44 protein-coding genes and 1 other annotated feature (1 of these 45 running past the window's edge) are annotated in these 57,671 nt (G+C 56.5%); of the genes, 3 read left to right on the top strand and 41 right to left on the bottom strand.

The genetic code is table 11. From position 1 onward, the window contains the following. The 6 genes from leuS to ABEV74_RS11310 all read right to left on the bottom strand — a co-directional run. Window positions 1-1,711, bottom strand: partial view of a leucine--tRNA ligase gene (gene leuS, locus ABEV74_RS11335; RefSeq protein ID WP_430146106.1) — the 5' portion only. 725 nt of this gene lie to the left of the window's left edge; 1,711 of the gene's 2,436 nt are visible here — the first part of the coding sequence; it begins with the start codon at window positions 1,709-1,711; the stop codon falls past the left edge of the window. A 64-nt stretch (window positions 1,712-1,775) separates the two neighbouring features. Then, window positions 1,776-2,032, bottom strand: a binding site (T-box leader). 134 nt (window positions 2,033-2,166) lie between these two features. Continuing rightward, window positions 2,167-8,142 carry a PKD domain-containing protein gene (locus tag ABEV74_RS11330; RefSeq protein WP_430146104.1) on the bottom strand — a complete coding sequence of 1,992 codons (5,976 nt, stop codon included), beginning with the start codon at window positions 8,140-8,142 and terminating at the stop codon, window positions 2,167-2,169. A gap of 726 nt (window positions 8,143-8,868) precedes the next feature. Further along, entirely contained in the window at window positions 8,869-9,810 is a 942-nt protein-coding gene (locus tag ABEV74_RS11325) for a copper amine oxidase N-terminal domain-containing protein (RefSeq protein WP_430146103.1), read from the bottom strand. Between the two features lie 330 nt (window positions 9,811-10,140). Beyond that, on the bottom strand, window positions 10,141-11,463 hold the full coding sequence (locus tag ABEV74_RS11320; protein WP_430146101.1) for a DUF4129 domain-containing protein: 1,323 nt from the start codon (window positions 11,461-11,463) through the stop codon (window positions 10,141-10,143). Then, window positions 11,460-12,578 (bottom strand): DUF58 domain-containing protein, encoded by a 1,119-nt coding sequence (locus tag ABEV74_RS11315; protein WP_430146099.1) that lies wholly within the window; start codon window positions 12,576-12,578, stop codon window positions 11,460-11,462. The genes ABEV74_RS11320 and ABEV74_RS11315 overlap by 4 nt, the downstream gene beginning before the upstream one ends. 50 nt (window positions 12,579-12,628) lie before the next feature. Continuing rightward, the gene (locus ABEV74_RS11310; RefSeq protein WP_145977182.1) at window positions 12,629-13,609 is read right to left on the bottom strand and encodes an AAA family ATPase; all 981 of its coding nucleotides are present in this window, start codon (window positions 13,607-13,609) and stop codon (window positions 12,629-12,631) included. A 229-nt stretch (window positions 13,610-13,838) separates the two neighbouring features. On the opposite strand from ABEV74_RS11310, the gene ABEV74_RS11305 reads away from it, so the two are divergent. Beyond that, a complete protein-coding gene (locus tag ABEV74_RS11305; RefSeq protein WP_430146097.1) occupies window positions 13,839-14,672 on the top strand; it encodes a phytanoyl-CoA dioxygenase family protein in 834 nt (277 codons plus the stop codon). Here ABEV74_RS11305 and ABEV74_RS11300 read toward each other — a convergent pair. The 16 genes from ABEV74_RS11300 to spoVAC form a co-directional block, all read right to left on the bottom strand. Continuing rightward, window positions 14,669-15,559: an AraC family transcriptional regulator gene (locus ABEV74_RS11300; RefSeq protein ID WP_430146095.1), complete on the bottom strand. Its 891-nt coding sequence runs from the start codon at window positions 15,557-15,559 to the stop codon at window positions 14,669-14,671. The genes ABEV74_RS11305 and ABEV74_RS11300 overlap by 4 nt on opposite strands. Window positions 15,560-15,800: 241 nt before the next feature. Further along, window positions 15,801-16,574, bottom strand: coding sequence for a class I SAM-dependent DNA methyltransferase (locus ABEV74_RS11295; protein ID WP_430146093.1), 774 nt, complete (start codon window positions 16,572-16,574; stop codon window positions 15,801-15,803). Between the two features lie 18 nt (window positions 16,575-16,592). Beyond that, entirely contained in the window at window positions 16,593-17,579 is a 987-nt protein-coding gene (locus ABEV74_RS11290) for a CvfB family protein (RefSeq protein WP_430146091.1), read from the bottom strand. After that, entirely contained in the window at window positions 17,576-17,923 is a 348-nt protein-coding gene (rsfS, locus tag ABEV74_RS11285) for a ribosome silencing factor (protein ID WP_062492302.1), read from the bottom strand. The genes ABEV74_RS11290 and rsfS overlap by 4 nt, the downstream gene beginning before the upstream one ends. Next, on the bottom strand, window positions 17,920-18,489 hold the full coding sequence (gene yqeK, locus ABEV74_RS11280) for a bis(5'-nucleosyl)-tetraphosphatase (symmetrical) YqeK (RefSeq protein ID WP_062492301.1): 570 nt from the start codon (window positions 18,487-18,489) through the stop codon (window positions 17,920-17,922). Before yqeK ends, rsfS begins: the two co-directional genes overlap by 4 nt. Continuing rightward, window positions 18,479-19,069 carry a nicotinate-nucleotide adenylyltransferase gene (gene nadD, locus ABEV74_RS11275; RefSeq protein ID WP_430146088.1) on the bottom strand — a complete coding sequence of 197 codons (591 nt, stop codon included), beginning with the start codon at window positions 19,067-19,069 and terminating at the stop codon, window positions 18,479-18,481. Before nadD ends, yqeK begins: the two co-directional genes overlap by 11 nt. A gap of 41 nt (window positions 19,070-19,110) precedes the next feature. Further along, window positions 19,111-19,401 carry a ribosome assembly RNA-binding protein YhbY gene (gene yhbY / locus ABEV74_RS11270; RefSeq protein WP_062492299.1) on the bottom strand — a complete coding sequence of 97 codons (291 nt, stop codon included), beginning with the start codon at window positions 19,399-19,401 and terminating at the stop codon, window positions 19,111-19,113. A 187-nt stretch (window positions 19,402-19,588) separates the two neighbouring features. Beyond that, entirely contained in the window at window positions 19,589-20,512 is a 924-nt protein-coding gene (locus tag ABEV74_RS11265) for a shikimate dehydrogenase (protein ID WP_430146086.1), read from the bottom strand. A gap of 113 nt (window positions 20,513-20,625) precedes the next feature. After that, window positions 20,626-21,771, bottom strand: coding sequence for a ribosome biogenesis GTPase YqeH (yqeH, locus tag ABEV74_RS11260; RefSeq protein ID WP_430146084.1), 1,146 nt, complete (start codon window positions 21,769-21,771; stop codon window positions 20,626-20,628). Then, a complete protein-coding gene (locus tag ABEV74_RS11255; protein ID WP_430146144.1) occupies window positions 21,747-22,271 on the bottom strand; it encodes a YqeG family HAD IIIA-type phosphatase in 525 nt (174 codons plus the stop codon). The genes yqeH and ABEV74_RS11255 overlap by 25 nt, the downstream gene beginning before the upstream one ends. 208 nt (window positions 22,272-22,479) lie before the next feature. Beyond that, the gene (locus tag ABEV74_RS11250; RefSeq protein ID WP_430146082.1) at window positions 22,480-24,711 is read right to left on the bottom strand and encodes a DUF4129 domain-containing transglutaminase family protein; all 2,232 of its coding nucleotides are present in this window, start codon (window positions 24,709-24,711) and stop codon (window positions 22,480-22,482) included. Next, window positions 24,711-25,946 carry a DUF58 domain-containing protein gene (locus tag ABEV74_RS11245; protein ID WP_430146080.1) on the bottom strand — a complete coding sequence of 412 codons (1,236 nt, stop codon included), beginning with the start codon at window positions 25,944-25,946 and terminating at the stop codon, window positions 24,711-24,713. Before ABEV74_RS11245 ends, ABEV74_RS11250 begins: the two co-directional genes overlap by 1 nt. Window positions 25,947-25,957: 11 nt before the next feature. Then, the gene (locus ABEV74_RS11240) at window positions 25,958-26,914 is read right to left on the bottom strand and encodes an AAA family ATPase (protein ID WP_430146078.1); all 957 of its coding nucleotides are present in this window, start codon (window positions 26,912-26,914) and stop codon (window positions 25,958-25,960) included. Between the two features lie 171 nt (window positions 26,915-27,085). Then, window positions 27,086-27,436, bottom strand: coding sequence for a stage V sporulation protein AE (spoVAE, locus tag ABEV74_RS11235; protein ID WP_062492294.1), 351 nt, complete (start codon window positions 27,434-27,436; stop codon window positions 27,086-27,088). After that, window positions 27,433-28,455: a stage V sporulation protein AD gene (gene spoVAD, locus ABEV74_RS11230; RefSeq protein ID WP_430146075.1), complete on the bottom strand. Its 1,023-nt coding sequence runs from the start codon at window positions 28,453-28,455 to the stop codon at window positions 27,433-27,435. Before spoVAD ends, spoVAE begins: the two co-directional genes overlap by 4 nt. Beyond that, complete coding sequence (spoVAC, locus tag ABEV74_RS11225) at window positions 28,455-28,949, bottom strand: stage V sporulation protein AC (RefSeq protein ID WP_430146073.1); 495 nt, start codon at window positions 28,947-28,949, stop codon at window positions 28,455-28,457. Before spoVAC ends, spoVAD begins: the two co-directional genes overlap by 1 nt. An 822-nt stretch (window positions 28,950-29,771) precedes the next feature. Between spoVAC and ABEV74_RS11220 the strand changes: the two genes are divergently transcribed. Beyond that, window positions 29,772-30,692 (top strand): ArsR/SmtB family transcription factor, encoded by a 921-nt coding sequence (locus tag ABEV74_RS11220; protein ID WP_062496665.1) that lies wholly within the window; start codon window positions 29,772-29,774, stop codon window positions 30,690-30,692. Between the two features lie 3 nt (window positions 30,693-30,695). Here the strand turns inward: ABEV74_RS11220 and ABEV74_RS11215 are convergent, their stop codons facing one another. From ABEV74_RS11215 to ABEV74_RS11150, 14 genes are all read right to left on the bottom strand, one after another. Further along, window positions 30,696-33,584: an exo-rhamnogalacturonan lyase family protein gene (locus ABEV74_RS11215; RefSeq protein ID WP_430146070.1), complete on the bottom strand. Its 2,889-nt coding sequence runs from the start codon at window positions 33,582-33,584 to the stop codon at window positions 30,696-30,698. A 193-nt stretch (window positions 33,585-33,777) separates the two neighbouring features. Beyond that, window positions 33,778-34,467 carry a DUF1961 family protein gene (locus ABEV74_RS11210; RefSeq protein ID WP_430146068.1) on the bottom strand — a complete coding sequence of 230 codons (690 nt, stop codon included), beginning with the start codon at window positions 34,465-34,467 and terminating at the stop codon, window positions 33,778-33,780. Between the two features lie 87 nt (window positions 34,468-34,554). Then, the gene (locus ABEV74_RS11205; protein WP_430146066.1) at window positions 34,555-36,129 is read right to left on the bottom strand and encodes an extracellular solute-binding protein; all 1,575 of its coding nucleotides are present in this window, start codon (window positions 36,127-36,129) and stop codon (window positions 34,555-34,557) included. Window positions 36,130-36,199: 70 nt separating this feature from the next. Further along, window positions 36,200-37,084: a carbohydrate ABC transporter permease gene (locus tag ABEV74_RS11200; protein ID WP_062492290.1), complete on the bottom strand. Its 885-nt coding sequence runs from the start codon at window positions 37,082-37,084 to the stop codon at window positions 36,200-36,202. Between the two features lie 20 nt (window positions 37,085-37,104). Beyond that, complete coding sequence (locus ABEV74_RS11195; protein ID WP_235593425.1) at window positions 37,105-38,034, bottom strand: ABC transporter permease; 930 nt, start codon at window positions 38,032-38,034, stop codon at window positions 37,105-37,107. A 229-nt stretch (window positions 38,035-38,263) separates the two neighbouring features. Continuing rightward, window positions 38,264-40,543: a helix-turn-helix domain-containing protein gene (locus ABEV74_RS11190; protein WP_430146064.1), complete on the bottom strand. Its 2,280-nt coding sequence runs from the start codon at window positions 40,541-40,543 to the stop codon at window positions 38,264-38,266. A gap of 231 nt (window positions 40,544-40,774) precedes the next feature. Beyond that, window positions 40,775-41,569, bottom strand: coding sequence for a DUF2935 domain-containing protein (locus ABEV74_RS11185; RefSeq protein WP_430146062.1), 795 nt, complete (start codon window positions 41,567-41,569; stop codon window positions 40,775-40,777). Between the two features lie 436 nt (window positions 41,570-42,005). Continuing rightward, complete coding sequence (locus ABEV74_RS11180; RefSeq protein WP_430146060.1) at window positions 42,006-43,466, bottom strand: sulfatase family protein; 1,461 nt, start codon at window positions 43,464-43,466, stop codon at window positions 42,006-42,008. 21 nt (window positions 43,467-43,487) lie between these two features. After that, window positions 43,488-44,303 carry a carbohydrate ABC transporter permease gene (locus ABEV74_RS11175; RefSeq protein WP_430146058.1) on the bottom strand — a complete coding sequence of 272 codons (816 nt, stop codon included), beginning with the start codon at window positions 44,301-44,303 and terminating at the stop codon, window positions 43,488-43,490. 16 nt (window positions 44,304-44,319) lie between these two features. Beyond that, entirely contained in the window at window positions 44,320-45,165 is an 846-nt protein-coding gene (locus ABEV74_RS11170) for a carbohydrate ABC transporter permease (protein ID WP_430146142.1), read from the bottom strand. Between the two features lie 92 nt (window positions 45,166-45,257). Beyond that, the gene (locus ABEV74_RS11165) at window positions 45,258-46,571 is read right to left on the bottom strand and encodes an ABC transporter substrate-binding protein (protein WP_430146056.1); all 1,314 of its coding nucleotides are present in this window, start codon (window positions 46,569-46,571) and stop codon (window positions 45,258-45,260) included. A 76-nt stretch (window positions 46,572-46,647) separates the two neighbouring features. Continuing rightward, window positions 46,648-48,288: a helix-turn-helix domain-containing protein gene (locus ABEV74_RS11160; protein WP_430146055.1), complete on the bottom strand. Its 1,641-nt coding sequence runs from the start codon at window positions 48,286-48,288 to the stop codon at window positions 46,648-46,650. After that, window positions 48,285-49,877, bottom strand: a complete 1,593-nt coding sequence (locus tag ABEV74_RS11155; protein ID WP_430146054.1) for a cache domain-containing sensor histidine kinase — start codon at window positions 49,875-49,877, stop codon at window positions 48,285-48,287. The genes ABEV74_RS11160 and ABEV74_RS11155 overlap by 4 nt, the downstream gene beginning before the upstream one ends. Window positions 49,878-50,503: 626 nt before the next feature. Next, window positions 50,504-51,286 carry a DUF6528 family protein gene (locus tag ABEV74_RS11150; RefSeq protein ID WP_430146052.1) on the bottom strand — a complete coding sequence of 261 codons (783 nt, stop codon included), beginning with the start codon at window positions 51,284-51,286 and terminating at the stop codon, window positions 50,504-50,506. 718 nt (window positions 51,287-52,004) lie between these two features. On the opposite strand from ABEV74_RS11150, the gene ABEV74_RS11145 reads away from it, so the two are divergent. Continuing rightward, the gene (locus ABEV74_RS11145) at window positions 52,005-53,261 is read left to right on the top strand and encodes an MFS transporter (RefSeq protein WP_430146050.1); all 1,257 of its coding nucleotides are present in this window, start codon (window positions 52,005-52,007) and stop codon (window positions 53,259-53,261) included. A gap of 101 nt (window positions 53,262-53,362) precedes the next feature. Here ABEV74_RS11145 and ABEV74_RS11140 read toward each other — a convergent pair whose 3' ends face one another. The 5 genes from ABEV74_RS11140 to ABEV74_RS11120 form a co-directional block, all read right to left on the bottom strand. After that, window positions 53,363-53,509, bottom strand: coding sequence for an AraC family transcriptional regulator (locus ABEV74_RS11140; protein WP_430146048.1), 147 nt, complete (start codon window positions 53,507-53,509; stop codon window positions 53,363-53,365). Between the two features lie 346 nt (window positions 53,510-53,855). After that, the gene (locus tag ABEV74_RS11135) at window positions 53,856-55,040 is read right to left on the bottom strand and encodes a DUF6155 family protein (protein WP_430146046.1); all 1,185 of its coding nucleotides are present in this window, start codon (window positions 55,038-55,040) and stop codon (window positions 53,856-53,858) included. A 167-nt stretch (window positions 55,041-55,207) separates the two neighbouring features. Further along, on the bottom strand, window positions 55,208-56,251 hold the full coding sequence (locus ABEV74_RS11130) for an ABC transporter substrate-binding protein (protein ID WP_430146141.1): 1,044 nt from the start codon (window positions 56,249-56,251) through the stop codon (window positions 55,208-55,210). A gap of 53 nt (window positions 56,252-56,304) precedes the next feature. Beyond that, window positions 56,305-57,072, bottom strand: coding sequence for a class II aldolase/adducin family protein (locus tag ABEV74_RS11125; protein ID WP_430146044.1), 768 nt, complete (start codon window positions 57,070-57,072; stop codon window positions 56,305-56,307). Window positions 57,073-57,289: 217 nt separating this feature from the next. Beyond that, window positions 57,290-57,671 (bottom strand): sigma-70 family RNA polymerase sigma factor (locus ABEV74_RS11120; RefSeq protein WP_430146042.1); only part of this gene is annotated, 382 nt, incomplete at its 5' end.

Here is a 57,671-nt window from a genome sequence, read left to right as displayed (position 1 = left end):
TGACCAGCTTCCGGAACGGCTCCTTCGTCTCGACGACGCCGAGATCGTACAGCACTTTATGCCAGAAGCGGGCGTACAGCAGATGGAGCACCGCATGCTCGGCGCCGCCGATGTACAGGTCGACCGGCAGCCATTCCCGCTGCTTCTCCTTCGAGCAAATTTCCTTGTCGTTATGCGGATCGATAAACCGCAAGTAATACCAGCAGCTGCCCGCCCATTGCGGCATCGTATTCGTTTCGCGGCGCGCCTTCATGCCGGTTTCCGGATCGACCGTTTCCACCCAGTCGGTAACGACCGCGAGCGGCGATTCGCCCGTGCCGGACGGCCGGATTTGGTCGACGTCCGGCAGCAGCAGCGGCAGTTGATCCTCCGGAACGGTCTTCATCGTGCCGTCTTCCAGATGAAGGATCGGAATCGGCTCGCCCCAATAGCGCTGGCGGCTGAACAGCCAGTCGCGCAGCCGGTACGACACTTTGCGGCTGCCTTTGCCGGTTTCCTCCAGATGCTTGATCATGGCGTCGATCGCTTCCGCGTTGTTTAGTCCGTTCAGGAAATCGGAGTTGACATGAGGGCCGTCCCCGACGAACGCTTCCTTCTCGATGTCCCCGCCTTGCACGACTTCCACGATCGGCAGGCCGAACTTGCGCGCAAACTCCCAGTCCCGCTGGTCGTGGCCCGGCACCGCCATGATGGCGCCCGTCCCGTAACCGGCAAGGACGTAGTCGGCGACCCAGATCGGCACTTTCGCGCCGCTTACCGGGTTAATCGCGTAAGCGCCGGTGAAGACGCCCGTCTTGTCCTTGGCCAGATCGGTCCGCTCGAGATCGCTCTTGCGGGCGGCCGCTTCGCGATAGGCGTTTACCGCGTCGCGCTGCTCGTCGGTGACGATGACGTCCACCAGCTCGTGCTCCGGCGCCACTACGCAGTAAGTCGCCCCGAACAGCGTATCCGGGCGGGTCGTGAAGATAACGAGCGAAGCGTCATGCCCGTCGATGGCGAAAACCGCCTCCGCGCCGACGGATTTGCCGATCCAGTTGCGCTGCATATCTTTGATGCTTTCGGGCCAGTCGAGCTCTTCCAGGTCTTCCAGCAGACGTTCGGCGTATTCGGTAATTTTGAGCATCCATTGACGCATCGGCTTGCGCACGACCGGATGGTTGCCCCGCTCGCTTCGACCGTCGATCACTTCCTCGTTGGCCAGCACGGTTCCGAGCGCTTCGCACCAGTTGACGGGAACTTCCGCTACATAGGCGAGCCCTTTTTTGTACAACTGGATAAAAATCCACTGCGTCCACTTGTAATAATCCGGATCGGTCGTGCTGAATTCGCGGTCCCAATCGTACGAGAAGCCGAGCGATTTGATCTGGCGGCGGAAGTTGTTAATATTTTTCACCGTAATGTCGCGGGGATGCTGCCCGGTATCGAGCGCATGCTGCTCCGCCGGCAGGCCGAAGGCGTCCCAGCCCATCGGATGAAGCACGTTGTAGCCCCGCATCCGCTTGTAGCGGGCGACGATGTCAGTAGCCGTATAGCCTTCCGGATGCCCGACATGCAGTCCGGCCCCCGACGGATACGGGAACATGTCGAGCGCGTAAAATTTCGGCTTGGACTTGTCTTCGCCGGTACGGAACGTCTTGTTCTCTTCCCAATACCGCTGCCACTTCGGTTCGATGACGAGCGGGTTATAGCCTTGATGCTGCTGTTGGCTCATGAAACGGGTTCCTCCTTCTAATCGTTCAAAACAAGCAAAAAGCCTTCCGTCCGTAGCGTTCGTCGCTAGGGACGGAAGGCTTGGCTTCCGTGGTACCACCCTAGTTAGCGCGGGGACATGCTTCGCCCCGGCTCACTCTTCGCCCTTAACGCGGGTCACGGCATGCTTGGACCGGACATACTCCATCTCATCGGACGGAATAACCGGCTTCGCATGCGGCTCCAAGGCGAGTTCGCGTCGTCCGCGGGTCCGGCTTGCACCTACCGCCGGCTCTCTGAGCCGCGCTGCAACGATACTACTGCTCCTCTTCTGCGCCAACTATGAAGCTATGCAAACAGATACTACGATTATAAAGAAGCGCCATAGCGCTGTCAAGGCATACCAGCCGTATGCCATTGCCGCTGCCGTTCCTGGAGGGGGCGCTGCATCTCCTGAAATCCGCCGCGCCTTCCGGCCTACTGCCGGCGGTGAACGCCGACCTCGCTGTATACGCTGCCGATAATGCGAATCGGCACGGTCGCCGTCTTGACGACGCCGTTCTGGTAACGGACAGTAAAGACGACGTTGTATGTCCCTTTGTCCAGCCCCTCCGTTAGCGAACTCCATTTGACATTGTACAGCTCGCCGTTATAGACAGTCGGATCGCCGGACGATTGGAGCCGCGCCGCCGTCTCCAGCAGTTTGCCGTCCAGCCCTTTGGCCTTCAGCTCGGCATCGACGCGGGCGACCGGAGCCGCGGAAGTTACCGCGCTGACGAGCAAAATTTCGCCGGCATAGAAGTCTTTCGGATGATTGGTCACTTCATGCCCCGCTTTCCGGTGAATCGCCTCCCATTCCGCGGTATGCCGGACATCCCCGACAAGCGTCAGCGGCAGAACGGTCACCGTCTTGGACACGCTATGCTGCAGTTGTCCGTCGGACACGGTCAGCGTAACGAGATAGCTGCCGGGCTTGGCGTTCGGAATGACCGGTACGGCCGTAAACGTCGATACGGTGCCTCCCGGATCGCGGATGTTCCAGTTATATGTCAGCTCGTCCCCGTCCGGATCGGACGAAAGATCGATCAGGGTGAGCGTGTCGCCCTCCCAGACCGGCTTCGGCATCCAGTCGAAATCGGCGGCCGGCGGGCGGTTCGTTTCAATATAGAAATATTTCGGCCCGCTCCAATCGCTCCATTCGTATCCGTCATGCGCCCGCACATTTACATAGAGCGTCGCGCCCTCGGGCAAATTTTGCGTCGGGACGAATTGCAGCGCGCTGCCGCCCCTCGTGTACGTATCCGCCACCAGCTCGCCGCCGAGCCGATAAATGCGCAGCTGATATTTTTGCTGCTCGTCTCCGTCCAGATCGACGAATGTCCAGCGGAACGTCGGCCTCAGCGTATCGAAGCGCGTCGGTTTGGACGGATCGGAGCTGGACGGCTGAACGACGGTGGCGGCAGGCTTCCGGTTATGGATTTGAATCTGCATTTCGTACTGCGCCGATGCGCCGGCCGAATCTTCGACAATTTGCCGGACAACGAAGCTTCCGACGCTGCCGAACGTTTTCGTCCATGACGTGCGCGACGTGCTGTGCAGCATGTCTGCTCCGCCGCCGCTTCCCGCGGCGCGGATGTAATATTCATGCGGCAAATTTTCTCTTCCGCCATCCTCCAGATCATAAGCGGTCGAATTGAACGTTACCGGCACTCCCCTGTACGTATTGACGGCGCTGGCCGTAAATCCGGGGACCGGCGGCGTATTCGGCGGCGAGAGCCGGCCGACGTCCAGATAGACGACCGTGTAATCCGACCAGGCGCCGTACTCGTCCTTGACCGCCATCCCGATTTCATAGCGTCCGATCTCCTGCGGGGACATGAGTTTGCCGGTTACATAATTCCCGCCCGGCGTCCGGTAATAATACTTCCTCTCCATAATCCCGCGCGTATGCAAATAGTCGATGCCGGTATTTTCATTCGAATAGCGGCTCGGACTTTCATACCGGTCCGGATCGTAGCTGCTGTCGTGCCATACCAGTTTGCCGGACGAATTTTGCTCGACGCTAAATAAGGATACCGGTCTCCGGTGTACGGTCACCTTGCGGGTAAACGGATCGGACAACTTCCGGTATTGCCCGAATACGTTCGACGGATGCCGGTAGTCCGGATGCGGATCGTCCCGCGCCTGCAACCGAACGACATAGTCGCCCACTTTATCGAAAACAAGCTGCTCGGAAGCGAACGACCGGTTGTGCAGGGCGGACACTCCCTGATTGTTGATGAACCGGACCGTATGCTGTATCGTCCACTCGTATGCGCCGGACATCGGATCGTTCTCGGGATCTTCGAAGCGGATGTTGCCGTAGCGCACTTCCGCCTTGGCCGTCACAGGGTCCCAGATCGCGTAGCTGTGCGACCATTCGTCCTTCAGCTGCAGCGCCCGGTACGCCAGCGGGCCGAACGAAACGAAAGATTTGTCCGCAAAATACCCGTACCGCCCTCCGGAAAAAGCGCTGTCGCTAACCGTAAACAACGGCGCCCCGTCAAGAAAAAGCTGCATTTCCGCGCCGATGATGCGGAGCTTGAACGTATAGTCCCGCTTGCTCTGCAAAGGATAGCTCATCGTCTTGAGCACAGTGCGGGTCCCGTTTACATACTTGGCAATCCGAATGTTCTTTCCGTCCGTTTCTGCCGCGTAACGGTTGCGCGAATCCTGCATCCGGAACGAAAGACCGAGCCACTCCGAATCGTAATCGGCATTTTCCATTCGGAAGGAAAAGAGCATTTCGACGTCGCCATTAATCGATGAAGGGGAATAAAACTGGCCGTTCGTAAAGGAACGAAACAGCGGCTGCGTCGTTGTCGGCGTTCCGACCGCCACATTCAAATAATATTTCGAATCGTTCTGGTTCCTGGGTTCTGTCATGTAAACATAAACACCGTCGCCGAAATATTCGCCGAAAATTTGTTCGTCGTAATTGTAGCAGTTGCTGCTGCCGAACGAGGCGACAAGTTGCCCGGCCGTATCGAGCACATTATTGTATCTGCCGCAGTTGTAGTCGTTTAAAAATCCGGTTCGATATCCGTCAATTGTCGTCGTAAAGCTTCTGTCCGCCTTCGAAATTTCCCCTTGCCAGTCGACCGTCATTTTCGTCCGGTCCGGCGTGCTGTAGTGATACTTCTCCATATCGTCGCCAGCCGATTCGCTAAGCCGCCCTTTGATCGTTCCGTTGGAAAGGTCGATCACATTGATCACTTCGGAAGAAAGCGGAATCCATCCGTCCCAATAGGTGCGGTATTGTTTGGCCAGCAACTCGCCCTTCAACGGATTGATCATAAGACTGTTAAACTGGTCGAGCTGAAACATCGAAGAAAACCCGCCTGCCGACGCCCTGTTCGGATATCCCGCTTCGGCAGGAGCCGTGAGATACGTTCTCCATGCCAGACTTAAATCGGGATTGTATTTGGTCACATTCAGATCCCAGTAGTAGTAGCTGCCATTCAGAATTCTTACCCCCTCATAAGCGTAAATCGCTCCTGTCGGATCGGTAAAGAACGGCTGGATGGATACGTAAGGATTGCCTTCTACGACCCAATTGTAGGATCGGATGGCCGGCACTTTCCAGGACGGTTTATCGATCAACTCCAACTCGGGCGTCATCAAAATCCATTCCGCATGGGCTTCTCCGGCCACGTTGGTTCCGATGTTGCGCCTTAAGTAAACATTCGGACCGCTGGCATGACTGATTTTCCAAACCCCCCATTGGAAAGATCTCCCCAAGTCGTCCGGAAACGTTTTTCTTCGGATTTCATTGCCGGTGAAAATATCATATACGACTGCCTCGTACTTGCTGTCTTTAAAATTAAAGGTGTACAGATATTGCCCGGCCATTTCCCATTGCGTATGTAATCCTTCCGGTATCGCGATCGTATAAACAAACGGAGACCCGTTTTGATAGCGGTACTTGACGCGAAAATCTTCCACATACATCTCGGCAGGCGACAGCTTTTTCGGATCCAATGCGTAAATCGTCGTCTTTTTGATACTGAAGTCAATGGAATCCTTATGATCAAAGAAAATGTATTTTTTGTTCGATCGGATTTTAGGCAAATCATTTCTGTAGTCGTAAGGTTCGAACTCCATCAAATACCCGTTCGGACCCACAACCGGATGGTTTAAGCGCAAATCAAAGGACGAAGCGCTGCGCCAGGGCGACAGCCGGTTGGTGCCGAAACCGTTGTTCGTTACCCCAAGCGAGGTCCAATATTCACCGGCAGTTCGGTTCGGATCCTCTACATGGTAAATGTTATTTTCCTGCTGCCCGAAGTTCCGACCCTCGCCGCTTGCGAGCCAACCGTTTTTCACTTCCCATAGATTGTTTTTGTTATAGACTTGCCGCGCTTCGTTGGTCACATAGACAGGCCACCCCATCATCGTTTGAGGCGTTACAGTCGTGTACAGGTTCAGATTCGGTTGCGGATATTTCCCTTCCATATCGAAAGAAACTTCCGGTGCATTGTTCACGACGTCCATCGTAAGCTCGGTTTCGGCAATTTCGGAAGTGTCCCCCCATTTGCCGTAAGCTTCCGTCACCTTCAGATGGAACAAATATTTCCCGACCTTTGCCGGCCGGAAAACAGCCTTTTGCAGACTGCCGGGAAGGCTGACCCACTCGTCGTCCCCGAAACCGTTGTTGTTGCGGTCGTACTTGTAGCGGTATTCGGCTTGGACGATCGGATCGCCGTCGGGTGAATACGATTTGTTGACGATATCGTAGGCGGTCTGGCGCACCGCGACCGGCGGAACGTCAAGCCTGGCGACCGGCGGTATGTCCGGCTTCACGACGATGTCGCAAGTCGCCGGTTCAAGCGATTTCAAACCGAAGGAATCGTAAACGTGCAGCGACACTTGCACGACGATATCTTTGCTTGTCCCGTTGGAATATACCGTACGGCGGTTCGTCCACTCATCGCGGCTATGGTCGATGGTCCGCCCCACAGGGCTGTAGCTTCTGCCGCTATCGAAAGCCGACGGCGGCACCTGCCTGTTCTCGACGACTTCGGCCGGACATGTGGCGATCGGAACCGGATTTTTCGGTACGACCCGGATATAGGTCGAAGCCGAGGACGTCAGTCCGAACTCGTCGCGCATCGTCCCCGATACGGAATGGTAGCCGACGCTGTCCATCGTAATCTGGTGGATGCCGACATCGGAATGAACCCCTTTCGATCGCAAGGATTGGATGAAAGGCGTGCCTCTCTCCAGATCGAAACCGTTAAAATACAACGTGTCGCCGTCCGGATCGTACGGCGTCGGCACGGAATCGTCAAAGATGACCATCAGGTCCAGTACCGTTCCTTCCACCACTTCATAAACCGGCTGGGTCGGCCGATCGGGATGCACGAAACCGATTTTAAACTGCGGCGGACTGTTGGTAGCAGGCCCTTTCACAACAAGCGGCTTAGGTCCGATCCAGTCGCTTTCTCCGCACGTCGTTTTGATTTTCATATAGACCAGATGCTGCCCGACCCCGATAATCCATGGATAGTTGCCGATGGAATAGACCGTTTCCGCCGTCTGGCCCATCACCCGCGGCGTCGTAAACGTGCCGTTTCGTTCGATTTTATAGTAATGGTATTGGTAGGCGCAGCCGTTCAGCCGGAAATCTTTCGGTACGAGGCGGAACGTATCCCGGTAGTTGATCGTATCCGGGAGGACCTCGAAATCTCCGGTAAAATCGGCTTTCGTTTGATAAAAGAACGTCACATAGGCTTTGGGCTGACTTTGCTGCAAGGTGACGACGACGGACATACCTCCACTTATTTCATCTGAATAGTGGGAATAATGCAAGCTCCGACCGATCACCGAACCGTACGAGCCGTCCGGGTGCACTGTTTCTTTGGCGGGCAAACTGGCGACCGGTATGACCGTCTCGCCCTTGTTTTCGAAATGGCCGTTCGGTCCTGCACGCACCATATGCCGGATATGAATGCTGCCCGGAACATCTTTGGCGGCATAAATAAAGTAGATATACAGCGTTTTGAACGAACCGTCGTATGTAAAGGGACCGAAGCCGCCGCTGCTGTACGGTTTGTTCATACCGGGCGGATTTCCCGTCGTCGTCTTTTTGTATCCGAGATAGGAGAAGCCTGCGTGCTCGGGGGGTGAAAACATCAGGCTCTGTCCTTCTTTCATTTGAACCTCCCGGTCCGGAAAGACGGATGACAAGCTCTGCCCGTCCTCGGTAAAATGCTTGACGATCGCTATCGCTTCGCTTTTTTTGTAGTACAGATAAAGCGTGTAGGTATCATACGAACCGTCATATGTAATGGCCGGCGGCAACCCCGGCGTCAGCTCCCCCGTCTGGCTGCCGTCCTTCTGAAACTTGTATCCGACGTATTCATAATCCGGATGGGACGGGGGAGTCGCAGCATACTGCCCTCCTTTTTGCATAGCTGTTACTTTGTCCGGAAAGATCGAGGACAAGCTTTTCCCGTCCGTTGTATAATGGCGCGTCGTATGTTGGCCTTCGAGATCGAATTCGAAGAGGACTGGGAAGTAGTAGCGGTAGGCTTTGACCTTCGGACCGCAGCTTGGACAAGGGTCAGTATCTGGGTCTAATCTAAGATCAAATGGCCTGTTGGCCTCAAGTCTACCAGTTAATGAAGCTGTAAAATTAACACTACTCGAGCTTAGTCCGGATTCTACTTTTATGTCAGGATTATTTAGGACTTGTGCAAAGTAGTCCTTATATTTTTCATATTCTTGTCCTCCCTGCCTTGAATTTATAAAATATTCGACATGCTTGTTATTGGCTTCCGAAAAATTGATGACTTTCACGGCACGAACGGTGCGACCGGGAAAGGCGAAATTGTACGTATAACTGATTTGCACTTCATCCCCAGGCCGTTTACCAGTCCATTCCCCCGATGAATTCGACCAGATTTCATAGGACATGAAACCGACTGCATGCCTTTTCGTCGGTACGCCATCCGGGTCTTTATACGGCGTAATATGTGAATTGCCGAAATCGGGAGGCTGTTCTGCCTGAGCTGGCATCGGTAATAAAAACGGCACAATCAATGGGACGATAATCGATACAAGAAGCAAAAAGGCCGTCGCATTTGTTCGATTCATAGCTCGAATAGAGTTGCTGTAATCAACCCGTACTCCTTTCTTTTATTTCGATAAATAGTTTTGGACCAAAATAGCAGCATCTGAAGCAATATGAATACCTATGTATTCGATGTCTTTCAGCTGTAATTTATCATAGTCTTTCTGACCGAACAGAAACTCATCAATACTTTCTATGACAGAATTATAATGGACCCGAATATTTCCAATGGATTCACGGCTACCTGAAAGTTCCTGGCGCAATTTTGTTGGCTGACCCTTTTGAAGTAAATAATACGATACACCCATCACACCTTTATCTGTCGAAATTGTGCGAATATACTCTCTTCCATTTTTGTCATATGCTTTGTCCATTCGATAATAAATATCGTTTGAAATAATAACAGGAAAGTCCTTCTCCTGAAGAATCCTCACTTTAGTATGAGGTTTAAAATTGTTTTTGCTATTTTCAAGTACCGACTCCCCAAGCTTCCCCTTGAAATAATGTTTGTAAGGCTTGATATCTACGGCCTCAACGACATCTTCGACCTTCGGGATGTCTTTGCTGCCGATCCATACGTAGCGGTTCACTGCATCCCATTCCACCGGTACGCCGAGTCCTTCGCTAATAACCCGCAACGGTACGAGCGTCCGCGACTTTTCGGCAATCGGCGCCTTCGTCAGCGTCACAGCCTTGCCGTTGATCGTCGCTCGCTTCGAACCGATCGTCAGCGTGACCGTTTTTTTCCCTTTACTCGCAGTTATTGTGTTACCCTTCAGATACAGTTTGCCGTTCAGTTTGTCGGTGACAAAACGCAGCGGAACCATGACCGTTCCGTCGTCCACTTTGGGCTTAACGTCAAAGATGACCCGACGGGCATCTACCAGCACTTCCAAGGACAAATCCGCTTTTTTTGTATTGGTTGCTGCCACAGCGCTCCCCGAACCCCCGAAGACAAAAGCAACCGCCGCCAGTCCCAACATCCATTTCTTCGCTTCCTTCAACATGTCCAATACCTCCACTATGAAAAATGATTTCTCTGACCGAAGCTTGGTATAAACGCAGTAAAAACACCGCCTTATTTAACACATTTTACCACCCTGGCGATTGGGAACATAGTCCTATTTTTGTTGAAATGTTGTAACAAATGCCTGTAAAACGCAAAAAAAGCACCTCTCGCATCGTTCATGCAAGCAGGTGCTTCCCGCTATTGTGGTTCATTCAGTTACTGTAAGTATATTCCTTTACTCCCGGAAATGCAAGCATAATTTACCTGCATTGTGATACGCAGCCCAATTAACGTTTATCGGCAAACACAGGACGCGAATGCCGACCGCTTACTTAACGTCCGGTTCCAGCTTTTCCCGGATCGCCTCGACCTCGGCGTCGGACACCGTCTTGCCGCCGTAGCGGACCGCTTCATACGCGGTGACCAGCGGCGCTGCACCGGCATTGCCGCCGGCGGCTTCGCGTTCCGCATTCCGCTGCCACGCGGCTATATCCTTCGCCGTTTCGCCCGGCGTCAAATGCGGCCGAATCGGGTAGCCTTTCCGCATCGCCCGGCGCAGCCATTCGCGGTACAGGAAACGTACCTTGTCCGCATTCGTCCCCGCTTCCGGCCATTTGTCGGCCGTCCCCTCCGCCCGCTTTCCGAACCGGAACAAGCCGCCGCCCGAACGCTCGCGCTCGAGGCTTTCCACCTCATCCTCGTAACCCGGATGGGCCGTCACGGCTCGCTCCCTCCGGAGCAGGCGGAGCAGCCACGCCGTCCATTTCCGCAGCGCGGACGGAAGTTTCCGGCCAAGCTTGTATAGCAAATAGATGAGGCCGACAATGGCTGCCGCATAAAGCAAAAAGACGACGATCTGCTCCAGCCATTCCAGCAGAACGGACCGCTGTCCGTCATCCCGCGGCAGCAGCGGCGTCATCCCCTGCTCCGGCTGCTGAAGCGGCGGAGTCTCGGACGGACCCGATCGGCTGAACAACGCTTGCAGCAAGGCGATCAGCCGCTCCCGCAGCCATTCCCAGCCTTCGCGGATATGACTGAAAAACATAAGCGCGGCGATGACGACTAGCGCCAGCGTCACGAGCAGCCGGTTATGCCGCCGGACCGCGGCCGGCAGCGCGTCTGCGGAACCGGACAGCGTCTCGGCGCGCATATTGAACAGATTGATCCGGAAGAGCGAAACGACGAGCGCGAGCAGCCCGAACGCATTCAGCGCTCCGCCGTAAGGCGCGGTCTTCGGCAGCAGCGGCGCGAAAACGGATAGCAGGAAGTATGTCAGCAATCCGGCGCCGTACCATGCAAGAGAAAATTGGGCCATCCAGTCTTCCTCCGCCATCCTGCCGCCGCGCATGACGGCGATGAAGACGATGACGGCGGAAAAGGCAAACGGCAAGGAAAGCCCGAAGAAAGCGAAGCTCCAGACGGCGCTGACGGCGATGGCGAACAGCACCGACCGGTACAGCCGCCGAAGCGGCAACCACAGCTTGCCGGCGCATCCGGCCGCGTAAGCGAGCGGCAGTACCGCCAGCCACCAGACTGAGGTGCCGGCCTCCATCGCATAAGCCGCAATAATCGTGAGGAGCGGCAGGAAGAGAAGCGTTTCGACCGCTCCTTTCAGGATAGCGGCACCTGTGGCCGTAAACCGGTCTTTCATTCGCCCTCACCCGCTTTCCGGTCATTTGCCTTCGGCAGCACCTCATCGAGCATCAGAAACGTAACCGCATGCCCCTTGGAACGGAGCAGCTCGGCGGCACGATCCAGCTTGTCGCTGCGATAGGCGGTCAGCAGCAAAATATCTGTCCGGTCCTCGAGCCGGCCCGCTTCCGCCTCCAGCAGCTCCGCGAACGATTCGGTGCGCGCCAGCACAAGACGCGCCAGCGCTTCGTACACTTCCATCACCCGCCCGGCCCCCGATGCCGGCGACATCCGGATCGAGATTCTCGGTCCGTCAATATCGTGGGCATTGACGCCGAAGCCGAAAGCGAGTCCCTGGCGCGCCGCGTATTCCGCGATGCCGGCGACGAGCGCGATGCCCCGTTCCGCCCGCTCGACCTCGTTGACCGTATTCCACATCAGCTCATGGTCTTCGATGTTCAAATATACCATGAGCCGCCCGTCGGCCGTAAAATCCCGGACCTGCACCTGCAGATCGCCGGTGCGGGCGGTCGCTTTCCAATTGATGCCCCGCAGCGGATCGCCCGGACGGTAATCCCGCACACCTGCGACGACGAACGGATCGTCGACGATCCAGCGGCGGACGACCATCTCCCCTTGCCAGCTCCGGAAAGCGTCCGGCATGTCGTCGAGCGGCACCGGCTTCGGATAGACGAGCAGCTCGGCTCCGACATCCTGCTGCCGCATCGTGCGGGCGAGCCCGAACAGATCGCCGCTTGTCAGCGTCACGGAGCCAAGTCGGTAGCAGCCGCGACGAACGGCGCGGACATCGTGCCTGCGGGTAATTTTCGTATGCGGCATCAGCGCGAACAGACTTTTGTGGTTCTGGAACAGCATCCCGCTGCTGATGTCCAGATTCGCCTGGCTTCTGAACTTCAGACCCGTCGGCAGCAACGATTCGACCCGGAGCCACGGAACGGGAATCGACTTGCGGTTTTCGATTTCCTCAATCATTTCGATCCGGTCGCCCTCGAAGCAGGCGCGCACAGGAAACGACCGCGCATACTTAAGCCTTCTCATCGCGGCATAGCGGAACAGCCTTCCCTGAACGAAAAGGACGATCGCGACGAGCGGCACCAGCAAATAAAAGGCCATTCTACTCCGATCCTTTCTGTACCGGCAAGCCCTGGCCGGACATTCGTCTCCTAGCTCGAGCTTCGATGGGAAAGCAGCGTGTCTTCCGCTGGAACCGGAACTTCGCGCAGCACCTCTTCGATCGTCTCTTCGGCTTCATACGGCCTGGCCCTGGACACGCTCCGCAGTTGAAGACGGTGAGCCAGAACCGGCACCGCCATCGCCTTGACATCGTCCGGCGTCACGTAATCCCGGCCCCGGATCGCGGCATGCGCCTGCGCCGCCTTCAGCAGCGCCTGGCTGCCGCGCGGGCTGACGCCGATCGCCACATTGTCGCGGGTTCTCGTCCGCTCGGCAATCGCCAGAATATAGCGGAGCACGTCGTCCCCCGCTTCCGTCCGGGCATACCGATCCTGCGCACGCACGACATCTTCCCGGTCCGCGACCGGTTCCAGCCGATCGAGCGGATTGTCCTCCCTGAACCGTTTCAAAATGTGAAGCCCTTCTTCTGTCGACGGATATCCCATCCGAATCTTGAACAGAAAACGGTCAAGCTGAGCCTCCGGCAGCGGAAACGTCCCCTGCTGCTCGATCGGATTTTGCGTCGCGATGACGAGGAACGGCCGCTCCAGCTTTCGCGTTACCCCGTCCGCGCTCACCTGCCGCTCCTCCATACATTCCAGCAGGCTGGATTGCGTCCGCGGAGTCGCCCGGTTAATCTCGTCGGCAAGCACGATATGGGCGAACAGCGGACCGGGACGAAACTCGAACTCCGCGAGCTTCTGGTTAAAAAACTGGATTCCGCTCAAGTCTGACGGCAGCAGGTCGGGCGTAAACTGGATGCGCTTGAATTCGCAGCGAAGCGACTTCGCCAGCGACTTGGCGAGCAGCGTTTTGCCGGTGCCCGGAACGTCTTCCAGTAGAACGTGACCCGATACGATCAGGGCGATGAGCAGCTTGTCGACGACATCCTCCTTGCCGACGACAACACGGCCAATGTTGGCCCGCAGCCGGTCGGCCAATTCCTGAATGTCGGCCATATTCGATTGCACGAGAGGCTCTCCTCCTTGTGGAAACGCATTCTTTTTTTAAAACAACAAGCATTTCCCCAATTTTACCATAAAGCGGCTTCGTTGTCCGAATACAGGGAGGGCCTTCGCATGATCCAAAACGTTAAATGTTCGATCCGTCCCGGTAAAGACATGCGGTTTTTCAAGATTAAAATGAAAAGAGAAGGCGAGATTTGCCGCGATTTCATCACAAATTCGGGAGGAATGGAAATTGGCGCAATCGTCCTACGTCACACAAGAGGATGTCCTTTTCTTTCGCGAAAACGGATACTGGGTATCGCCCAAGCTGTTCTCGGAAAGCGAACTGGAGGAAATGATCGAGCACCAGGAAAAAATATACCGCGCGGAATACGAGCTCGGCCGCGAGCCGTGGAGCACCTGGAAGGCCGGAGACAATCCCCGCTCCTTGCGCAAAACGGATAACGCCCACTGGTCCGATCCGGTGCTGCGGCGGGTAGCGACGCATCCGGTTATCGGCGAGATCGCCGCACGCCTCATGAATGCGGACAAAATCGCGTTATGGCACGACCAGTTGCTTTACAAGCCGGGCAGAGCCGACCGCCGGCATACGGCGAACGTCGGCTGGCATCAGGACTACGTCTACTGGCAATGCTGCGCCGAACCGTCGCTTGTGACGGCCTGGGTCGCGTTTACCGATGTCGATCTGTCGAACGGCTGCATGCAGGTCGTGCCGGGAAGCCATAAGTGGGGACTCGTCAAAGTAAACGACTTTTTCGAGCAAAATCTGGAGAAGCAGCAAGAGCAGATGGAACTGCCGGACGGGCAGGCGTTCCGGCCCGTGCCTCTCGTCATGAAGGCCGGCCAGGTCAGCTTTCACCATGCCTTGACGATTCACGGCAGCGGTCCGAACACGACGGACAGCCCGCGCCGCTCGATGGCCGTCCATCTCATGACCGGCGACACGAGGTACCGGAGCGGCACGCCGGCCGAAGGCCATATGAACGTGAAGCTGCTGAACGGGCGCGACGGCGACCTTTTCGAAGGCGAGCCGTTCCCGGTGCTGTATCCGCCAAGCGTCCGCTAACGGCTGCCCTCCGCCGACATCTGGCGGTATTGCAGGGGCGACATGCCGGTGCATCGCTTGAAAAAGACGCTGAACGCATGAATGGAGGAAAAACCGAGCGATTCCGCGATGGACGACACCGTCTGGTCCGTCTCCCGAAGGCTGTGCTTGGCCTGGTCCACGCACAGCCTTCGCCGGTATTCACCGATCGGCATGCCGACCACACGGCGAAACTCCCGCGTCAGATGCGGCCTGCTCACATGGTAGCGGGCGCATAGCTCGTCGATCGTCAACGCCGCCCCCGCGTCGCCGTGCAAATCCATCAGCAGCGCGGGGATATATCCGGCCGGCACGCGCGCGGGTGGCAGGGCCGCTTCACGATCGGTCTCGCCGCCGCGGTACAGCCGGTAGACGTGGACGAGCAGCTGCAGCAAGAGACCTTGCGACAGCAGATGGCCGTATGGCTCGTCTACGCGGATTTCGCGGAACAGCGCGTCGAACAACGCGCGCGTCCCGGAGTCGATATCCGGCCTGACCCGAGCGGCGCCGATGCGGAAGAAGTCCACCTCGAGATTGCGCAGCTCTCCGAGCCGGAATCCGAGATAATACAGACTGAACGGCTGATCGCCCGACGCGGCCCCCTGGTGAACTTCGCCCGGCTTGGTCAGAAACAGATCGCCCCGGGCAACCTTGTACAGACTGGAGCCGATCGCAAACCAGCCCTCCCCTTCGTCGACCAGACAGAGCTCATAATGCGGATGACTGTGCGGATCTACTTTCCACGTCTGGCGGGCGACGATGCCGATATACCCCAAATTGTCCAGCAAATGCTCGAACGGCAAATCGTAGCGAATCTCCCGGTCGCCCTCGAACGGCACGATATGCCCGTTGCAATGCATGCGCGTCATGGCGGCAGCCCCTCCGTTGCGGCTTCGATGGCTTTAACACTTTGTCGTCACCATCACTTTATCATAGCGGGTATTCGACGGTCTACGGCAAAGCTTGGTCAGCGAGCAATACGGCGGCTATACATCAATGTGCGCGATTGTGCCCGGCCGGTACAGTAAGGCTTGATATGCATCATATACCCTCTGGCCTTTGGTACACATCAGCCACTAATTCGACAGCAGCATTATCGGCTTTGCCCCGCTATTTCACTGCGGCATAAAACAACCGCTCCGCATGCGGTCCGGGCGGCTTCAGCTGAAAATCGGCATAGCGGTCGACCCGCGAAAAACCGGCCCTCCGCAAAGCGCCGGCAATCCAGTCCGGATCGTACGCCCGCTGCACATGCGTTTCTTCAAAACGAACGAACCGCGCATCCCGTTCCGGTCCTTCCCGGGAAAAGATCGTCAGCCGGTGCTCGATTTCCATCCGATCGCGGTCCAGCTCGCTTGTCCAGATGTAGGCGATGTCCCGTTCGTCCAGCACGAACGGCTGCTCCTCGGCATATCGGACGAGCAGAGACGGAGGCAGAACGTCAAACAGAAACACGCCGCCATTTCGCAATCCGGCGAACGTCGACGCGAAGGTCTCTTCGATGTCTTCTTCCTCCAGCAAATAGTTCAGGCAATCGCAAAACGAGATAACCGAGTCGACCGGTTCCGGCAGTTCCCAGTTTCTCATATCCTGTTGAAGCCAGCGGATCGAACCGGCGTGCGGGCGGATCGCCTGCTGCGGCGTCTCTTCCCATTTGCCGCGGGCAGCGGTAAGCATATCGGCGGACAAGTCGATGCCGTAAACCGTAAAACCCGACCGGGCCAGCGGAATCGCGATGCTGCCCGTGCCGCAGCCGAGATCGGCCACGGTCGCGGGCATGCCGTACCGTTCCCAGCATTCCCTGGCAAACCGCAGCCACTCCGGATACGGCATGTCCGCCATCAGCCGGTCATATACCGTAGCAAATTGCCGATAGGCGTTCATGCGCCACCTCCTGTCGATTTATTCCTTCAGCGGATTTGCCGGTTGGGGCGGATTGGACGGGTTGGCCGCAGCTTCCCGGCCGCGCCCTCCATCCGGCTTGTCTTTGCCGTCTCCGTCTGCGGCGCCATCATCGCTCAGATAGGTCCAGCTGCCCTGCTGCGTCACGCTCCCCTCGCGCATCAGCTTGCCGAGCGCACGCTTGAAAGCGGATTTGGAAATGCCGAATTTCTGTTTGATAATATCCGCGGGCGTCTCGTCGGAATAAGGCATCGATCCGCTCGGCCGTTCCCTTAGAAAGGCGAGAATCCGGTCGGCATCCTCCACGCGGGCCACTTCTTTGCGCGGCGCCATCGCCAGATTCGCGCGCCCGTCGGGACGGATATATGTAATGCGTGCTTGAACCCGCTCCCCTAGCCGCAGCGTGCGCGAGCGTTCCGCATCGGGGATCATGCCGTAAGCGCCGAAGCCGACAACATCGCCGTCGATCAGCACGAACGAACCGATTTGCAGCGTTTTCGTAACCCAGCCTTCGATCCAGCGCCCCCGCCATGCCGCGGGCACGGCGAACGTCTTCGGCGCAAGATCTTCTTCCCTGGCCAGCTTGGCCAGAAGCCTTCCCGCTTTGTCATGCGTCAGCATGACAAACAGTTCGTCCCCCGGCTGCGGCCGGTATTCCCGCCGCTCCGGCAGCTCGGATTGCGGCAGCAGCAGTTGGCGGCCAAGTCCCATCTCGAGGAAGCAGCCCAGTCTCGGGTGCACGTCCGCGACCCGCAGCCGCGCCAGTTCGCCGAGACGAATAAGCGGCGTTTTCATCGTTGCCGCCAAACGGTCTTCCGTATCGTGGTAGATAAAGACCGAAACCTCGTCTCCCGGCTTCGGCCTGTCCCCGACAATTTCACTATAGTGCAGCAGCACGTCCGACATGCCGTCGCTCAAAAAATAACCGTAAGGCGGCACTTCCCGCGCCACCTTCAGTTTTCGGACCTCACCGGCGGTCAGGCTCATGCGAACTCCACAACTTTCGCGTCGGACCAAAGCCGCTCAATGTTGTAATAATCCCGTTCCTCGCGATGGAAGACATGAACGACGACATCGCCGAGATCGATCAGCACCCAGCGGGCCGTGTCCATTCCTTCGATGCCGCGCACGACAGCGCCGCGCTGATGGGCCCGATCCCTTATCTCCGTCGCAATCGCCTGGACTTGCGTGTCCGAATTGCCATGGCAGATTACAAAATAGTCGGCCACCATCGAAATGCCTTGCAGATCCAGCGCCACGATCCGATGCGCTTTTTTGTCCTCCGCTGCCGCCACCGCAAGTTGCAGAAGTTCGTCAGCCTTTACCGTCATAGCCCAACCTCCCGAGTAATTAAATCGTTGCGCGCCATCACCGTAAGCGGATAAACGCGTTTCCCTTTTTCCAGCAGAAAAGCAATCGTCCCGCTCATGGCGGCGATCAGCGCCCGTTCAAGACTATGCTCAGCTAATTCCCTTATTTTATGCACGCCTGGAAAATCGCGGCCCGGCTCGATGTAGTCGGCCAGCCAGACGATTTTCTCGAGCAGCGTCATCCCTTCCCGGCCGGACGTATGATACCGAATCGCATCCAGCACTTCGGCATCCGTCACCCCGTAGTCGCGTTCCGCCGCAACGGCTCCCGCCGGGGCATGCCACAATTCCTTGTCGTAATCCAGCACGTCGGTCGAGCGGCCGTCTTCCCGGATCGTCTCGGCCATCCGCTCGGTCGGCCAATACTTGGCGACATCGTGAAGGATTGCGGCAAGCTCCGCCCGTTCAGGGTCGCCGCCGAACCGGTTCGCCAGCAGCACGGCCGTCTCCATTACGCCCTCCGTATGTTTCCAACGTTTCTCCGGCATCGCCGCGCGCACTGACGCGATCAGATCTTCACGCTTCATATAAACCGTTCCTTATCATAAAATGATAAACCGCATCCGGAACCAAATAACGAATCGAGCGTCCTTCCGAACGTCTTCTCCGGATGTCTGTCGACGAAATGTCGATCTGCGGCATTTCCACGAAGGAAATCCGCTGACGCAAATATTCGGGCAGTCCGTCCGGCTCCGGCTTGGCGCCCGGTCTCTCCAGACCGATAAACCGCACGATCGCAGCCAGTTCTTCAATCCGATGCCACGACGGCAAATCGTTGATCCGGTCGGAGCCGACGATGTAATAGAACTCGCGATCTGGGTATTCCTGCTGCAGTGTCGCCGCCGTATCGACGGAATAGCTGACGCCGCCTCGCCGAAGCTCGGTATCCATCGCGCGGAAGCAGGGATTGCCGCCAATCGCGAGGCGAACCATCTCCAGCCGGACGGCGCCGTCCACCCCCGGCTTGCCGCCTTTGAGCGGCGGACAGTTCGCAGGGATAAACCAGACTTCGTCCAGTTCGCATGCGTCGCGCGCCGATTCGGCCGCCAGCAGATGGCCGTAATGGATCGGATCGAACGTGCCGCCCATAATGCCGACCTTGAACATCGGCTACCTCCTTCGCATTCACAAACGGGCTTTCGCCCGGATCAAGGAAGCACGATCGTCTTGTGCTCCCGCGATTCTTTGTACAGCACGATCGTCTTGCCGATCACTTGCACAAGCTCCGCGCCGGCTCTGTCCGCCAGTTCCGGGGCAAGCTCCTTCGGCTCGACGTCGCAATTGTTCAAAACGGATACTTTAATAAGTTCCCGCGCCTCGAGCGCTTCCTCGATATGGCGGACCAAATGATCGTTAATTCCGCCCTTGCCGATCTGAAAGATCGGCTGCAAATGATGCGCCTGCGATCGCAGATAACGTTTTTGCTTGCCTGTCAGCATAGGAATGCTTGAGCCTTCTTTCTTTGGAAAAATAATCGCGAAGCCGCGGCTGCGGCTTTCCGGTTATCCGATGCCGGTTTCCGCCGCGAGCCCGTCTCTACCGCTTGCCGGATGCCTACCGCTTGCCGGATGCCTACCGCTTGCCGGATGCCTACCGCTTGCCGGATGCCTACCGCTTGCCGGATGCCTACTGCTTGCCGGATGCGCCGCCCGTTTCCGGCTCCATCGTCCGCAGGACGGCTTCCCGCATCGCCTCGATCGGCGCGGGTAGGCCCGTCCAGTATTCGAACGCATAGGCCCCTTGGTAGACGAACATGCCGAGGCCGCCGTGAATCCGGCAGCCGCGTTCCTCCGCCTCGCGAAGAAACCGCGTCTTGAGCGGATTGTAGATCAGATCGCTCGCTACCGCTCCTTCCTTCAGCCACCCGGCGTCCAGCGGCACCTCCTCGACGTTCGGGTACATGCCGATCGAGGTCGTATTGATCACGATATCCGCCTCGCCGCACAGCTCGCGCAGCCGATCGATGCCGGCCGCCCGAACGTCCGCCCGGCTCCGGAACAGATCGGCGAGCTCTTCCGCCTTCTCGGCGGTTCGGTTCACGATCACGAGCGAGTCGGGACCTTCGCCGGACAGCGCGTACACAATGCCGCGCGCCGCGCCGCCGGCGCCTAATACGACAATCCGCTTGCCTGCGAGCTCAGGTTCGGCCTCTTCCTTGAGCGAACGGACATAGCCGATCCCGTCCGTATTGTAGCCGGTCAGCGCGCCGTCCTCGTTCACGATCGTATTGACCGCGCCGATGGCGAGCGCGCCGTCGTCGATCCGGTCCAGATGGCGCATAATGTTCAGCTTGTGCGGAATTGTCACGTTGACGCCGCGAATGCCCATCGCCCGGACGCCGGCCACGAAGTCGCCCAGCGACTCCTGGCGGATGTGCCAGGCGACGTAAACGCCGTTGACGCCAGCTTCGCGGAATGCGCGGTTCAGCATGACCGGAGATTTGGAATGGCGCACCGGATCGCCGATTACCCCGTACAGCGACGTATGGCTGTCGATGCCGGCCGGTTCGCGCTCTTCCCTCATTTTAACGTCATCCCGTTTCGTTGCCATCCGTTCTACTCCTTTGCTTAACGTTCCAAGTTGCCCGCGCGGGCCGGCCCCCACTGCTTTGCGTACCTGCAGGGCCTTACCCGCTCCCGCGCAGCCCGGCCTGCCTCGGCCATTCAGATCAACGCGTCCCGAATGAGCACTTTGACGCCTTTGGGCGCATATACGTCCAGCTTCGCGCCGCTTGTGCCGTTCACCTGAATCCAGCCGAGTCCCGAAATGAAGACGTCGCTCTTCTTCCCTTTCGGCGCCTGCAGCGAGTGCCGCGTCCAGGCAGGCATCTCCGCCAGCTCCGCCTTTGACGGCGGCGCAAGCATCTCGCCGGCATGCTCCGCATAAAGCTCGTCCGCACGCTCCAGCTTCGTTCGGTGGACCTTGAGCGCGTTCGACAAGTACAGCGTAAACGACTGACGCTCTCCCTGGACGAAATCGAACCTCGCCAGCGCGCCGATAAACAGCGTCTGCCGCTCGTTCAGCTGATAGACAAGCGGCTTGATCGGCTTCTCCGGCAGCAGTGCCTGCAGCACGCGGCGCGGCACGAGCTCGGTGAGCCGGTTCGGATAGACGATGCCCGGCGTATCGATCACCGCTTTTCCGTCATCGAGCGGAATCCGGATCGCATCCAGCGTCGTGCCGGGGTAACGGGATACCGTCAGCTCGCTGTCGAGATCGCTGTAATCCCGGATCAAACGGTTAATAAGCGTCGACTTGCCGACATTCGTCGCGCCGACCACATATACGTCCCGATGCCGGCGATGCTGCTCCAGCGCCTGGACTACCCGCTCGAAGCCGATGCCCCGCATCGCGCTGCACATGATGACGTCGACGATGCGCAGCCCCTGCTGCTTCGCCTGCTGCTGCACCCAGTTCCGGAGCCGGTTCAGATTCGTCCCTTTCGGCAGGAGATCGACTTTGTTGACGACGAGCAGCACCGGATTCGCACCGACAAAACGCTGCAAGCCCGATATAAGGCTTCCTTCAAAATCGAACAGGTCGACAATATGGACGACCAGGCTGTCCGTCTGGGCGATCCCCGCGAGCAGCCGCAAAAAGTCGTCCTGATCGACGGCGACCGAAGCCGCCTCGTTGTAATGCCGGATGCGGAAGCAGCGCTGGCATATGACCGGCTCGCGGTCAAGCGCCGCAGCCGGAACATAGCCGGGCTTGTCCGCATTCTCCGTCTGCAGCCTGGCGCCGCAACCGGTACAAATGTCCGCATGCCGGTTAGGTCGTTCCGTCACTTCGCATCCTCCTCGTGCCATAACCCTTTCTTGCGCAAGCGAGACAAGGCGTACCGCTCCACCTTCCGGTTGAAACGCGTCATAAAGCCCTCGTCGAGCGGGGCGATCGGGGTAACCAGTATCGTGTAAAGCCCGGCGCGCTTGCCGCCGAAAACGTCGGTCAGCATTTGGTCGCCGATTACGACCGCGCGGTCGCACGGCAGCTCCAGCACCTGGAGGGCTTTCCGAAACGAACGGACGGCCGGTTTGCGGGCCGCATGAATAAACGGAATGCCGAGCGGCTCCGCGAATTTCGCAACACGGGTCTCGTTATTGTTGGAAACGATCACGACCTTGAAGCCGCGGTCCCTGACGCATTCGAGCCACCGGATCAGATCCGGCGTGGCGAGCGCCACCTTCGCGCCGACCAGCGTATTGTCCAGATCGGTAATCATGCCGCGAATGCCCCTCGCCCAGAGCTCCTCAAGATCGATGTCATATATCGTATTGACGCGCATATTGGGCAGCAGTCGTTCAAACATCATTTTGACTCCTCTTCTCACCTGCTATCTTACGAAACTATACCATAGAAGAGGAATTTGTTGCAAAATCGACGAAGGCCGTTCGCTAAAAAGCGGACGGCCGATCGTCCTTCGGCGCCGGCCAAAGCGGCAAACACCTGCCCGATTGTCCCGCCGCAGCCGCTTATAACCTCTTTTCAACCTCATTTATGGCTTCATTGCAACCAGTTTACAGCCGCTCGGCGATCGCCTTGGCCTTCAGCGCGAAGCGTTCCGCTTCCTCGGATGTCGGTTCGCCGCCGCCGTATTTGACTCGTTCGAAATGATCGAGAATTTCGCGAAAATCTTTGCTGAGCGTGCGCCGCTGATCCGACCAGCGAACGACCGCCTCCCGCAGCGTTTCATGCTCGCCCCGTTCCAGGCCGCGCTTGCGGCAAAATCTGAGCAGTTTCTCCGTCTCATAAACGATCCGCTCGGCGGGCGTATACGACCGCAGCCTGAAGCTCCGCCACGCCTCGGCAATCGCCTTGCGGCGGATAAACGCGAACCCGGCGGCCGCGGCCAGCAGGCCGTATGCAACCGGCGCTACCGGGAAGCGCGCCGGCTCCCGTACCGGCTCGGCCGGATCTTGCGCCGGCTCGGGTTCCGCTTCCGTTTCCGGAAGCGATGCGGCTTCTTCTTCCCCGATCGCATAAGGGAAGGCGAAGCCTGCCGTCGGCTCGAACGGAATCCATCCGAAGCCTTCGAAATAGATTTCCACCCACGAGTGGGCGTCCGCATTCCGTACCGTGTAAGTGCCTGCACCGTTCGGGTCGATCTCCGGCATCCCCGGCACTCCCGCCCCCCAATACTGCAACATATCCAGATTGTCCGTCGTTACGCCGGGGGCGTAGCCTTTGACCCATCTGGCCGGCAAGTCCGCCGCACGGGCCAGCACCACCATCGCGGACGAATAGTAATCGCAATACCCTTCCCGGATCTCGAACAGGAACGAATCGACGAAATCGTCGCTCCGTTTTTTGGACAGGTCGGGTGTATTGGTGTACGAATAATTCATCCGCAAATAAGTTTCGATCGCCTTGGCCTTGTCATAGTCGCTGGCCGCCTCTTCCGTCAGTTGCGCCGCCAGGTCGCGCACCCGGTCCGGAAGCGAATCCGGCAATTGCAAGTATTGGCGTCTGCCCGCCTCGTCCGACATCTCCGCCTTCGCTTTGCGCAGTTCGGTTTCGTCCAGTTCGATCAGCTCGGAGACGACCGCATACGACTTCGGGAAGCGGCCGGCATTGCGCGCCGGCCATTGCAGTTCCCACGATTCCGCTCCCCATCCGAGACGCTCCGGAATCGGCTCGTCCTCCGAACCGATCCACTGGACGGACGATATCGGGCCGGCCGCGAACAGAACCGGATAACGATCCTCGCGGTCCATCGTGACCGTCTGCGTCACTTTCACCGTCTTCGCCCTGCCCCTGTCGTCCGCGAGCGGCAGCGATTCACCCGGACCGATATCGCGAAGCAATTGCTCGTTCCGCTCGTTGCGGCTGTCAAGCCAGCCTTCCCCGGTGTACAGCGATTTCGTCTCCCCCCGCCAATAACTTCTGTGGGACGTCTCGACCGTCATGACCGGCGAATAATCGAACTGGAACCCTTCCCCGAGCTTCGTATCGTTGCGGCTATAACCGGAACGGGTATCGGCGTTTCGGCCGCCTTCGAGCGGGATTCCTTTGTCGCCGAGAAAACCGTTCACCGTCTGGCCCCGCGATTCGACCCATATCGTGTACGGATCTTTGATGACCGGCGCCACTTCGGGCACGAACACGCCCGAGGTCATGACGATCGTCAGCACGAGCACGATCGGCAGGAAGAAAGCGGCCGGATATTCGAGAAGCTCCTTCCAGCTTCGGGGATGCTCCCGTTCGAATCGGGCAAAATGCTCGGCCACCAGCCAGCACAAGCCGACAAACACCGTCCAGGCGACCTCGTCCCACAGATAGATCGGCGTAAACGAATCGGCGATGGTCAGCGACAGCAAGCAAACGCCGACCGTACCGAAAATGCGCACCCGGGTAACGGCCCAGCTTCCGAACAACAGCAGAAGCAGCCATATCGCCAGTCCGATCCAGATAAACGGGTAAAGGCCCGACAGAACCGATTGGCCCCAAAGGACCAGTTCGTCCGCCGATGTCGGCCGAAATCCCGCACCTTCATACCCGGAAATGCGCCAGGCGATAAAGATCGTTCCCGCCAGCTGCAGCGGCAAACGGAACAGCCGGGAAAGCGGGAGCAGCAGTTCCGTCGCCGCAGCGAATACGATCGTGAAGTACACGGCTTGAAACGTCTCGGGCCACCAGTAGCCTTCCATTACGCTGACATACTTCCAGATCAGCACGGCAACGAACAGCAGGCTCAGCTTGCCGAACCAATCTTTGCGCCAGCCGCGCAGCCATTCCGATAACCGGATCATCAGGCGACGCCCCCTTCCAGGGAAGAAGGCAGATCCTGCAGCTGGCGGACGGAAAATACGGGCCAGCCTTTGCCCCGAATGACGCGCAGCCATTCCGATTGTCCCGCGCCGCGGCTGTCGGAACGCAGCGCGATCAGGCACGGCGACAGCCCTTGACGGGAGAGCAGCTGCATGGCGAGCAGCGCCTCCTCCCCTTCTTTCGCCGTAACGAGCACCGCAAGCGAACCAGGCTCAAGCCTTGCGTCGCCGAACTTCAGCGCTTCGGACAGCGCGACCGGACAGTCCGGATCGACCGACGTCAAATGCTTCATCATCAAATTCCGGTTGTCCGCTCCCGACCGCGGAGGAAACGACACCGTCCGCTTGCCGACGGACAGCAGTCCCATCGCAGTCTCGCTGCGCAGGCCGAACTCGACGAGCGAGGCCGCTACCGATACGGCAAGCTCAAACCGCTCGGCGTTGCCTCCGGCGTACAGCGACTCGTCGCGGTCGAGCACGATGACCGTGCGCGGCAACGCTTCCCGCTCGAACGCCTTCGATTTCCATTCTCCCGTCTTCGCGGTCGCGTTCCAATGTATCCGCGACAGACGGTCGCCGTACAAATATTCCCGCACGCCGTTGATCTGCGTCGTCTCCTTCGCCGAACGGGGGGCGGAAGCGTGCGAATACGGTCCGCGCATCCCCCGCTGCAGCTGCTGCCAGCCGCGCAGCGGAATCGTCTGCGGCAATACCGAGAACGACATGCTTGTATCGATACGCCCCTTATGCTCGAAGAGGCCGAAAATGTCGCGCGTCGAGCATTCCGTTTCTTCGAAGCGGTAAAGCCCGCGGCGGAGCGGCGGAGTGAGATACGACGCTTCGCCGATTCTTCTCCAATTCGGGACGAATGACGATTCGAAAGGGATCGTCTGTCCGTCATGGCGAATAAGACGGTCGCGGACCAGTACATAGGGAATCGGGTAGAAGCCGGGTATGCGGACCGTCAGCCTGACCTCCAGCGGCGTGCCGGCCGAGAAGCGGTAGTCATGGGCGTGCTTGCCGGGATGGATAAGCTTGCGCGAGCCTTCCACGCGGCCGATCCCGCTGAAGCGGCCCAGAATCAAATAAACGAGCAGCACGTTGAGGATGCAGAACAACATGAAGGCCGTCTTGCCCCCCTGAAACAGCAGATACAACGTGCAAACGGCATATAGAGCGGCTACCGTTTGCCATCGTTTCCATCTGGTTCCGAACATGGGAGAACCTCTCATCGTTCAAGCCGGACCGGCACCCGCGTCTGGCGGACCGTCTCTTCGACGATATCTTCGGGACGCACGCCGTTCATGCGCGCTTCGGGCTGCAGCAGCAAGCGGTGGGCGAGGACCGGCTGGGCGAGCTTTTTCACGTCGTCGGGAATCACATAGTCCCGCTCCTCCAGCAGTGCGGCCGCCTTGGCGGCGCGCATCAGTGCGACGGCCGCGCGGGGACTTGCGCCGAGCAGCACGCTCGGATGCTCGCGCGTGCCGCGCACGATGCGAACCAGATATTCGCCGACCGCATCGTCCATATGTACCGCGAACGCTATCTGCTGCAGGCGGAGCACATCTTCGATATCGGCAATTTGGGGAAGGCGTTCGGACGGCTGGTCGATTTCCCGGTTCAGAACCATCCGATATTCGTCCGCTTCGTCCGGGTAACCGAGTGACAGCTTCATCATGAAACGGTCGAGCTGCGCCTCGGGCAGGATATAAGTCCCTTCAAATTCAATCGGATTCTGGGTCGCAAGCAGCACGAACGGCTGAGGCAGTTCATACGTCTCGCCGTCGACGGTGACGCGTCCTTCCTCCATCGCTTCGAGCAGGGCGGATTGCGTCTTCGTCGTCGCCCGGTTGATTTCGTCGGCGAGCAGCAGGTTTGTCATGATCGGGCCGGGACGAAATATAAAAGTTTCTTCTTTCGGATGATAAATCGAAACGCCGGTGATATCGGTTGGGAGAAGGTCGGGGTTGCATTGAATGCGGCGGAACTGGCCGCCGATCGAGCGGGCCAGCGCTTTGACCAGTTGGGTTTTGCCGGTGCCGGGCACATCTTCAAGCAGCACGTGGCCGGCCGCGAGCACAACCGTCAGCAACCGTTCGATCTCCAGTTCCTTTCCTAAAATACAGGACGCCAAGTTGCGTCTAATGTCGGAGCACAACTGCAGGTCGGAACGAGATAATTCCATAGACTAACCTCCCGGGACGAAGATGATAGCTGGATGACGCCAATTCTAGTTCTATTCTACAAGAAACAGACATTCGCGTATACACCGTTCCGGTTCCAAAAAAAAATTGGAGAATCCCACAGCTTGAGCAGCATGCAGGTTCTCCATCGGTACTGCCGTCGCGCCCCCCGTTTAGCCCTTCGGGCGCACCACAAGCGACGCGAGAAACGAGAAAATGATCGCCGCCGATACGCCGGCGCTCGTTACTTTGAATATGCCGGTCAGCACGCCGATCCATCCGACCCGGTGCAGCTCCGTCAAGGCCCCGTGCACCAGCGCGTTGCCGAAACTGGTAATCGGCACGGTAGCCCCGGCGCCCGCGAAATCGATCAGCGGCTCGTACAGGCCGAAGCCGTCCAGCACGGCGCCCGCGACGACAAACAGCGCCATCGTATGGGCAGGCGTCAGCTTGGCCACATCGAACAGCAGCTGGCCGACGACGCATATCGCGCCCCCGACGATGAAAGCCCACAAAAAGATCAACGGCCTCGCTCCTTTCGTTCGATGGATACCGCGTGCGCGATGCACGGAATGCTTTCACCCTGCTGATAAGAGAGCGGCGACAGCAGCGCCCCGGTCGCCACGACGAGGATGCGCGACAATTCGCCTTTGGCCATCCGTTTCAGCAGGTGGCCGTACGTCACGACGGCGGAACAGGCGCAGCCGCTGCCCCCTGCCTGCACTTTCTGCTTCTCGACATCGTAAACCAGTAGCCCGCAATCCGTAAAAACCGTTTCCTCAATCGGCACGCCGTCGCGCCGCAGCAGATCGGACGCGATCCGATGGCCGACGGAGGCGAGATCGCCCGTCACGATCATATCGTAGTCGCCAGGCGTACGGCCGGTGTCGTTCAGATGGGTCTGGATCGTATCGACGGCCGCTGGCGCCATCGCCGCCCCCATGTTGAACGGGTCCTTAATTCCGAGATCGACGATCTTGCCGATCGTCGCGCATTCGACGACGGCCACGCCGTCGCCGGTCTCGGCAATGACCGCAGCCCCGGCCCCGGTAACCGTATACTGCGCCGTCGGCGGTTTCTGCGCTCCGTATTCGGTCGGATAGCGAAACTGCTTCTCGGCCGTGCAATTGTGGCTGCAGGTTCCGGCAAGCGCGTATTGCGCCGAACGGGAATCGACGATGAGCGCGGCGACCGCGAGCGATTCCATCGACGTCGAACAAGCGCCGAAAACGCCGAGATACGGAACGCCGATGGAACGGGCGGAGAAACTGCTGCTCATAAGCTGATTCATCAGATCGCCGCCGACAAAGACCTGCAGCTTGTTTTTGTCAATGCCCGCATGCTGCATCGCCAGATCGGACGCCTGCTCCAGCAGCAGCCGCTCCGCTTTCTCCCAGCTTTTCTGCTGCATATCGAGCTCCGGATGGATCAAATCGTAATCGGCCGCCAGCGGCCCGTCTCCTTCGTCCGGTCCGACAACCGTGGCCGTGCCGATTATGACGGGGCGGTTGGCGAACCACCACGTTTGCTTGCCGCGCAGCATCAGGATTGTCCCCCCGTCCCGAGCAGCCAATGCGCTATGCCGACGAAGAAAGCGGCCACCGTGCCGAATACGATGACCGAACCGGCCAGCTTGAACATATTGCCGCCGACGCCGAGCACCAGCCCCTCGCTGCGGTGCTCCAAAGCCGCGGAGCACATCGAGTTGGCGAAGCCGGTAACCGGAACGGCCGATCCGGCTCCCGCCCACTGCGCCAATTTGTCATAGACGCCCATACTCGTTAATACGACCGACAGCAGAATGAGCACGGCGACTGTCGGATTGGACGCGTCTTCGCGCTCCATATGCATCAGATGTACGAACATTTCCGTCAAAGCCTGGCCAACGACGCAGATCGCGCCGCCGACAAGAAAAGCCCGGAGGCAGTTGCCGAATATCGAGCGCGAGGGCTCCCTCATTTTGGCGAATGACTGGTATTCCTTCGGCGACATCCGCATTTTCAAGAAACGGCCGCGTTCAGCGCTTTTGCTTGACAAACCAACAACCTCCTCAAGTACAAATATTTTCCGTTTTATTATTTGTAGAAAGCGGTCCGGTTATGCCAAGCGGAACGTTTCAAGCCCGACGGTCGTCTGGGAGATGCTTCTGTTCATTTTCAGGTTAATCATTTAACATATATGGGGGAGGTTCCACAGCAGGCAAAACGACCCGCTGCTAGCAGAAACGGCGTACCCGGAATAGCAGGGGGAGTAGGCAAAACTGCAATTGTGCAGTTTTTTCGAACCATTTTCAACCATTGGAGTAAAATTCCTGCAAAAATACATCTTTTCATGGCCAAATCCCGCATTCGAGTGTGCGGAAGCTTTGAAATACTGTAGAATCGCAGGATTTTACCGAAAATGAACGAACTCTGGGCCAAATTCCTGCACTTTTGCAGGATTAGTCAAGCCGTATCGTTCAGCCCAGGCGTTTCCGCCAACAAGATCGAGGGAGCGTAATCGTTGGGGCCGCCATTCGGAGACGAACAGCCTTGCGGCAATTCGATTCGAGGGACGTTCCGCTAGCTAAAAAGAATCTACCTACCGGAAACACCTATATGTTACTGCAGAAAGAATGTCGACTTTCTCAAGAATGAATCGGCGATATGTAACAGTAGGCTGTATACTGCTTTCCAGAAACACCAATCTGCAACTGCAGACTGTATGCCGCTTTCCGGACACTTTGATCTGCAACTGCAGGCCGCATGCCGCTTTCCGGACACTTTGATCTGCAACTGCAGACTGTATGCCGCTTTCCCGAAACGCCGAACGGCCGCGGGTTTGCTTATCGCCCATAGGAATTATGAAAGGAGCGGAATCATGACGGAGCTTAACGTAACGTTGGACAATTTGCCGATACTGGAGTGCCTCGGTTCGGAAACGCGCGTCCGGATGATCGAGATGCTTCGCGAACAGCCGATGAACATTAAAGATATGGCCCGCGCGCTCGGTATCTCCTCGGCAATCGTGACGAAGCACGTCCAGAAGCTGGAAGAGTGCGGCATTATTCGGACGGAAAACCTGGCCGGCAAACGGGGCATTCAGAAGCGCTGTACGCTCGCGATCGAGCGAATGACGCTTCTGTTCCGGAACGAAGGCGATGAAGCCTCGTCCAATCCGGACAGGCTGACCGTCTCGATCCCGGTCGGCCAATATACGGCCTTTGACGTGAAGCCGACATGCGGCCTCGCCTCGCACGAGAAGCTGATCGGCATGTTGGACGATCCGCGGTATTTTGCCGATACCGAGCACGTGAAGGCCGATCACATCTGGTTCGGAAGCGGCTATGTAGAGTACCGCATACCGAACTATTTGCTCGCCAGCCAGCGGCTGAAGACGATCCGCATTTCGCTCGAAATTTGTTCCGAAGCGCCGGCTTACCGGGAGGATTGGCCTTCGGACATCACCTTCTCGCTGAACGGCACGCCGGTGCTGACCTGGACCTGCCCCGGCGACTTCGGCGGCACGCGCGGTCTCTATACGCCTGCATGGTGGCCGCTCTCGTCGACGCAGCACGGGCTATTGAAGACGGTGACGGTGTCCGAGGACGGCTCGTACATCGACGGTGTTCGCATGTCCGACGTGACCGTAACCGATCTCGGCATCGCGCCCCGCAAAGAAATAACGCTGCGCATCGCATCTCCTGCGGACGCCCGCCATCCCGGCGGCGTCAGCCTGTTCGGCCGCCGGTTCGGCAATTACGATCAGGACATCGAGGTGATGCTGGAATACGGCGACTGAGCGTCAGACGCCGTCCGGCAAATACTCGCCGATCAGCGCGAGGCACACGATCGCATTGATTGACCACTGTGACGCCGTATTCGTGGATATCCACGGGATTTCCCTCATGGCGCGCACATATTCCCGGCGCGGCACTTCGACGGCAGCCGGAGCATACGGCACCGTCCAATGACCGGATTCTCCAAGCAGCAAGCCCCACGCTTCCTTCGCCAGCGCCCGTTCGCCGCGACGGGCCGCTGCGAACGCCATCATCGACGTTGCCAGCATCGGGATCCCCCAGCTTTCGCCCGTTATTTCCCCGTTCGTGCGCCTTGCCTTCTCTTCGCGCGGAAGCGTATAAAATGCGCCGAACTCCGCCAGCATGTCGGACCATTCGGGGTCGTCCAGCAGACCGGCCAGCTCGATCCACACCTGCGCCCCGCCCATGCAGATCATCAGATGGCGGCCGTCATAATTTTCGTGCCCCATATGGAACAGCTTGCCGCTCTTCGGGTCGTATCCGAACACCGGTCCCGTCAAAAGACGGTACGGCGCCCGCTTCAAACACTCGATGCCTGTTTTTATTTTGTGCAGATAACCGGCATCCTCGTAGCGCTCCCACTGCACGAGCCAATTCGAGCAGAACGCGGCCCAGTCCGGACCGCTGCGCGTATGGGTCGGAAATTCGTCCTTCGGGTAATAGGACCTCATCGGGTCGATGAAGGCAGTGGCGTAGTCGGCGTCCTTGACGCCTTCCATCACGTCCCCGATCCGCTCGTCCGCGGTCAAATAATAGTAGTAACGATGAAGGCCCGCCATCGCAATACGCGCTTCCTTGCAGCCGCAGCCCCAATGCAGCACATTGTGCCGCGAGCCGAGACCGCTGTACTCCCCGATATGATAGGCGTCCGTCTCGCTCGTATGCCGAGTCATCGCTTCCGCCATCCTAAACGCGTCTTCCCGGCCGGAACGCAGAAACATGTACCAGAGCCAAATATTCGGCGCCAGCTCGGTGTTTTGCCAGGCGCAGCCGCCGACGTCGTAGCGCCACTCGTGGCGGACCGGGTCGTAGCTGTGCATGACGTCGCCGTAATCCCAAAAGCCGTACCATCCCCGGCGGTCGACCTCTTCCATGTAAAAGGCGAGCAGCGCATCCAGCGTCTCCTCGATTCTCGCCTTGGCCGGCGTGTCCCGCGACGGCAAGCTCAGGACGCCGAGCGCTCCGGTATCGCGGTAGCGGGAAGGCTCGGCGATAAGCAGGGAGGGCGCTTCCTTCTCATCGATATAGTCGTCCAGCCGGTCGAGGGAAGGCGTCTCTGCGCAGCACCAAATCGTCAACTCGTTCGTGTTCGCAATGCCGTAAGGGGTGCTCCTGAGCTCATCGCTTCCTTCGTAACACGACCGTACATGCGTCTTCGTATCATAATGGCGCAAATCCATCGCGGCGCCGTCGGGGGACCACAGCCATGCGGTAAGCAGCGCCTCGTTCCCCGCAAGCGCTTCCGCTTCCAGCGAAGCGGGCGCCTTCTGCCAGAAAGCGCGCTTGCCGACGGCAAGACCGCCGCTTTCGCCGCCGGCATACAGCAAGCCGCGGGCGCGCCTGCCGGATGCGGCACGAATCCAGGCGCAGCCTTCCTCCGTGCGCTTGGCAATCGTATACGAATCGGCCGTCAACTGCGTCAGCTTGAAGCTGTTCCATACCGGCGAATCCTCCAGCATCCGGATGAAAGGTCGGTCCTCAGCCTCGTCGAATGCGATCGGGCGGCCGGCCGCCTGTTCCCGGTAAAGTGCTTCGTGACGGCCGCGCGTCCGGAATGTCGCCAGTCCCTTGGGCGACTCGGCGAACCAGCCGTCATCGCCGGCGAGGCGTACATGCCGGTTGTAGAGCGGTCCGCGCATCGGAACCGCAAACGACAAGCCGATGCCTTTGATGTAGTCCTGGTGCGGATTGCCGTCATAAACGAACGTGTGAACGAGCCGAATCGAATCGACGCCGGCATAGAAGTACAGCCGGAGGGTAAACGGCAGCCACCGCCGCTCGCCGTCCGCCGACGCGTGACGCCCGGTAACCTTCACAACGGCCCGGACCGGGCCGCTCTGTTCTGCCGCAACATGCTCGACTTCGCCCGCGAACGGCTCCTCGACGGTCGTCCTCCGTCCGCCTGCGGTATGGCGTTCTTCCCGAATGCCAACCAGCCGTCCGCCCGAGCAGACGATGCGGCCTTCTTTCGCGATTTCCCGGATGACCAGCGGTCCGCTGCGGCCGATCCGGCAGCGAATGACGCCGGTATCGACGATCACCTCGCCGGCGTCCTCCGTGACCCTCAGCCTCCCGTCAGCTTCCCTGCCGGTCGCCCCGGCAAGCAGCCGCCAACCGGAATCCGCCGCTGCCGGGCCGAATACCGCCGCATGCGCCGTCCACTTCACACTGCCGTCGGGCCAAAAAGCGGTCGGCCAGCTTTGCACCGGCACATCAGTTCCGTCAGAACAGCGGAGCGAGAACAAAGCATCCCGGCGAAGCTCGCCCCGCTTCCACGGCAGGCCCCACGTCGTCCCCGCGCGCAGGCGGGGCGCCGCTCCGAGCCATCGAAGCGGTACGCCTATTGTTCCTTCCGCCCCGACGCCCACAGCCGTCTCTGTGGCGCGCACAGCCGCCGCTCGACCGGGAACAACTTCGTGCACGGCTTCCCCGACGCCCACAGTTGCCTCCTCCGCTTCGCCTCTGCCCGTCCCACGGACCGATTCGGCAGCCCTTGCTTCGCCGTCGGCCGGCTCGCAGCCCGCAGCTGCCTCTTCCGCCGCGTCTTCGACCGGCGCCTCACACGCAGCGGCTTCGGACTCCGCTCTCCATGCCGAACCGCCTTCCGCCAGGTCGCTTGGCGGCTTTCGTTCCGGCGCCTTCCGTTCCTCCATCGCTGACTCCTCCTTTATTCGCACCAGCGGATGCGGTGCTTACGCCATTTGCACCGACGGATGCGGCGCGCCTGCTACTCGCACCGGCGGATGCTGTCCGTATGCCATTCGCACCGGCGTACGCGGTGCACCTGCTATTCGCACCGGCGGCGCGGCGCTTCTGCCATTCGCACCGGCGGATGCGGTCCGTATGCTATTCGCACCGGCGTACGCGGTGCACCTGCAAGTCCGAATATTCCGCAATAAGCGGCGCCATCTGCCGGAACCCGATACTGCCGCCGCCCCATACCGGCCCGAACGATTCATCATCCGCATAGTGAAAGATCGTCAGCCCGTCAATGGAGAAGCGGATGTCCTTCCCGCATTTGATCAACTGCAGCCGGTACGGCGAATCGCAGTCCGCAACCGAAGGAATCGGATCCGCCCCCTGGGCGACGAGATGAAAGCCGTAGCTCTTGCGCAGATTGCATGTCCGGAAGCGCCTCTCCGAAGCATACATACGCCGGAAATACGAGACGTGATAGGCGTCGATATCTCCGTGATGATACTGCTCGTACGGTCCGCAGCGCGCCGCCAACGCCGGGTCGAGCACATGCTCCCCGCCGCGCCCCCGCGCGGCGAAGAACAAAATCGCGAGCCCCGGTTCCCGAATCGGTCGAAAGCTCCAGCTGATCGCGACGCCGTCCGGGAACGACTCCGGACACCAGAAGACGATGTTGGCAGTCTGGCCTTCCGACGGCTCGCGCACGCTCTCCAGCCGCATGCGGCCGAGCGGAAACGTCGCCGCCCCGTCCCCTTCCATGACGAACCGCTCCGTATCTCGTTCGGACGCCAACGCGTTTTTATAGATCAAATCGCCCATCTCAAACGCTATCCCGCCCATGTGCCCTCCATGCCCGCCAAAATCTTCATACCTGCATCCGCCTTTCTAAGCTCGAGTACAGTTACAGTCCCGAAACCGCCGGACACTTCATTGCTTGGCCGCTTCGTACAGCTTATTGATTTCGTCGATATACTCCTGCCCGCCGGATTTCAGCCACAGGTTCTCCGCGTCCAGCAGTCCCTGGTCGTCGATCTGCCCGACAATATACTTGATGCGCGCGTCGGCGACGATATTGTCGAGCTGCTGGCCTTTCTGCGCGTAGACTTCGGAGATAAGCGGCTCGGCCGGGTTGGCGACGACGATCGCCTCGTTCGCCTTCTGCACCTCGTCGACCATCGTATTGATCGCCGTCGGCTCGAGCGTCGGCATCTCCGGACCGATAAACATCAGCATCTGGTTCATCGATTCGAGTTCGCTGACCAGCCCCACGTTGTCGGGCGTCGTCAGCACCTTGATATAATCGCCGTTCATCTCGTAATGCCGCCCCTCGACGCCGTAGCTGAGCAGCGTCTGCATCTCGACGTCGTTCAGTTTGTCGAGGAAGTCCAGCACCCGCTTCAGCTGCTCCTCGTTTTTGACCGCCGATTTGGATACGGCCAGTACGCCGGAATATCCCGAAGTCGGCATGTCGCGCTGTCCTTTCGGCCCGGCCGGCGCCTGATAGACGGCCGTATACGGCTCGTCGCGCTTCCCGTACTTCTCCTGCATCGCGCCGTCCAGCCGCCGCGCGTTGTCCGCCACGTCGACGAACGCACCGGCCTGGCCGTTCACGAACGGATCGTTCCAGACGGCCGAGTCCATGACGGCAAAGTCCTCGTTCACGAGCCCTTCCTCATACAGCTTGCGGAAAAATTTCAGCGCTTCCTTGTACTCCGGCGTCATATGGGTCGGGACGAGCCGGCCGTCCGCACCTTCTCCCCATTTATTCGGCGCGCCGAACCATACCTGCATAATGTCCCAGGGGCCCGCATACTTCGTCACGACGATGCCGTACGTATCGTCCTTGCCGTTGCCGTCCGGATCGTCTTCCTTGAACGCCTTCAGGATGTTGTAGAATTCGTCGATCGTCTTCGGCGGCTCGAGCCCAAGCTTCTTCATCCAGTCGGCGTTCAGCGTCACGCCCATCCGGCCAAGCACCCGTCCCCGGTAAATCCCGTACGTTTTCCCGTCGATCGAGGAATTGTTCAGCACGATCGGATTCGCCTGGCTGAGGTTCGGATAGTCTTTCAAATACGGCCCAAGCTCCCAGAACGCGCCGTTTCGCGCCGCATTGATGAAGCTGGCCGAAGCGCGGTCGGCGACCATAATATGCGGCAGCTGTCCCGAAGCGAGCGTAATGTTCATTTTGTCGGGGTAGGAGCTGTTCGGCACGAATTGCATCGTAATGTTCGTGTTCGTATACGCTTCCAGCGCCTTCAGCACCGGACTGTCTTCGCCCGGAAGCTCCGTATTGAACGCCGGAACCATAATCGTCAGATCGAGCGGCGGCTCCTCCTTGCTCTGTTCCGGCGGCTGCCCGGACGATCCGCCGTTCTGCGCCGCCGGCTCCCCTCCCGGATCATCCGTCTTGCCGCCGGCGCAGGCCGACAGCAGCGACAACAGCATCGCCGCCGCGAGCAGAAGCGCGGCCAAGTTGCTTCCCCTTTTCCCGTATCCTTTCATCGATTGTCCTCCCTCTTTTCGCTTGATTTTATATAGATCGCCGCTTGACGGCGCATCTAGCCTTTGACATCTAGCCTTTGACCGAACCGAGCAGCACGCCCTTCGCAAAATGCTTCTGCAAGAACGGATAGACGAGCAGAATCGGAACGGTGCCGACCACGATGACCGCCATCTTGATCGATTGCTCCGGAGGCTCGACGAAGTTCGGATCCATTGCGGACATATCGCCGACGGCCAGCTGCGACAGCATAACGATTTCGCGAAGCAGCACCTGCAGGGGCCACATCGTATGGTCGTTTAAATACAGGAGCGCCGAGAAAAAGTTGTTCCAATGGCCGACCGCGTAAAACAGTCCGAACGTGGCGATGACCGGCTTGGACAGCGGCAGGACGATGCGCCACAGTACCCCAATGTCGGTGCAGCCGTCGATGCGGGCCGACTCCTCCAGACCGGCAGGCAGCTGCTGAAAAAAATTTTTGATAATGATCAGGTTGAACGCGCTGATCGCCCCCGGCAAAATGACCGCCAAATAATTGTCGAGCAGACCGAGCTCCTTCACGACAAGATAGCCGGGAATCATGCCGCCGCTGAACAACATCGAGAAAATAACGAGATTCAGCACCGCGTTGCGTCCGATCAGGTCTTTGCGCGACAGCGCGTACGCCATCGATAAGGTAAAGGCAAGATTCGTCAGCGTGCCGAATACGGTGATGAAGACGGATATTCCAATGCTGCGAAATAGCGTGGCGGACGAAAAAATATAATAGTACGCGCTGAGCGACGGATCGCGGGGAAACAGGAAAAACTTGCGCTCCATCAGCTCGACCTCGGTTGCGAACGAACCGGCGATAATATAGACGAACGGCAGCACGGTAACCGCCGCGAACAGCGCCAGTACCAAATAGTTCAGAACGTCGAACGTTTTCTCGCCCAATGTATCGTATTTGGAAAGCACTCGCCTTCCTCCTTTCCGGTCTAATAAAGCCCTTCCTGCCCGAACCGCTTGGCAAGCCAGTTGCTCCCGTACACGAGGACGATGCCGACAAGCGATTTGAACAGCCCGATCGCGGTGCTGTAGCTGAACGCCCCTTGCGTAATGCCGACGAAATAGACGTACGTATCGAAGACGTCGGCGACGGTGCGGTTCAGCGAATTCGTCATCAGAAAGATTTGCTCGAATCCATTGTCCAGGAAATTGCCGAGACGCAGAATGAGCAGGATGACGATCGTGCCCGTGATCGCCGGCAGCGTAATATGCAGAAGCCGCTGGAAACGGCTGGCCCCGTCGACGACGGCCGCTTCGTATTGCTCGACATCGACCGAAGCGAGCGCCGCCAGAAAGATGATCGTTCCCCAACCCGTTTCTTTCCACATGATCTGCAAAATGATGAGCGGCCGAAACCAATCCGGGTCGGACAGCATGTTGATCCGGTGGCCGGTCAGCTGCATGATCAGCTCCTGCAGGACGCCGCCCGTCGTCAGCAGCACGTACGTCATGCTCGCGACGATGACCATCGAAATGAAGTGCGGGATGTAGATGAACGTCTGAACGAGCCGCTTGAAAATGCCGACCCGGATTTCGTTCAGCAGCAGCGCCGCAATAATCGGAGCCGGGAAGAAAAAGACCAGATCGTATACCGCCAGTATGAACGTGTTGCGCAGCAGCCGGAAAAAGTCGGGGTTCGTGAAAAAGGTCTGAAAATGGCCGAGTCCGACCCAGGGGCTGTTCCAGAAACCGAGAAACGGCGAGTAATTTTGAAAGGCGATCAGAACTCCCCACATCGGCAAATATTTGAAGACGAGAAAATATAGCAGACCGGGCAGCAGCAGCAGGTACAACCAGCGGTCCTTCTTCATTCGGCCAACCCAGCTTCTTTTCGTTTTGGCCCCGCGGTTCGCGGACAGCGTCGGCTGCGGATGTGACAAACGATTTCGCTCCTTTCCCGCGAAAATTCGCTTCCTTGCATGAGCCGCAAGCCGATTCGGCGCCGTTGCCGTTTCGGTTGCGCACAGCTCTACTATCGCCTCTCGCGAAAGCGATTTCAATTTCACATTTTTGCATTTAAAAAAGCCTTGCGCCGCAAGGCTTTTCCGGAAGCGATGCACTTTTTTGGCCGGATGTCACTTTATTGCGCTACGCCATTTCGCGGAATTTGCCCGGCGGCACGCCGACATGCTTTTTGAAGATACGGTTGAAATAGCCCGGCTGGTAACCGACCTCCTCCGCAATGTCGGTAATTTTTTTGTCGGACTCGCGAAGCAGCGCCTTTGCCTTCCCGATCCGGATATCCGTCAAATAATCGATAAAGTTGACGCCCGTCGTCTGCTTGAACAGCTTGCTCAGCGTATAGGGCGTCGTACCGGCCAGATCGGCGCACGCCTCCAGCGAAATATCCCGCATATAGTGCGCGTGCATATACTCGATTGTCCGCTCGACCATCCGCTTCTGCTGCGCTTTCGCTCTTGCCTCCGCGGCGCGCGCGTACGAGGCGATGACATGCGTCTCGATCCAGCGCACCATCTTTCCGGGTTCGCGCATTCGGAGCAGCTGCTCGAACCAGTCTTCCCCTTCGGTCATGGCTTCGCTTTCGAGACCGGCTTCCAGGATCATATGGCGGATGCCGGCGAGCAGTTGCAGCATCCCCTGCTTCACATCGTATTCCGTTCCGCGGTGCGACAGCATCTCCTCCAGGAAGGCGCGCACGGCCCGGCCCGCTTCCTGATATCTTCCCATGCGGAGCGATTGGACGATCTCCTGCTCGAGCGCGAACGGATATTTCGCCTTCTCGCCTCCGGGCTGCCGCTCTCCGCTTACGAGGTCGATCAGCTGGTTCTGGTCGCCGAAGATGCGAAAGCCCGAAGCCCGCACCATTTCCGCGAACAGAGCCGGCACATCCTTGACCATGGCGGCCGGCTTGCCGATCGTGACGGTCAACTGCATCCGAAGGATGCGGTTCACGGCGAGCGTCAGCTCTTCGGCCAGCGCATGCAGCCGTCCGCCGTTGTCCGGCTCGTCCGGCATCGTCACCAGCAGGCCGATGGACAAATTGTAGAACGGGATGACGCCGAACTGGCCGAACCTCTCCCGCGCCAGCTCCTCCATAATGTTCGCCGCCGTGAAGGAAACGAGGCTTTCGTCTCCCGAGAACCGGTCGGAGACGCTTCCGTAGCCGGTCAGCTGGATATGCAGCATGCAGAACCGGTGGCCTTCGACATGCCAGCCGTAGCGCTGCAGCCGCTCTCTCAGCTCTTCCTCCGAATATCCGTACAGATGCCCTTGCAGAAGCTGCTGCAAAAATCCGGTCCGCAAATAGGGCAGCTGCCGGTTCAACCGTTCCTGAAGCTGATGGCTTTCCCGGGTGATATGCGTCCAGCGCCGCTCCAAATATTGAAACTCGTTGAGCCGCAGCGCCTCCTCGTCCCCCGCTTTCTCCGACGAGAACAGCTTGATCAGCCGGGCGACCGGGGAATAAATCCGGTTCGAGGCGAACCACGACAGCCCCAGCGCAGCCAGCAGGCCGATCATGCTTACGTTGATCAGAATCCGGGACGTGACGACGACCGGCGAGACGATCTCGGTCAGCGGCGCGGCGGACACGAACGTCCACTCCGTCTGGACGCGCTGCATCGTACCGTAAGACACCGAATAGGCGACGCCGTCGTCCTCGAACACGAACGTGCCCGTCTTATCTTCCCGCGCGGCGACGGCATCGCGAAGCCGTTCGTTCGTTTCGGTCTCGGGGCTGTCGGACAGCAGCACATGTCCCTCGCTGTCGAGCAGCATCGTAAACCCTTCATGATACGGCGTGAGCGTCCGCATCAGATTCAGCAGCTTTTCCCGCTTGACCGTCAAGAGCAGCGCGCCGAACGGCGCCGTGCTGTCGCCCGGCACCTTGTGCACCAGCATCAACTGGCCGTTCCGGACGTCCCAATAGACCGTTCGCGGATCGGCAAGCCTGCTCTTGTAGGATGAGATCGCCGCTTCGTCGTTCAGCTCGTAATAACCCGGACGGAACAGCACCGGCTGATCCGATTCCCGTTCGACATACAGTTCCGCGTCTTTGATCAACGGATGAGAGCCCTGCAGCACGACAAGCGTCTTGCCGATGTCCCAGGTCTGCTGGAAATAATAAACGAAATCAAGCTGACGCAGCCCCGGTCCGAATTGATGGTCGAACGCCCAGTGCGCAAGACCGAGCTCCAGATACTGCAGCTGATCGTCGATGTTTCGGGTCCGCTGCATGATCTGCCGCTGATGGAGCTTGCCGAGATGCTCTTCCATCTGGCCGACGGCGAACCCGTAAACGCTGGCCCCGACGATAAGGCCGGGGAGGCTGGCCGTAATCAGGAACAGGATGAGGCTTTTCCGGTAGAAAATCCCTTTGCGCTCTCTGCGTTTCCAAACCTGCGACATGCGGCATCACCTCTCTATTGATAACGCTTACACAAACAAGCGTATGCGGTCTTTCGGTGGCACCATTATACCCGGATATGGAAACCCCCTCCAGCGAAAAATCAGACATCTTTCACCACAAAACCGGCGTTTTCGCAAACGGATGGAACTGCATGGCTGTCCGGACCATGCAAAAACGAAAAGGGACCTCGCCAACTTTGGCAAAAGCCCCTCCCCTGACGCCGCGGCCGGTCAACTTTGCACGCGCGGCTTGGCCGGATCGCAATCCGGCATCGGCACCGCCCCCGATTCGGCCAGCTTGGTCAAATAGTAGCACTCCTCCCGGTACATATGATCGGGAATAAGCGGTACGATGCGGTCCAACACTTCGTTCCCCAGTTCCATTTCTTCCAGTTCTTTCAAAAAATGCATGAACACCCGCATCTCCAGGTTGACGTCCCGGTGGAATTTGTGAAACGCCGGAAAATCTTTGAGACGGGTCCGCATAAACCCCGCCATTTCGACCGCCTTTAAATAAAAACTTTCGAAATGGCGTTGAAACTCCATACTGCGGCGAATGAAAGCTTGCTCCGTCAGATCGAAATCGCCGGCCAGCGATGCGGCATGGCCGATCGCGTCCTGCAGCCACAACACATCGTGATGAAGCGGATGAAACTTCGGCACCGGCTTGCCGGCAAGAAGCTCCTGCAAAATGCGGAGATATTCCTCCAGCTCGTTCACCATATGGTTCAGAAACGTAGGCGTAAAACCGAGCACAACTTTGCCTGTCAGCAGCCGCTCCAGCAAATCCAGCTTGAAAGCGCGAAACGCTTCTGTCGTTTCGTTCGCCTTGCGGTTCAGCTGGCTTAACTGGTAGACCGCATCCGGGCGTCCGGCTTCGGCGAGCAGCCCGTCGAAACGCGCGATGAACGCCTGCGCCCGCTCGGCGTCGTTTCTTTCCTTGGGGGACAAAGCATGAAGGATTAGACGGGCGTGATCGCCCATAATTTGCAGCCAGAACCGATGCTCGAACAGCGCGTCGTTCACAGAATCCCTCCTTTATGAATTGGTGGCAGGTAACCCATTTCGGACGGTTGTCAACTGACAGCCTCTGCGCATCAGCGCATCCAGGAGGCGATAATGACGAAGAGAACGAACAGCGCATAGAGCACCATCGAAATGCGCATCACCGTACGTCTGTCCACGATGCAATCCCCTTCCCGGCACTACTCATCATCTGCTCTCTTCAGCCTGTCGAAGCAGCAGTCTCTTCATCCTATGTAGGCCGCAGCCTACACGTGCCTGTATCGCGGGCTCGCCGTATACGAAACGAAGCGGGCAGCCGTCCGGCCGCCCGCTTCGTTTTATTTAATAATTGCTCCAGAACACTTTGCCCGTTTCGTCCCTGCCGTCGTTCCATTCCTCTTTATAGCTAAGCAAACGTTCCCTCAATTGATCTGCTTCGGAGATGACGCAAGTCTACTTATACGAATTCCAGCGGGTGCTTGCGTTTTAATGTTTCCACCGCATGACCTCGTTCACTTTGTTCGAGCCATTCGCAGTACGCTTTCAATTGACCTTTGGCATGGAACGGGCCTCCTTCCTTCATGACGGTCCAGAGCGGATCGGTATCGAAAGGCATCGTCTTCATCATCTCGTCGTGCCATTGCTGCAAATAATACACCGCATCCTTGCGCACCTGCAAATGATCGGCAGCCACGTCATGCTGTTCGTGGGGATCCTCTTTCAGGTTGTACAGCATTTCGTCGGGGAACAGGTGGTATCCGTCGTGATAAGTACGAATATACAGCCAATCCCCGAATCGCACACTGCGCTGGCATACATGGGCGCACTGCGAAAGGACTAAATACTCCCTTCCGCAGTCCTCACCTTTCGTCAGAACAGATGCGTAGCTTTGCCCGTCCCAGCTTGGGCAGGCCGGTTGGCCCAGCATTTCGGCGAGCGTAGGCCCCAAATCGAGATGATAGTGCAATCCGGTGTCGACGTGAGGCCGTGTTACTCCGGGCCAGCGGATGATCATCGGGATGCGGCAAGTACCTTTGTCCGCAGTGCCGTGTTCTCCATAGATGCCGAGCTGGCCCTGATTCTCCCCGTGATCGGCGGTGACAATCACGACGAGATCATCCATCACGCCTTGCTGTTCCAGCGCCGCGAACAGTTGACCGATATTGTCATCCATGAAGCGGATGCCGCAATCGTAACCGTCAATCATCTTCCGCAGCCCTTCCATGTCGAGGATCTCCCCGGGATGTCTCGGATATAGCGGATTCGTTTGATTGTTGTACATGTTGATGTCGCGCGCGCTGTGCGGACCCACTTTTCGCTTGTGCCGTTCCAGCACTTCTTCGGTAATCCATGCCGGGAGCGGATCATTCCGGAACGGATTGCCGAAGCTTTCCGGAGCCCGATACGGCGTATGCGGATCCCAGAAATTCACATAAAGGAACCAGTTGTCGTTTCGCGCATGATGTTCAATCCAGTCCAGAACGTGCGGCGTAACTTCCTCAGCGGATTCCATGCCACACTTACCGGTGTTGTGAATCTCAGAAAATCCCGCGTAAAAAGTCCACTGCGAATGCCGCTCAGCAAACGGACTGAAGAGAACGGTCTTCAGCCCGGCCAACCGCAAAAACGCAGGCAGGCTTTCCTGAGCCAACGTATCGCGAAACCCGCGGGTGATCCCTTCACGGCGCATGTCTGCGGCTGTACCGCCATGGCCGACAATGCCGTTATGAATACCGAACCGTCCGGACATCAATGCTGCGCGAGAGGGAGCGCAGGGAGCGTCCGATGTGTAATAATTTTCAAACCTCACACCTTCAGCCGCGATCCGGTCGATGTTAGGCGTCGTATTGCGGTGATAGCCATAACAGCTCATATGATCGGGATTTAACGAATCAAGATCCAGTAACAATATGCGCATTCCATTTCCTCCCTTTCCTGTTTATCCTTTAACGGCTCCGTTGGTAAGACCTTGAACGACCTTCCTTTGAAAAATCAGTATGACCGCAACGAGCGGTATAACCGATACGACAATGGCCGCAGAAATCGTGGACCAAGGGAACTCATACTCTCCCGGGAACATCATAATTCCGACCGGCAGCGTTCTCTTGCCCGCTTCCGGCATTAACGTGAACGAGAACAAAAATTCGTTCCAGCTGTTCACGAATACGAGTATGGAAGCTGTAGCCATGGCCGGTGCCGCAAGCGGCAACAAAATGCGCAAGAACGCCTGAAACCGGTTGTAACCGTCAATCAAGGCCGCATCTTCAAGCTCTTGCGGCACCTCTTTAAACAAAGCCGACAAAAGCCAGACGACCATCGGCAGCGAGAAGGCGGCATGCGTCAGCCCCAGTCCAAAATACGTGTTCAGCAAACCGACATCACGCAGCCCGGCGAAAATGGGCAGCAGCATCGTCATCGGCGGAAACATGGAGGTTGCGATAACAAGCAGCAGAATTGCCGATTTCCCAGGGAACTGCAATCTGGATACGGCAAATGCGATCATACACCCGAACGTCAGAGTAATCAGCAGCGTTACTGCCGCAACGATCAAGCTGTTTCCGTAATACTGCCCGAGTGGCTGCTTCGTGAAAGCGCCAATGTAGTGCTCAAGCGTCGGTTGCCAAGTGAACCATTTGGGCGGCATGCTGAACAGTTCGTTTTTCGGCTTCAACGAGGAGATGAACAGCCAATATAATGGGAAAAAGGAAAGGACAACCGTACCGATGACCGTAATAACAAACAGCAATTTTTTCACGGATGTTCCTCCTTCCTTAATCCGGGTCGTACAAAAATTTGACGTAAATCGCGGATATGGCGAAAATCAGTATAAACAGAATGACGCCAAGCGCGGATCCGTAACCCCACTCCATATCGATAAACGCTATGTTGTGGATGTACATCGGTAGCGATTCGGTCGTGTTCCCCGGACCGCCTTGAGTCAGTCCGAACATGAGATCGAAAGCCTGCAGGGCGTGCATCGTTCGCAGCACCAAGGCTACCATAATCACGTTCCTCAGCAGAGGAAGCGTCAGCAAGAAAAATGATTGCAGCCGGTTAGCGCCGTCAATATTCGCCGCTTCATAAATATCGTTAGGAATGGACTGCAGTCCTCCCAAAATAATAATGGCCATAAACGAAGAAGTTTTCCAGATCGCCACTGTACAAACCGCGACAAATGCCAGATTGGAATCCCCCAGCCAGTTGATCGGCTTATCGATCCATCCAAATTCCATTAGCATGCCGTTAAACAAACCGTAGTCCGAATTAAACATCCATCGCCACGTTAAGGCATTGGTAACCGTTGGAAGCACCCATGGGAATAAAATGGCGGCCCGAACCAATCCTCTGAAAGGAAAAGTTTTGTTGGCGATGATCGCAAGAAAAAGTCCGATTACGATCTCGAAAACGACCGTGATCAATGCAAAGGCGAGCGTAAACCACGTGGAATGCCAAAACCGCGTATCTTGAAACACTTCCTTGTAATTGTCAAGCCCGACAAAGGGGGTTCCAAGCCAAGGCTGGGTCACCGAAATTTGGTGCAGGGACATCCAAAATACCCTTGCAATCGGATACAACGTAAACAGCAACAGGAATATCACCGAGGGAGTGATCAACATGAAAGCCAACGTTTTGTCGCTCCATCTCCTGCCTCTCCTGCCCGGTATCAAGGTATGCAAAGCCTGCGTTATCGGCTGCAACGGACACCCTCCTACTCTTCAATCTTGTCGATTTCCTTCTGAGCGTCCTTCATCGCCTGCTCGGGATCCTTCTGACCGTTCATCGCCAGGTTGACTTCCGTTTGCAGCGCCCGGCTGAATTGCTCGTAAGCACGCAGTGCGGGACGGCTCTTGGCTTTCTCCAGGAATTCGGGCAATTTTTCAAGCAACGGCTGTTTCGAAGTGACTTCCGGGTCGGTAAACACTTGCTTAACGCTCGGGATTTTGCTCCCATGAATCGCGATCCCTTTTTGCTCGCTATCCGACAAAAACCACTTCATCACTTCCGCCGCTTCTTTCTTATGCTCTGAATTGCTGTTGATGGCATAAACCCATCCGCCCGTGCTCGCATGACTTTCGAAACCTTCGGTATGAGGAAGGGGCGCCACATCGAACTTTCCATCTACCTTGCTGTCCTTCATTGCCGCGTAAAATGCGGGCCAGTTGCGCATGAATATGGCGTTGCCATTGCTGAAGACAATCATGTTGTCGTTCGGATTTGAAGCCGCTACACTGAGCGGAGATATTTGGGAATCGTGCACCAGCCGATGCATCGTTTTCGCAGCTTCGATTCCTTTCGGCGAGTCGACCTTGATTTTACCGTCGGCATCAAAGATATCACCCCCGGCCCCCCACAAAAACTCCAACCAGTTAATGGTGGCGCCTTCGATTTTCGCAGCCTGGAATACGTATCCGACCAAATTCGGATCTTGTTCCTTTTTCAATATTTCTTGCGCCACCTGCTCCATCTCGGACCAGGTGGACGGGACCTTCTGCTGATGTTTCTCCAGCAGATCCTTGCGATAAAAGAGCATACCCACGTCAATCCAAGATTGAATTCCGTATTGCTTTCCGTCTATTTTGCCTACTTCCACGGCAGCCGGCCAAAACCGTTTCAAATATTCCTCATCCACGTACTCGTCGATTGGCGATATCCATCCCGCGGACGCGAACATTTTTGGCCAAATGACGTCCATCAGGAACAAATCGGGCGTTTTGCTTCCGCTGTTGAACCAGGCCGAGTAACGCGTAAGCTGTTCGTTCGGCACTTGCGGCAGCTCGATATATTTGATTTGAATATCTTTGCGGGACTGATTAAACCGTTCGATCGACCGGACCATCTCCCCGGTTGGGTCGGCCCCCGCGGCAAATTCGACCACTACCGGTTCTTTCCCTTTGGCGTCAGGTTCTGCATTGCCGTCCGCCGATTGACCGCCGCCGGTATTCGACTTCCCCCCCGAACAAGCTGTAACGATGAGCGATAATACCAAAACGAGAACAAAAATGAGCCGTGCTTGTTTTTTCATTCAAAACCCTCCCTTGTATTTGGTCTACGTAGTCTATTCTGAGAGTCGAGAGAGCTTAAATACATGATGATTTTTGTTATCTTCTTGATATTTTTTGTGCCTGTTCCAGCTGCTCGCGATATTGCGCGGGATTCAATCCCGTCGTTTTCTTGAATACGCGGCTGAAATGTTCCGGATTGAGGTAACCGACTTTTTCCGCTATTTCATAGAGCTTCATGTCCGTCTTCATTAATTCGATCGCTTGATTTACGCGGATTTTCGTTAAATAGTCAATGAATTTTTCCCCAGTTTCTTTGACGAACAGTTTGCTGAGGTGACTTTCGCTTATCCCTACCATCTTGCTGATCAAGGTAAGAGTAATCCCTTCACTGTAATGCTTGGCGATGTACGCTTTGGCTTTCTGAAGAATGCCGTTTCCTTGTTCCGGCGTTTCGTGAATCACCTTGTGAACCCGGAGAAGCAGCTCCTCCAGCACATTCCACAGTTGTTCCAACGTCTCGCATTGCTGCAGACAAAGAAGCGGATTCAGGTAAGGCTGCTCCAATTGTTCCCAACGCCGTTCCCGGCCATGGAGAATAACACCGATGTCCCACACGTAATCGATAAACCGGGCACGAATTTCCTCCTCGTCCCGCCATGGCACCCCCGCTTTCTTCCAGTCCGCAAACGTCCGACACCAAAGATCGGGGTCCGGGTCAGTCAAAGCATGCAAAACGCTTTTGCCCAATCTTGTAAATTCCGCTTCTCCGGCTGTCGTTGGCGAGTGGCCGAGATGCCAGGTTTTCGCCGTTTCCGGGTAAAAAACTTTGCCATAACCGCAAAAAAAGAGCAACGCAGCTAGTTTTTTCGCTTCGTGGTACATATTCGCCCAAGACACGTCAATATGTGGTCCGGTAACCCCTACCGAAACAGTTACATTGGCATACTGCAGCAATCGCCGCTGAATTGTGGCCAGCGCCTCGTTCAGACGATTGCGGCAATAAAGCAGGCTCCGGTTTTGCCCAAAACCTATAAACACGACGTATTCTCTTTCTTCCTTCTTGATGATTTCCGTTTGAATACCGTTCGCTTGCAGCGCCTGCTCCAAAGTTTGGCGGATCAAATCTCCTTGCTCCAATTGTCCGGAATGATGGCCATCGCTGCGAATTACGGCCATAGCCCTGTTATGCTCAGGGAGCGATACGGTTGCCTTGCGGCAAGCTTCGAGGGCTTCGAAGCTGTCGTCCTCCAGTACCCGCTTCAAAACGATATCCTTCGTCTCGGATTTGCTGCCGCTTGAAAGCAGATACCCGTTTTTCCGCTTGTCGAGCTCTCTGATAGCCTTCTTCAGCACCGGAATGACATGGCTTTTATCCAAGTCGACTTTGACGATGTAATCGAGCGCTCCCAATAAAAAGGCTTGCCTGACCAAAGAATAATCCTGGTAAGCGCTCAAAACGATTGACACCGGAAGCTCGTCCTGCACACCTGTCGATGACCAATCGGATAACGCATTCAAAAAGTCAATCCCGCTCATTCCCGGCATTTTCATATCCACGATAACGATGTCCAAGTCCCGATGCGTTCGGACCCAATGCAAAGCTTCTTGCCCGTCGGAAGCCTCGCCCACTATTTTTAAGGGTAAACCGCTTTCAGACAGCAATGTGCGGAGAGCCAAACGGAACAAAGGCTCGTCATCTGCGAGCAAAACATGGTAATTACCGTCTCTGGCAGTCATTCCGATCGCCCCTCCTCGTCCGTAATTTCATCAATGACGGGCAAACGCACCACTACCCGGGTTCCTTCCCCTTCTCGGCTGAAAATCTCCAAACCGAACGATTCTCCATAATGAAGGCGAATTCTTTGGTGAACGTTGCGAATTCCCATTTTGCTGAAGCTTAAATGTTCCCCAACCGCGAGCAGTTCTCCGATTTCCTCCGGATTCATGCCTATGCCGTTGTCTTCAACGATGAACAAAAGCCGGCCATCCTGCAGAGTTCCTGTCACCCGCAGCACTCCAGGCCCTTCCTTATGCTGCAGTCCGTGGACGATGGCATTTTCCACAATCGGTTGAATTAAAAGCTTCAGCATGTACTTTTCTTCCAGAAGACGATCAATGTCCCAGTATACCTCGTAATTACCGTAACGGAAATTCATGATATAAAAATAACATTTCAAATATTCAATCTCGTCTTTCACTCTATGCAGAGGGCCTCCCCGGTTAAAGGTGGAAGACAACAAGCGAATGAACGCGTCAGTCATGTCCCTGATGTTAGGGACTTTGCTGATGACCGCCATCAGCTTGATCGCATTTAACGTGTTCAGCAGAAAATGAGGATTGATCTGCGATTGGAGTGCGCGAAGCTCTGCCATCGATTTCGCCCGCTCCTGCTCTTCCTTTTCCTTGATCAGTTGATTCATTTCCCGGAGCATGGCATTAAAACGGGTGCCCAATAAAAAAACCTCCGAAGGTCCGGCCGGTTGGAATTCGAACTGAAGCGTTCCTTTTCGTACGTTGATCATTTCTCTCACCAAATCCTTGATCGGTTTGGTGATCGTCCCCGCAAAAAACCACGAGGCAATCAAAAAAAGCAGAATAACAGAAGCGACGATCAATATCGTGAAAAGAAACACTTTCTTCAATGGGGCCGTCAGAACGGAATAAGGAATCATGTGAATGACTTTAAAACGGGTTTCCGGCGCGGTGAAAAACGTGATGAACGTCTTGTTCCCGTCTATGCTTTCCGTATATTCACCCGAATCTGATAAGCTCGTTTTATATAAATAGTGGGGCTGATCCGGCCAATTTTGAATATAAGTATCTCTGTTCGCCGCAATGACCCGGTTTTCCGTATCCAAAATGATGAACGCTCCGTGCTCCTTGGAAGTCAAATCGAACAAATGCTGAAACAAGGTGCCGCGATAAATGAAGTAGATCACTTCCACGCCGGTATGTTCCCGCATCGCTTCGGGAATAGCGATGGCCGCAGTATTCAAATATTTCTCCCGCACGTTCGACAAGTAATTGGGCTGAACACCGAACAGCTTGATTTTTCCTTCCTCGGCCAGCGTCTTATTGTACCAGACCGAGTTTCTCAACGTTTTTTCTTCATACATAATGCCTGGATTCGTGCTGAAAGTGCCGCCGTTCCGATAAAAGAAAACGACGCTGATCAAATCGGTCGTATAGTGAAAATAACTTTGCACCAAATCCCGCACCAAGCGGATTTGCGCGAAATTCGGCTCCTCCCTGTCCGCTGTACGGCGAACCCGATCGGCCGCGGAGAGCAATGTAAGGTCTTTGTATAAATAGTTGACGGTGTTCATGATCTGGCTCGCTTCCCGGTCAATTCCAACCGACACTTGGCCTAGCGTTTGCAACGTTCGCTGCGTGGATTGATCGATTAGGATCGACTTATAGCTTTGGTAGGACAACAGACCGGTAAGTAAAACAGGAAAGCCGACAATAGCGATAAATGAGCAGTGCATAATGGTAGTAATACTCCATCGATTCAGCGTGAATATGTTCAAGAATGGCTTATGGTTATGCTCCATAGCAACCCCCACAAAGTAAGCGTATTCATTTTATTGTGCCATAGCGGACGTCAAGATGCACCAAATGTACCACGCCGATGCCACATGCCGTCATTTTCACTGTACGTTTATTATACTATCATCTATGTAAATTACAGCCAAGGTGCTTCGCTGTTCCCACTTTGATCATAGAATCCCCGTCTTCATCCGCTTTCGCCCGTTACCCGAGTTGATTTCAAAAGACGACCCCTTCAGTCGTCCGACTCCCCCCTAGAGATGACGCCTATGCTGGGCGCACAACTAAACAAGCTGACACCGGTTGAATTCCGACGTCAGCTTGTAGCCTAGGGGCATTTTTCAGTGTCCGCTAAATGGGGACTTGACCGGAGCCCGGACGGTCTCTTCGCGTTCGATGCAGACTATCTCGCCAGATCATAGAACGGATTCATGATCCTCGCCTTGTAGAACGCCGCGCCCGGAGCGGTGCGCACCGAATCGGGCTGGAAGAAATCGACGCTTTCCGTGCACCAATTGTTCCGCGTGCTGCAGCCGCCCTTCGGAGTCTTGGCATCATCGGTCACGGTCTGCACCACCTGACCGGACCATTGGTTGCCGATCGCCTTGACGCCGACGCGGCTGATCTTGTCGGTTCCGGGATACGCGAGGTCAAGCGAATTGGTCGATATCACATACTGGTACACTTTGCCGCCGGAGGCGACCCACAACCGGTCGGCGTCGCCGTAGACGGGCTGAATGTCGTGACCGTTCAGCCGGTCCACCTGCAGCCGGACGTGGACGCTGATCTCGGGAGCGGCCGCCGTTCCGGAAATTTTCAGGCCGGCGATTTCGCTGTTTCCGATCGTCCACAATATTTCACGGACAGGATCCCATAAGGCGCCATGGGCGCTAGGCTGCTTGTATTCGGCATAGGTCGCGGAATCGCTGCCTTGGGAAGAGGTATAGATTCTCACCCATCCTCCGTTGCTGGAAGCGACCGCAACGTTGCCGTTCGGCAGCACTTCGGCCGCATGGGGATTGCCGCCGACATTGGCTCCCCACAGCTTCTTGTTGCCCGCAGGATACGGGATGAGGGCGGCGAGCCCTCGCGAATCCGTTACTGCCATGACCAATTGTCGTTGGAACTTGCTGTAGCGCAGCCGCCCTTCCGTCGGCAATCCCCAGCCCGATTCGAATATTCTCACGTCTTGTCGCGCGGAGACAAAACAAGAGGGCCGGTCAGCCCGGCCGCGTCAGATGTCGGCAAAATCGATAAAAATTTTTACGGAATACGCTTCATAAAATTTTCAAGCACGCTGCGCAAGCCCGCCGGATCAGCCAGCATCGCAAATGTCCGGTGTCCAGCGATTCGATGTATTGCGGCGCAAGATGGCCGATCATTTTTTCTGCATAGCGGAACCCAGTTCCTTGTCCATCTTCAGTTGCACATACAACTTCGGCACGTCGGGTCAAGATGCGCCCAGCCGGTCAGTATATAAACGGACCGATTCCGGCTTGAACCCGCCTACGACGCAATCCATTTTCCGCCTGCTCCCGGATCGAAGAAACGTAGTCTTCCAAAGCCAAATCCTTTCTTTCTTCCCCGCCTTCCGCAAACGGAAATGTGCAAGCAGGCACGGCGTTTCGATGCCGTCCACGACTTTTTCCCAGATTCGGCTGTTCAGCCCCGCTCCATGGATAAACAAAAGCCCGGTACGGTTTCCCGTCAACTCATTCATGTTCCTCTCTCCCATCGGTTTTATCCGGATAAGCGCCAAAAACGCGCCAAAACCCACCTAACAAAAAAAACACTTGCGCGAACGGGCCGTTCGTGTAAATCTACAGTATAGAAATAATCTGCCTATGCGCCTAAGCCGGCTTTTGACTTTCGACACATAGGAAAAAGGGTGCCATTCGTACAAAATGCGGTTCAACTTCAATTTTTCGTTCGGCGGGCAGCTTTCCCCGGACGCCACCAGAAACTTTCAGCTCGATCTGGCGGCCAGCGGCCTGTTCAGCCTGTTTAACGTCGTCTTCAACCAGTTTTATATTCCGATGGCGATCGACGCCGGGGCCAACAGTTTACAGGTCGGCATTCTGTCGGCCGCCCCGGCTGTCGGTCTTATTTTCTCGCCGCTGTGGACCGGCTGGATCGAACAATCCAGCCCCAAAATGTTTACCATCATCCCCAACCTGATCGGCCGGGCGCTTATCCTGTTTCCGGCTTTGTTTGTCTCGCCCTGGGTCTTTGTCGTCACGGCGCTCATCTTCCATCTGCTGATGGGCATCCAGGCTCCGGCCTACCCTTCGCTCATGACCCGGGTTTTCCCTGCCCATTACCGCGGAAGGCTGATGGGTTATGTCCGGGTGCTCATGGGTCTCTTGATGATTCCGATCGCTTCGCTTGTCGGGATCTGGTCGGACCGGTACGGTTCGTCCGGACCGCTTGCCTATGCCGCCATCGCCGGCGTCCTTTCGATCCTGATCTACTTCGGGTTGAAAGAAACGGTCGCTCCCGCTGAGCCATCCGGCGACAGGAAACGGCTGGCGCTGCGCGAACAGTGGCAATACGCCCGGCAAAACCGGGCGCTGGTCATTTTTCTGATCGCCTCGTCGTTCAGCGGTTTCGGCAATATTCTTTCGCAGCCGCTTTACCAGCTTATCCAGAAAGAGCGGCTGGCGCTCAGTTTTTTTGAAATCGGGATGGCACGCACGACCTATTTCGCCTGTTTGCTGATCGCTTATTTCGTCATCGGCATTCTGATCGACAAATTCGATCCGGAAAAAATTATCGTCTACGGCATCGCCGCTTTCGCCGTCGTGCCGATGCTGTACGGATTCTCCGAAAGTTATCCGGTCGTCCTGATCGGCAGCGGCATCCAGGGGATCGGCGACGCCATCTGGGATATCGGCATCATGGCCTATGTGTTCCGCCTCGCGCCCGGCCGGGAAGCGACCGTGTTCGGCCTGCACCTGCTGTTGTTCGGCATTCGCGGCACGATCGGCCCGCTGCTCAGCACCGGCCTGTCCGAGACGCTGCCTTTTTCGGTCATGTTGTTTGCGGCTTCGATTTGCGGATGGGTGGGGGTTGTCATCTTCCTGCTTCCGATGATCCGGTCCCGCTTCCCGATCCGTCCCCAATCATCGGTAAATATCCGCCGGAATCATTCGGATAGCTAAAGCGATATCGGAATACGCGCGATATACGCGGGGCGCCATCCATCATATCCCGGAAATAACCGGTTCGATCCAACTGATGCCGGCGCCGAACGCCGGCCGGTTCAACCCGGCCGCGCGTCGTTCCAATATTCCGAAGGGGTGCATCCCATCTTCTTTTTGAACAGCTTGGCAAAATAGAATAAATCGCGATAACCGGTCCGTTCGGCACCTCGCCGATCGGACAATCCGTATTCCGCAATAGCTCGCACGCACGCTTTATCCGCTTGTCGGTCAAATATTTCGTAAACGTAACCTGCAGTTCTTTCTTGAACAGGGAACTGAGCTGGAGTATTTTCGGAGAAACTTCAAACGCGCACCCCCTTGTCGGACAACGCCATGCAAAAAAAACGGAACCCGAGTTCAGTATACACGATATCGGATTCCGTAATTGTTTGAAGTGATTTTAACGATGATCACTTAATAAAATGCGGAAATTTTTCTGGTGATTTTCGAATTTCCTGTGCTAATTGCTCATAATCTCCAGTCAATTTTACAGATCGGACTCTTTTGGCTTCCTGATCACGAGGCTCGATAAACCCTTCTTCTATCCCATTTTTAGATCCATCTTAATTGAACGTAAAGATCGTGCAAATTGTGATGGAAGCCCCAGCCGATCCCCATCGTATTCGAAACAATGGCTCTGATTCTATCCTCATATTGGTCGAACAACCCGGCTGTTTCGTCCTCGTTCACGGTTTTAATGACATCGGAGTACATAGACTCCATACTGTAATAAAACCGTTCATCTATATCGCCATAGGTCAGTGTGAAGGAGACGCCGCTTTCGACATAGATTAACTTCAATTCCAAACTGTACTTGACATTTCCGGTCAATCTTTCAAATTCCGAAATCGCTTTTTTAGCCTCTTGTAGTCTAAGCTTTGCATGACCGCGTTCAGGGAAAAATTCGTTCTCAATCTTTTTGCGATATTCATGAAATAAATTCTCTACCGCTTCATCGCCCAATATTTTTACAGCAAGAAACTTCTCTATGTCTTTGCTGGCACCGTAACACGCTTTGACCAGTTCAACCAGTTCGTCCCGACTCATTTGTTTCAAATGCTTGTTCAGAGCGGATTTGGTCAGTTTAACCGGCTTTTTCAATTCAGGTTGTTGGATTAGCGATTTGGGAATGAGCTTGTTCTTGTGCTTTTTTAATATAACGTTCACTTCATCGCAGGAAAAACGTTCGGCATCATATTCCTGTCCAAGCCACTCCGTAAATTCTGCCCGTTCCGGATGATTCGGAGTAGACAGCGCTTCCAACATATGCTGGTATGCCCATGCGCCACCGACATCTTCCGGCGGACAACTGCGGGCTCCTCCCAGACAAACCGGAACAGGGTCGATTACTGTCGAAGAATCGATCCTCACCACAGTTACGGTGTGCCGCCAATCATCGCCGAAATCGTATGTGTAGGAAAAAACCGTATTTTCCTTGGTTACATGTTTCTGAACCGTTTCTCTGCGTGCATCCAGCACCTCGCGGTTTTCCATATATGAAAATGTCGGATCGGGCAACCCGATCGCTCGTTCATTCACGTGAAACTCGTACAAATGGTAATTATCCCAACCCATGATGAACTGGATCATTTCGTGCAGCTGATGAAAAGTCACATCCGGGTGAAATTGAAATTCCCGCCAAATCTTCGGATTAATTTCGTCCAGTTCGATTTTGCACGTATAGATCATTAACATCATCTTCTCCGTATCGTTTTTTGGGGTTGCCAACTTTTCCAACTTTCAGTCTCTACTTGCATTGTAAACAAATCAATTATAACAGAATTGGTTGACATTACTAACGGTAATTTCATTCTTCCTCGCAAAAAAAGACTCCCTATCCGACCGCTTGTCGGTGATAGGAAGTCTCCGGCAGACTACGGCATCTCGCTTGGCGCAATGTCGGTTTATTTGGGAGCAAACAACGTTTTATCCACGAATTGGTTCACATCGACCTTGGCGGGAAGCACCTGCAGCTCGTAAAATATGTCGCTGACCTGCTGGACCCTCTTGATATCGTCGTCGGTCACCGGACGGAAGCTTTGTTCCCCCCGTCCGACAACGGCTTTGGCCACGTCTTCTTCCAGCCGGGTTTGATTCTGGTATACCTTGGCATACTCGTCCAGGTTCTGATTGCTCCAATCCCAGGCTTTGGCGAAACGTTGCAGTACATCTTGAATCGCGGCCCTTTTGCCCGGATCCGCCAGCGCTTTGTCGGATGCGGTCAAAAATCCGATGCCCGTATTGATATCCGTGCCGTCCCTGAGCACACGCGCCCCTTGCCCTTGGGCGATGGCATTGTACGGATCGAACGTGGCCCATACCTCGATCTTTCCGGCGGTAAACGCGGCGAGCGCATCCGTCGGCAGCACAAAGCTTATTTTTACGTCATCGACGGTAAGCCCCACTTCTTTCAGAGCGCCGATGAGCAAATATTGGGCAATGCTGCCCTTGGCGGAAGAGACGACGACGTTTTTCCCTTTAAGATCGGCAATCGATTGAATCGGCGAATCTTCAGGAACAAGAATCGCCACGCTCTTGCTGGAGTTCGTCGTCGTAGCCACGATTTTGATCGGCACGTTGGAACCGGCCGCCTGCAACACAGGCGTATCCCCGGCGGGAGCCGTATCCACTTCACCCGACCTTACCGCTTCGAATAAAGGAGCGGCTCCTTGAAAATTCGCCCACTTGATTTTGTACGGCGTTCCTTCCAATACTTTGGCCGCCTCCACTCTCGCACGGTACCCTCCGGCTTGATCGCCCAACACCAGAGTAACCTGCGAAAGGTCGATTTGATTTACTTCCGATTTAGTCTTTTCCGCTTGACCGCCAGCCGTACCGTTAACGGGATCATCCGGCTTTTCGCCGCAAGCGGCCAGAACGAGGACGGCAAGCGCCGCAACCGCCAAGGAAGCTATCATCTGCTTTCGTAAAAACCGGTTTCTCTTCATCAATCATTCCACTCCCCAATATAAAATCCCGGTATCATGCAAAAAAGCGGGAATCAGAGAAGCACGTCAGGCTGTTCTTCGACCAGGATTTCATATAACGGCTGAAAATTGTACCACCCGCTGTCCGGCCTGGACAATTGCGAATGCGTAAGCTTCGCGGTCTGATGATCGATCGGTTTCGGATTTCCCGCCGCTTCGGCAAGAAGCTGCGCATGGCAGGCCCGATCCATCGCAATAAACCAGTAAGCCGCCTCATCGACGCTCGTTCCGACCGTCAGCAGCCCGTGATTACGTAAAATAACCGCTTTATAAGAGCCGAGCGCCTTGGCAATTCGTTCGCCTTCGCTTTGATCCAGCACGACTCCGCCAAAGTTGTCGTATAAGCCGTGGTCTTCATAAAAAACGCATGAATCCTGCGTTAACGGGTCCAGCAATCTCCCCAGGGCAGACCAGGCCTTCCCGTAAAGCGAATGCGAATGCGCGGCGGCGATGACATCCGGCCTCGCCCGGTGGATCTGCGTATGAATGGCAATCGCCGTTTTGTTGATCGGGCGGTCGCCTACGATTACCTCGCCGGCATGATTAACCAAATGCAGATCGCTTACTCTTATTTTTTTGAAATGCACGCCAAGAGGATTGACCCAATAGTGATCCGTTTTTTCCGGATCTCTCACGGTAATGTGACCGGCAACGCCCTCGTTAAAACCGAATCGGTCGAACAGCCGGAACGCGACCGCCAAACGCTCCTTCCGGTGTTGACGCTCCTCCTCGATACTTGTAAACTCCGGCTGTACGTATAGCGGTTGAAGCTCTTTTGCCATAATAGGTTCTCTCCCTTTCTTTAAATAGTCGACAATCCATCTAATATATATGGGTTTACTATGTATTTATCTAACACTTATGATAGCCCAGCGTTCCATATTTGTGAAATTCAAATAAGTGAAGATTCTCATTAAAAAAAATGAACATCCGAACAACTGACATGCAAAAAAACCGGAATCCGAGTTGCTCGACATCGGATTCCGGTCGCTGCTGCTATTATTTTTTCTGCTTGTAAAACTCATGATACAGCTTCATCAGCGCTCGTTTCTCGATCCGCGATACGTAGCTGCGCGAGATGCCGAGCTGTTTGGCAATTTCCCGCTGCGTCCGCTCCTCGCCGCCTTGCTCCAGGCCGAAACGGCCAACGACAACCTCTTTCTCCCGTTCGTCGAGAATGTCCAGGTTGCGGTAAATTTTGCTCTTCTCGATTTTAAGCTGTACCTTCTCCACCACTTCGTCGGGTTCGGAGCCCAAAATATCGATCAATGTAATTTCGTTTCCTTCTTTATCGGTGCCAATCGGATCGTGAAGCGAGACGTCCTTGCGCGTTTTCTTAAGCGATCGCAAATGCATCAAAATTTCTATATAAATGTCATTA

This window comes from Paenibacillus cisolokensis (assembly GCF_050481165.1).
In the GTDB taxonomy this organism is placed as follows: domain Bacteria; phylum Bacillota; class Bacilli; order Paenibacillales; family Paenibacillaceae; genus Paenibacillus_AH; species Paenibacillus_AH cisolokensis.
The sequence above is the reverse complement of the archived record's forward strand: the minus strand, read 5'-3'. Positions and strand labels throughout refer to the sequence as shown.

What these genes read in the sequence shown, in the direction of transcription:
- ABEV74_RS11255 (WP_430146144.1), bottom strand. Translation starts at nt 22,271, where the DNA reads ATGTTTGAACGACTGCTGCCCAATATGCGCGTCAATACGATATATGAC.
- ABEV74_RS11240 (WP_430146078.1), bottom strand. Translation starts at nt 26,914, where the DNA reads ATGGAATTATCTCGTTCCGACCTGCAGTTGTGCTCCGACATTAGACGC.
- ABEV74_RS11330 (WP_430146104.1), bottom strand. Translation starts at nt 8,142, where the DNA reads ATGCAAAAAGGAGGGCAGTATGCTGCGACTCCCCCGTCCCATCCGGAT.
- ABEV74_RS11265 (WP_430146086.1), bottom strand. Translation starts at nt 20,512, where the DNA reads ATGGCAACGAAACGGGATGACGTTAAAATGAGGGAAGAGCGCGAACCG.
- spoVAD (WP_430146075.1), bottom strand. Translation starts at nt 28,455, where the DNA reads ATGCTGCGCGGCAAGCAAACGTGGTGGTTCGCCAACCGCCCCGTCATA.
- rsfS (WP_062492302.1), bottom strand. Translation starts at nt 17,923, where the DNA reads ATGACGGTAAAGGCTGACGAACTTCTGCAACTTGCGGTGGCGGCAGCG.
- ABEV74_RS11170 (WP_430146142.1), bottom strand. Translation starts at nt 45,165, where the DNA reads ATGTTGATCACTCCCTCGGTGATATTCCTGTTGCTGTTTACGTTGTAT.
- ABEV74_RS11220 (WP_062496665.1), top strand. Translation starts at nt 29,772, where the DNA reads ATGACGGAGCTTAACGTAACGTTGGACAATTTGCCGATACTGGAGTGC.
- ABEV74_RS11165 (WP_430146056.1), bottom strand. Translation starts at nt 46,571, where the DNA reads ATGAAAAAACAAGCACGGCTCATTTTTGTTCTCGTTTTGGTATTATCG.
- ABEV74_RS11290 (WP_430146091.1), bottom strand. Translation starts at nt 17,579, where the DNA reads ATGAGCCTGACCGCCGGTGAGGTCCGAAAACTGAAGGTGGCGCGGGAA.
- yqeK (WP_062492301.1), bottom strand. Translation starts at nt 18,489, where the DNA reads ATGAAGCGTGAAGATCTGATCGCGTCAGTGCGCGCGGCGATGCCGGAG.
- ABEV74_RS11245 (WP_430146080.1), bottom strand. Translation starts at nt 25,946, where the DNA reads ATGTTCGGAACCAGATGGAAACGATGGCAAACGGTAGCCGCTCTATAT.
- ABEV74_RS11325 (WP_430146103.1), bottom strand. Translation starts at nt 9,810, where the DNA reads ATGTTGAAGGAAGCGAAGAAATGGATGTTGGGACTGGCGGCGGTTGCT.
- ABEV74_RS11180 (WP_430146060.1), bottom strand. Translation starts at nt 43,466, where the DNA reads ATGCGCATATTGTTACTGGATCTTGATTCGTTAAATCCCGATCATATG.
- ABEV74_RS11205 (WP_430146066.1), bottom strand. Translation starts at nt 36,129, where the DNA reads ATGAAAGGATACGGGAAAAGGGGAAGCAACTTGGCCGCGCTTCTGCTC.
- ABEV74_RS11295 (WP_430146093.1), bottom strand. Translation starts at nt 16,574, where the DNA reads ATGAACGCCTATCGGCAATTTGCTACGGTATATGACCGGCTGATGGCG.
- yhbY (WP_062492299.1), bottom strand. Translation starts at nt 19,401, where the DNA reads ATGCTGACAGGCAAGCAAAAACGTTATCTGCGATCGCAGGCGCATCAT.
- ABEV74_RS11300 (WP_430146095.1), bottom strand. Translation starts at nt 15,559, where the DNA reads ATGACGCGCATGCATTGCAACGGGCATATCGTGCCGTTCGAGGGCGAC.
- ABEV74_RS11125 (WP_430146044.1), bottom strand. Translation starts at nt 57,072, where the DNA reads ATGGCAAAAGAGCTTCAACCGCTATACGTACAGCCGGAGTTTACAAGT.
- ABEV74_RS11215 (WP_430146070.1), bottom strand. Translation starts at nt 33,584, where the DNA reads ATGGAGGAACGGAAGGCGCCGGAACGAAAGCCGCCAAGCGACCTGGCG.
- ABEV74_RS11210 (WP_430146068.1), bottom strand. Translation starts at nt 34,467, where the DNA reads ATGGGCGGGATAGCGTTTGAGATGGGCGATTTGATCTATAAAAACGCG.
- ABEV74_RS11315 (WP_430146099.1), bottom strand. Translation starts at nt 12,578, where the DNA reads ATGGCCTTTTATTTGCTGGTGCCGCTCGTCGCGATCGTCCTTTTCGTT.
- yqeH (WP_430146084.1), bottom strand. Translation starts at nt 21,771, where the DNA reads ATGGCACGAGGAGGATGCGAAGTGACGGAACGACCTAACCGGCATGCG.
- ABEV74_RS11160 (WP_430146055.1), bottom strand. Translation starts at nt 48,288, where the DNA reads ATGACTGCCAGAGACGGTAATTACCATGTTTTGCTCGCAGATGACGAG.
- ABEV74_RS11145 (WP_430146050.1), top strand. Translation starts at nt 52,005, where the DNA reads ATGCGGTTCAACTTCAATTTTTCGTTCGGCGGGCAGCTTTCCCCGGAC.
- ABEV74_RS11155 (WP_430146054.1), bottom strand. Translation starts at nt 49,877, where the DNA reads ATGAACACCGTCAACTATTTATACAAAGACCTTACATTGCTCTCCGCG.
- ABEV74_RS11250 (WP_430146082.1), bottom strand. Translation starts at nt 24,711, where the DNA reads ATGATCCGGTTATCGGAATGGCTGCGCGGCTGGCGCAAAGATTGGTTC.
- ABEV74_RS11190 (WP_430146064.1), bottom strand. Translation starts at nt 40,543, where the DNA reads ATGTCGCAGGTTTGGAAACGCAGAGAGCGCAAAGGGATTTTCTACCGG.
- nadD (WP_430146088.1), bottom strand. Translation starts at nt 19,069, where the DNA reads ATGTTCAAGGTCGGCATTATGGGCGGCACGTTCGATCCGATCCATTAC.
- ABEV74_RS11320 (WP_430146101.1), bottom strand. Translation starts at nt 11,463, where the DNA reads ATGAAAGACCGGTTTACGGCCACAGGTGCCGCTATCCTGAAAGGAGCG.
- ABEV74_RS11130 (WP_430146141.1), bottom strand. Translation starts at nt 56,251, where the DNA reads ATGAAGAGAAACCGGTTTTTACGAAAGCAGATGATAGCTTCCTTGGCG.